The sequence below is a fragment of the Hymenobacter setariae genome (assembly GCF_007713685.1).
Taxonomy (GTDB): domain Bacteria; phylum Bacteroidota; class Bacteroidia; order Cytophagales; family Hymenobacteraceae; genus Hymenobacter; species Hymenobacter setariae.
Genome location: NZ_VMRJ01000001.1, coordinates 346,029 through 403,149 on the forward strand (window position 1 = coordinate 346,029; position 57,121 = coordinate 403,149).

General features: G+C 57.8%; 51 protein-coding genes (2 of these 51 only partly in view). 35 read left to right on the plus strand and 16 right to left on the minus strand.

Annotated features, from left to right (window positions below):
* From miaB to FNT36_RS01450, 3 genes are all read left to right on the plus strand, one after another.
* Positions 1-607, plus strand: the end of a protein-coding gene (miaB, locus tag FNT36_RS01440; protein ID WP_144843287.1) for a tRNA (N6-isopentenyl adenosine(37)-C2)-methylthiotransferase MiaB. It extends 824 nt beyond the left edge of the window; only the last 607 of its 1,431 coding nucleotides appear in the window; its start codon lies beyond the left edge, outside the window; its stop codon occupies positions 605-607.
* 170 nt (positions 608-777) lie between these two features.
* Entirely contained in the window at positions 778-2,118 is a 1,341-nt protein-coding gene (locus tag FNT36_RS01445) for a sigma-54 interaction domain-containing protein (protein WP_144843290.1), read from the plus strand.
* The gene (locus FNT36_RS01450) at positions 2,099-2,671 is read left to right on the plus strand and encodes an LptE family protein (RefSeq protein WP_144843293.1); all 573 of its coding nucleotides are present in this window, start codon (positions 2,099-2,101) and stop codon (positions 2,669-2,671) included. Before FNT36_RS01445 ends, FNT36_RS01450 begins: the two co-directional genes overlap by 20 nt.
* 65 nt (positions 2,672-2,736) lie before the next feature.
* Here the strand turns inward: FNT36_RS01450 and FNT36_RS01455 are convergent, their stop codons facing one another.
* The 3 genes from FNT36_RS01455 to FNT36_RS01465 form a co-directional block, all read right to left on the minus strand.
* Entirely contained in the window at positions 2,737-3,921 is a 1,185-nt protein-coding gene (locus FNT36_RS01455) for a DUF1624 domain-containing protein (RefSeq protein ID WP_144843296.1), read from the minus strand.
* A 64-nt stretch (positions 3,922-3,985) separates the two neighbouring features.
* The gene (locus FNT36_RS01460; RefSeq protein WP_144843299.1) at positions 3,986-4,366 is read right to left on the minus strand and encodes a VOC family protein; all 381 of its coding nucleotides are present in this window, start codon (positions 4,364-4,366) and stop codon (positions 3,986-3,988) included.
* 27 nt (positions 4,367-4,393) lie between these two features.
* Entirely contained in the window at positions 4,394-5,773 is a 1,380-nt protein-coding gene (locus FNT36_RS01465) for an FAD-containing oxidoreductase (RefSeq protein WP_144843301.1), read from the minus strand.
* Between the two features lie 260 nt (positions 5,774-6,033).
* Between FNT36_RS01465 and FNT36_RS25295 the strand changes: the two genes are divergently transcribed.
* The 5 genes from FNT36_RS25295 (at position 6,034) to groL (ending at position 10,334) form a co-directional block, all read left to right on the plus strand.
* Complete coding sequence (locus tag FNT36_RS25295) at positions 6,034-6,192, plus strand: hypothetical protein (protein ID WP_233635592.1); 159 nt, start codon at positions 6,034-6,036, stop codon at positions 6,190-6,192.
* Between the two features lie 195 nt (positions 6,193-6,387).
* Positions 6,388-7,632 carry a hypothetical protein gene (locus FNT36_RS01470; protein WP_144843303.1) on the plus strand — a complete coding sequence of 415 codons (1,245 nt, stop codon included), beginning with the start codon at positions 6,388-6,390 and terminating at the stop codon, positions 7,630-7,632.
* A gap of 14 nt (positions 7,633-7,646) precedes the next feature.
* Entirely contained in the window at positions 7,647-8,018 is a 372-nt protein-coding gene (gene secG / locus FNT36_RS01475; protein WP_144843305.1) for a preprotein translocase subunit SecG, read from the plus strand.
* 327 nt (positions 8,019-8,345) lie between these two features.
* Positions 8,346-8,636, plus strand: a complete 291-nt coding sequence (gene groES / locus FNT36_RS01480) for a co-chaperone GroES (RefSeq protein WP_233635593.1) — start codon at positions 8,346-8,348, stop codon at positions 8,634-8,636.
* 57 nt (positions 8,637-8,693) lie between these two features.
* On the plus strand, positions 8,694-10,334 hold the full coding sequence (groL, locus tag FNT36_RS01485) for a chaperonin GroEL (RefSeq protein WP_144843307.1): 1,641 nt from the start codon (positions 8,694-8,696) through the stop codon (positions 10,332-10,334).
* A gap of 124 nt (positions 10,335-10,458) precedes the next feature.
* Here the strand turns inward: groL and FNT36_RS01490 are convergent, their stop codons facing one another.
* The 3 genes from FNT36_RS01490 to FNT36_RS01500 all read right to left on the minus strand — a co-directional run bounded on the left by FNT36_RS01490 (position 10,459) and on the right by FNT36_RS01500 (position 13,418).
* Positions 10,459-12,030 carry a peptide MFS transporter gene (locus FNT36_RS01490; protein ID WP_144843309.1) on the minus strand — a complete coding sequence of 524 codons (1,572 nt, stop codon included), beginning with the start codon at positions 12,028-12,030 and terminating at the stop codon, positions 10,459-10,461.
* A 192-nt stretch (positions 12,031-12,222) separates the two neighbouring features.
* Positions 12,223-12,723 (minus strand): hypothetical protein, encoded by a 501-nt coding sequence (locus FNT36_RS01495; RefSeq protein WP_144843311.1) that lies wholly within the window; start codon positions 12,721-12,723, stop codon positions 12,223-12,225.
* Positions 12,724-12,728: 5 nt separating this feature from the next.
* Positions 12,729-13,418 carry an NUDIX hydrolase gene (locus FNT36_RS01500; protein WP_144843313.1) on the minus strand — a complete coding sequence of 230 codons (690 nt, stop codon included), beginning with the start codon at positions 13,416-13,418 and terminating at the stop codon, positions 12,729-12,731.
* A 153-nt stretch (positions 13,419-13,571) separates the two neighbouring features.
* Here FNT36_RS01500 and FNT36_RS01505 point away from each other — a divergent pair, with 153 nt between their 5' ends.
* The gene (locus tag FNT36_RS01505) at positions 13,572-14,084 is read left to right on the plus strand and encodes a metallophosphoesterase family protein (protein WP_317129588.1); all 513 of its coding nucleotides are present in this window, start codon (positions 13,572-13,574) and stop codon (positions 14,082-14,084) included.
* Between the two features lie 114 nt (positions 14,085-14,198).
* Here FNT36_RS01505 and FNT36_RS01510 read toward each other — a convergent pair whose 3' ends face one another.
* Positions 14,199-14,741: a hypothetical protein gene (locus tag FNT36_RS01510; RefSeq protein WP_144843317.1), complete on the minus strand. Its 543-nt coding sequence runs from the start codon at positions 14,739-14,741 to the stop codon at positions 14,199-14,201.
* Between the two features lie 193 nt (positions 14,742-14,934).
* Between FNT36_RS01510 and FNT36_RS01515 the strand changes: the two genes are divergently transcribed.
* The 8 genes from FNT36_RS01515 to FNT36_RS01550 all read left to right on the plus strand — a co-directional run bounded on the left by FNT36_RS01515 (position 14,935) and on the right by FNT36_RS01550 (position 22,910).
* Entirely contained in the window at positions 14,935-15,966 is a 1,032-nt protein-coding gene (locus FNT36_RS01515; RefSeq protein ID WP_144843319.1) for a threonine aldolase family protein, read from the plus strand.
* A 343-nt stretch (positions 15,967-16,309) separates the two neighbouring features.
* The gene (locus tag FNT36_RS01520) at positions 16,310-16,978 is read left to right on the plus strand and encodes a metallophosphoesterase (RefSeq protein ID WP_144843321.1); all 669 of its coding nucleotides are present in this window, start codon (positions 16,310-16,312) and stop codon (positions 16,976-16,978) included.
* 39 nt (positions 16,979-17,017) lie between these two features.
* Entirely contained in the window at positions 17,018-17,692 is a 675-nt protein-coding gene (locus tag FNT36_RS01525) for a DNA-3-methyladenine glycosylase family protein (protein ID WP_144843323.1), read from the plus strand.
* 153 nt (positions 17,693-17,845) lie between these two features.
* Positions 17,846-19,417, plus strand: a complete 1,572-nt coding sequence (locus tag FNT36_RS01530; RefSeq protein ID WP_144843326.1) for an acyl-CoA carboxylase subunit beta — start codon at positions 17,846-17,848, stop codon at positions 19,415-19,417.
* A 127-nt stretch (positions 19,418-19,544) separates the two neighbouring features.
* Positions 19,545-20,615: a M42 family metallopeptidase gene (locus tag FNT36_RS01535; RefSeq protein ID WP_144843329.1), complete on the plus strand. Its 1,071-nt coding sequence runs from the start codon at positions 19,545-19,547 to the stop codon at positions 20,613-20,615.
* Between the two features lie 69 nt (positions 20,616-20,684).
* A complete protein-coding gene (locus tag FNT36_RS01540) occupies positions 20,685-21,500 on the plus strand; it encodes a helical backbone metal receptor (RefSeq protein ID WP_233635594.1) in 816 nt (271 codons plus the stop codon).
* 48 nt (positions 21,501-21,548) lie between these two features.
* Positions 21,549-22,406: a dienelactone hydrolase family protein gene (locus tag FNT36_RS01545; protein ID WP_144843332.1), complete on the plus strand. Its 858-nt coding sequence runs from the start codon at positions 21,549-21,551 to the stop codon at positions 22,404-22,406.
* A gap of 18 nt (positions 22,407-22,424) precedes the next feature.
* Positions 22,425-22,910, plus strand: coding sequence for a phosphoribosylaminoimidazolesuccinocarboxamide synthase (locus FNT36_RS01550; protein WP_144843335.1), 486 nt, complete (start codon positions 22,425-22,427; stop codon positions 22,908-22,910).
* Positions 22,911-22,913: 3 nt separating this feature from the next.
* Here FNT36_RS01550 and FNT36_RS01555 read toward each other — a convergent pair whose 3' ends face one another.
* The gene (locus tag FNT36_RS01555; protein WP_144843338.1) at positions 22,914-25,118 is read right to left on the minus strand and encodes a xanthine dehydrogenase family protein molybdopterin-binding subunit; all 2,205 of its coding nucleotides are present in this window, start codon (positions 25,116-25,118) and stop codon (positions 22,914-22,916) included.
* A gap of 116 nt (positions 25,119-25,234) precedes the next feature.
* On the opposite strand from FNT36_RS01555, the gene FNT36_RS01560 reads away from it, so the two are divergent.
* The 8 genes from FNT36_RS01560 (at position 25,235) to FNT36_RS01595 (ending at position 34,589) form a co-directional block, all read left to right on the plus strand.
* Entirely contained in the window at positions 25,235-25,900 is a 666-nt protein-coding gene (locus FNT36_RS01560; protein ID WP_144843341.1) for a hypothetical protein, read from the plus strand.
* A 355-nt stretch (positions 25,901-26,255) separates the two neighbouring features.
* Positions 26,256-27,257 (plus strand): glycosyltransferase family 2 protein, encoded by a 1,002-nt coding sequence (locus FNT36_RS01565; RefSeq protein WP_233635595.1) that lies wholly within the window; start codon positions 26,256-26,258, stop codon positions 27,255-27,257.
* A 169-nt stretch (positions 27,258-27,426) separates the two neighbouring features.
* Positions 27,427-28,437 carry a glycosyltransferase family 2 protein gene (locus FNT36_RS01570; RefSeq protein WP_233635596.1) on the plus strand — a complete coding sequence of 337 codons (1,011 nt, stop codon included), beginning with the start codon at positions 27,427-27,429 and terminating at the stop codon, positions 28,435-28,437.
* A gap of 46 nt (positions 28,438-28,483) precedes the next feature.
* Positions 28,484-29,341, plus strand: a complete 858-nt coding sequence (locus FNT36_RS01575; protein ID WP_233635597.1) for an ABC transporter permease — start codon at positions 28,484-28,486, stop codon at positions 29,339-29,341.
* 5 nt (positions 29,342-29,346) lie between these two features.
* Positions 29,347-30,618: an ABC transporter ATP-binding protein gene (locus FNT36_RS01580; RefSeq protein ID WP_144843347.1), complete on the plus strand. Its 1,272-nt coding sequence runs from the start codon at positions 29,347-29,349 to the stop codon at positions 30,616-30,618.
* A gap of 8 nt (positions 30,619-30,626) precedes the next feature.
* Positions 30,627-31,904: a glycosyltransferase family 2 protein gene (locus tag FNT36_RS01585; protein ID WP_144843350.1), complete on the plus strand. Its 1,278-nt coding sequence runs from the start codon at positions 30,627-30,629 to the stop codon at positions 31,902-31,904.
* 2 nt (positions 31,905-31,906) lie between these two features.
* Positions 31,907-33,577: a glycosyltransferase gene (locus tag FNT36_RS01590; protein WP_144843353.1), complete on the plus strand. Its 1,671-nt coding sequence runs from the start codon at positions 31,907-31,909 to the stop codon at positions 33,575-33,577.
* A gap of 52 nt (positions 33,578-33,629) precedes the next feature.
* Positions 33,630-34,589 (plus strand): polysaccharide deacetylase family protein, encoded by a 960-nt coding sequence (locus FNT36_RS01595; protein WP_233635598.1) that lies wholly within the window; start codon positions 33,630-33,632, stop codon positions 34,587-34,589.
* A 67-nt stretch (positions 34,590-34,656) separates the two neighbouring features.
* Here the strand turns inward: FNT36_RS01595 and FNT36_RS01600 are convergent, their stop codons facing one another.
* The 3 genes from FNT36_RS01600 to FNT36_RS01610 all read right to left on the minus strand — a co-directional run bounded on the left by FNT36_RS01600 (position 34,657) and on the right by FNT36_RS01610 (position 38,124).
* On the minus strand, positions 34,657-36,231 hold the full coding sequence (locus FNT36_RS01600; protein ID WP_144843360.1) for a M28 family metallopeptidase: 1,575 nt from the start codon (positions 36,229-36,231) through the stop codon (positions 34,657-34,659).
* Between the two features lie 122 nt (positions 36,232-36,353).
* Entirely contained in the window at positions 36,354-36,788 is a 435-nt protein-coding gene (locus tag FNT36_RS01605; protein WP_144843363.1) for a nucleoside deaminase, read from the minus strand.
* 406 nt (positions 36,789-37,194) lie between these two features.
* Positions 37,195-38,124 carry a polysaccharide deacetylase family protein gene (locus FNT36_RS01610; RefSeq protein WP_233635599.1) on the minus strand — a complete coding sequence of 310 codons (930 nt, stop codon included), beginning with the start codon at positions 38,122-38,124 and terminating at the stop codon, positions 37,195-37,197.
* 80 nt (positions 38,125-38,204) lie between these two features.
* Here FNT36_RS01610 and dapA point away from each other — a divergent pair, with 80 nt between their 5' ends.
* A complete protein-coding gene (gene dapA / locus FNT36_RS01615) occupies positions 38,205-39,068 on the plus strand; it encodes a 4-hydroxy-tetrahydrodipicolinate synthase (protein WP_144843367.1) in 864 nt (287 codons plus the stop codon).
* Positions 39,069-39,148: 80 nt separating this feature from the next.
* The gene (locus tag FNT36_RS01620; RefSeq protein WP_144843370.1) at positions 39,149-39,724 is read left to right on the plus strand and encodes a 2OG-Fe(II) oxygenase; all 576 of its coding nucleotides are present in this window, start codon (positions 39,149-39,151) and stop codon (positions 39,722-39,724) included.
* A gap of 27 nt (positions 39,725-39,751) precedes the next feature.
* Here the strand turns inward: FNT36_RS01620 and FNT36_RS01625 are convergent, their stop codons facing one another.
* Positions 39,752-40,699, minus strand: a complete 948-nt coding sequence (locus FNT36_RS01625) for a cation diffusion facilitator family transporter (RefSeq protein WP_144843373.1) — start codon at positions 40,697-40,699, stop codon at positions 39,752-39,754.
* A 279-nt stretch (positions 40,700-40,978) separates the two neighbouring features.
* On the opposite strand from FNT36_RS01625, the gene FNT36_RS01630 reads away from it, so the two are divergent.
* The 4 genes from FNT36_RS01630 to FNT36_RS01645 all read left to right on the plus strand — a co-directional run bounded on the left by FNT36_RS01630 (position 40,979) and on the right by FNT36_RS01645 (position 45,103).
* The gene (locus FNT36_RS01630; RefSeq protein ID WP_144843376.1) at positions 40,979-42,022 is read left to right on the plus strand and encodes an LLM class flavin-dependent oxidoreductase; all 1,044 of its coding nucleotides are present in this window, start codon (positions 40,979-40,981) and stop codon (positions 42,020-42,022) included.
* Positions 42,023-42,145: 123 nt separating this feature from the next.
* Positions 42,146-43,720 (plus strand): TPM domain-containing protein, encoded by a 1,575-nt coding sequence (locus FNT36_RS01635; protein WP_144843380.1) that lies wholly within the window; start codon positions 42,146-42,148, stop codon positions 43,718-43,720.
* A 205-nt stretch (positions 43,721-43,925) separates the two neighbouring features.
* Complete coding sequence (locus FNT36_RS01640; RefSeq protein WP_144843383.1) at positions 43,926-44,408, plus strand: hypothetical protein; 483 nt, start codon at positions 43,926-43,928, stop codon at positions 44,406-44,408.
* A gap of 74 nt (positions 44,409-44,482) precedes the next feature.
* Positions 44,483-45,103 carry a M949_RS01915 family surface polysaccharide biosynthesis protein gene (locus FNT36_RS01645; protein WP_144843388.1) on the plus strand — a complete coding sequence of 207 codons (621 nt, stop codon included), beginning with the start codon at positions 44,483-44,485 and terminating at the stop codon, positions 45,101-45,103.
* A 246-nt stretch (positions 45,104-45,349) separates the two neighbouring features.
* On the opposite strand, the gene FNT36_RS01650 is transcribed toward FNT36_RS01645, so the two are convergent.
* Both FNT36_RS01650 and FNT36_RS01655 read right to left on the minus strand, forming a co-directional pair.
* Positions 45,350-46,033, minus strand: coding sequence for a GNAT family N-acetyltransferase (locus FNT36_RS01650; RefSeq protein WP_144843391.1), 684 nt, complete (start codon positions 46,031-46,033; stop codon positions 45,350-45,352).
* Positions 46,034-46,152: 119 nt separating this feature from the next.
* Complete coding sequence (locus FNT36_RS01655; protein WP_144843394.1) at positions 46,153-46,902, minus strand: (Fe-S)-binding protein; 750 nt, start codon at positions 46,900-46,902, stop codon at positions 46,153-46,155.
* 271 nt (positions 46,903-47,173) lie between these two features.
* Between FNT36_RS01655 and FNT36_RS01660 the strand changes: the two genes are divergently transcribed.
* Positions 47,174-48,058, plus strand: a complete 885-nt coding sequence (locus FNT36_RS01660) for a cupin-like domain-containing protein (RefSeq protein ID WP_144843397.1) — start codon at positions 47,174-47,176, stop codon at positions 48,056-48,058.
* Positions 48,059-48,077: 19 nt separating this feature from the next.
* Here FNT36_RS01660 and FNT36_RS01665 read toward each other — a convergent pair whose 3' ends face one another.
* Positions 48,078-49,226 (minus strand): L-dopachrome tautomerase-related protein, encoded by a 1,149-nt coding sequence (locus FNT36_RS01665; RefSeq protein WP_144843399.1) that lies wholly within the window; start codon positions 49,224-49,226, stop codon positions 48,078-48,080.
* A gap of 99 nt (positions 49,227-49,325) precedes the next feature.
* Positions 49,326-50,789 (minus strand): TlpA family protein disulfide reductase, encoded by a 1,464-nt coding sequence (locus tag FNT36_RS01670; RefSeq protein ID WP_144843402.1) that lies wholly within the window; start codon positions 50,787-50,789, stop codon positions 49,326-49,328.
* A gap of 354 nt (positions 50,790-51,143) precedes the next feature.
* Between FNT36_RS01670 and FNT36_RS01675 the strand changes: the two genes are divergently transcribed.
* The 3 genes from FNT36_RS01675 to FNT36_RS25300 form a co-directional block, all read left to right on the plus strand.
* On the plus strand, positions 51,144-52,559 hold the full coding sequence (locus FNT36_RS01675) for a glycoside hydrolase family 125 protein (RefSeq protein WP_144843405.1): 1,416 nt from the start codon (positions 51,144-51,146) through the stop codon (positions 52,557-52,559).
* A gap of 257 nt (positions 52,560-52,816) precedes the next feature.
* Positions 52,817-54,811 carry an AAA domain-containing protein gene (locus tag FNT36_RS01680; protein ID WP_317129589.1) on the plus strand — a complete coding sequence of 665 codons (1,995 nt, stop codon included), beginning with the start codon at positions 52,817-52,819 and terminating at the stop codon, positions 54,809-54,811.
* A gap of 1,908 nt (positions 54,812-56,719) precedes the next feature.
* Positions 56,720-57,121, plus strand: partial view of a hybrid sensor histidine kinase/response regulator transcription factor gene (locus FNT36_RS25300; RefSeq protein ID WP_233635600.1) — the start only. It continues 1,608 nt past the right edge of the window; the window shows 402 of its 2,010 coding nt (coding positions 1-402); its start codon is at positions 56,720-56,722; its stop codon lies beyond the right edge, outside the window.

Genomic DNA, 57,121 nt, shown 5'->3' on the forward strand with positions numbered 1-57,121 from the left:
CAAGGATATTACCGATGAGGTGCTGCACACCATGGCGCGGCACGAAAACATCTGTAAATACATCCACCTGCCTGCCCAGAGCGGCAACTCGCGGGTGCTGGAGCTGATGAACCGCACCTACGACCGCCCCTGGTACGAGGAGCGCGTACAGGCCATTCGCCGCATCCTAGGCGAGGATTGCGCCATCTCGACCGACATGATTGCTGGCTTCTGCTCCGAAACCGAAGAGGAACACCAGGACAGCCTGAGCCTCATTGACTTCGCGCAGTATGACATGGGCTACAACTTCTTCTACTCGGAGCGCCCCGGCACGCTAGCCGCCCGCAAGCTTGAAGACGATATTCCGCTGGAAGTGAAAAAGCGCCGCTTGCAAGAGATTATCGACCGCCAGCAGCTGCACGCCCGGGCCCGCTATGCCCGCATGGTGGGCCGCGTGCACCAAGTGCTGGTCGAGAACTTCTCGAAGCGCTCGCAGGAGCACCTCAGCGGCCGCAATAGCCAAAACCAAGTCGTTATTTTCCCGAAGGGTAATTTCCAGAAGGGCGACTACGTTAACGTGTTTGTAACGAGCACAACGGGCGGTGCTCTGTTGGGTGAGGCGATATAACCTTCTCCAGCCATCTAAAATGAGCCCAACAACAGTCTTAATAATCTGGCCGATTGTGCAATTATTCGGCCTTGGGTTCATTGCCTTCTTGGTCATACGCCTGTTATGGCGTATGAACTTTCTTAAAAAATAACTTCATTGGGCTGAGCCGTTTAGGTTTAGTCTAGCCAATGACAAATCAAGAGATTCAATCCATCAAGCAGCGCTTCGGCATCATCGGCAATGCGCCGGCGCTGAACTACGCCATTCAGGTGGCCGCGCAAGTCGCGCCGACTGACATGACGGTGCTTATTACCGGCGAAAGCGGGTCGGGCAAGGAGTCGTTTTCCAAGATTATCCACGCCCTGTCGCCGCGCAAGCATGGGCAGTTTATTGCCATCAACTGCGGCGCTATCCCGGAGGGCACTATTGACTCGGAGCTATTTGGCCACGAAAAAGGAGCGTTTACGGGGGCCAATGAAGCGCGCAAAGGTTACTTCGAGGTCACCGACGGCGGCACTATCTTCTTGGATGAAATAGCCGAAATGCCCCTAGGTACCCAGGCCCGCCTGCTGCGCGTGCTAGAGAATGGTGAGTTTATTCGGGTGGGTAGCAGCAAAGTGCAAAAAACGGACGTGCGCGTGGTAGCCGCTACCAATGTAAACTTGCTCGACCGCGTGCAGGCCGGCAAGTTCCGCGAAGACCTGTACTACCGTCTCAACACGGTGCCCATTATGGTGCCGCCGTTGCGCGAGCGTGGCGACGATATTTACCTACTATTTCGCAAGTTCACGGCCGACTTTTCGGAGAAGCACCGTGTGAAGCCTATTTCGCTCACGCCCGATGCGGTACGGCTGCTCACCAGGTTTCGCTTTCCGGGCAATATCCGTCAGCTCAAAAACTTAGCGGAGCAGATTTCGGTCTTGGAAATCGACCGCGAAGTTGATGCCACCCGCTTAGCTACATACCTGCCAGCCGCCCAGACCTCGCAGCTACCGGCGCTGCTGCCTGGGCACGGAGCCGGCGGCGCAGGTGGCGGTGATTTCAGCTCGTACTCGGAGCGTGATATTCTGTATCGGCTGCTCTTTGATATGCGCCGCGACATGACCGACCTTAAAAAGGTGGTGTTGGAACTAGCCAGTGGTACGGGCCCCCGCCCTGCTACCGATGCCCAAGAGCTGCTGCGCCAGAATAGCCACCTGTTTACAAACCTAGGTGAGTCGTCGCCCTACCCCGGCCCTGATAGCCCAGCTGAGGCGGGCGGCTACTTACTTCCTCCGGCTTCGGGCCCGTTGCGGGTAGATGTGGCGTCGCCCGCGTCGTACACCGACGAGGACGAGGATGCGCATACCGAAGACATCTCGCACGAAACAGAAGAGGAAACTCTCTCGCTCGATGCCATTGAGAAGGAAATGATTCTCAAGGCGCTGCGCAAGCATCACAACAAACGTAAATACGCCGCCCAGGACCTAGGTATCTCTGAGCGTACGTTGTACCGCAAGCTGAAGCAATATGATTTGGAATCGGCGTAACCGCATTGCCATTGGTGAATTGCCGCTCCTGGGCAGGCGCCGCGCTGTAGCCGGCCTGGCTCTGCTGCTACCAGCGCTGCTGAGCGGCTGCGGCGTTTATTCTTTTAATGGCACAAACATCGACCCGTCCGTTAAAACGATTTCCATCCAAACGTTTCAGAACAACGCACCGAATGCCCCAGCCGCTCTGAGTCAGCGTTTTACGGAAGATATCAAGGACTACTTTCAGCGCAATACCACGCTCAAGCTAGTGCCTCGCGACGGCGATTTACAATTCGAAGGCACTATCGCTGCGTATGACTATGCGCCCGCCGCCATTCAGCAGGCGGGGGCGATAAGCCAGGCGGGTAGCAACCGTCTTACCATTCAAGTGCAGCTGCGCTTTACTAACACAAAGGATTCAAAGCAAGACTTCGAACAGACGTTTCAAAGCCAAGCCGACTTTGCGGCAACGCAAGACATTGCGACGGTGAACAACGACTTGAATGCCATCCGCAATATCACGCGCAACATCATTAGCGACATGTTCAACAAGTCGGTTGCCAACTGGTAAACGACACCCTAGGCAATTGTGCAGACCTTGCGCGGAAAACAAACGCTGGCATCACCACCTACTTTTTATAAGTAAGACAGCCACCAGTACGCATGCTGCTGCTTGTAGCGCTGGTACCAGCGGCAAGGCACATAAAGCACTAGCACTACCGCTGCCCACGCGGCGTAGCCCCGCAGCAGGTGAGGCACATAGGCAGCAGGCCATTCTGGCACGCTGAGGAAGGCAAAATTGTAGGGCTTACTAAATGCGAGTTGGGTCCAGCACCACGCGCCAGCGCTTAGCAATGTTAGATGCAGTAGGTAGTAAAAGAAGGGTACTTGGCCGTAGGTGCGCAGCCAGCGCCCTAGGCGGCTGGTGGCGTGCTCCGCTACGCTGAGCAGCAATAGAACGACGCCCAGCGTCAGGCAATCGAAGAGCAGCGAGGGCGGATATTTTGTGACGTTGAGGAAGGATAATACGCTGTAGCCTAAACCGCGCGGCTGCACGCTCCAGGGGCTAGGGTCGCCGTACCAATTGGTGGCGCGCAAGGCCACGAACAGCACCAGTAGGCCTATGCCAGTCCAGCGCAAGCGCCAGTTGCGCTGCGGCAAGGGCAATTGCAGCCACGCGCCCAGCAAGTAGCCGGCCAGCATCACCCCCAGCCAAGGTCCGATAGAATATGCAACCAGCACCGGCGGCAAAGGCGGCGAGGCAAAAACAAAGGGGCCATTGTGCAACAAGGCCCAGCTCACGGTAGCGGGCAGCACGGGCTGAATGGGCGGCAGCAGATTGTGACCGGCGAGGATAACCAAAGCCAACGCTGCAAGTAGCCAGCGAGGCACCCAGATGAGGCCGGCCAGCGCCACCATGCTCCAACCAATAACCCAGATAACTTGCAGCAGAATAAGGTGATAGTCCCAGTGAAGCAGCAGACTGATGACCAACACTTCCAGCGCTACCAGCCACAAGCCGCGTAACAGCAGAAATCGGCTTACCCGGCGCCGGTCAGGTTGCTTTTGCTGATAGAGATAAATGCTAGCCCCCGCCAAAAATACAAATGCCGGCGCGCAGAAATACGTAACCCAACGCGTAAGAAACAGCGGCCCAGACGCCTGTGCTACGTCTTCGGCACGTACCGAAGTGGGGCTAAAGAACTCGCGGGCGTGGTCCAGAGCCATAATAACCATCACTAGTCCGCGCACGACATCGATGGCCTGCACGCGCGACACCGGCAGTTGGTTGGCTCCTAAGAGGGTACGAGGCTGCTTCACCGATTCAGGTCAGAAGTGAAAACAAAAACACCTTAACAATCAAGCTACAACGGGCAGCCGCGAATTACGTCTTTGGCGCCGGAAGTTGCTGAAGCGTCCACGTATTGCCGTCAGGGTCTTGGAAGCCGGCGTAGTAGATGCCGCCCCTATTTACTACGTCGCTCACTCCCACTCCGCGGCCGATTAACGTAGTGCGCGCCAGCTCAATATCGACCACTACTAGATGCAAGCCGCGCAGCGAGCCCGCTGGCATGGCGAGGCCCGCCAACCCGGCACCTAGGACAATGGAGCAGGCCGAGCCAGGCGGCGTAAGTTGCACCACCCGCACTGTCGCGCTGGGTTGCACGTCGTGGTCGAGCCGGAAGCCGACTTGCTCGGTATAGAATGCTTTGGCACGGTCGATATCCGCGACCGGCACCGGAATGAGTTCGAGCTTGAGGTCCATATGCCAAAGCAACTAAGGGTAAACAATTTAAGCGAGCGGCTTTAGCTCGCCAAACACCGTCGGAATTAGCTCGGCCACGGTAGGGTGAATGAACACATTGCGACGCATGAAAGCCGCCGTTTGCCGGGCGTACATAGCCGTAATGATGCAGTGAATGGCCTCGTCGCCGCCCACACCTACAATACTGGCGCCCAAAATCTGGTCGGTTTCGGCGTGCACCAGCACTTTCATAAAGCCTAGGGTTTCACCCTTCTCCACGGCGCGGCCCACCTTGGTCATGGGGCGCTTGCCCACGAGGGCGGGCGTGCCGGCCGCACGCACCTCGGCCTCGGTGAGGCCCACTTTGGCGAAGGGCGGGTCGAGGTAGATGGCCGACACGGGCAGCCGGTCGCTGACGCGGCGCGGGTCGTGGTCGAGCAGATTAGCGGCCACAATCTCGAAGTCGTTGTAGGCGGTGTGCGTGTAGGCGCCCCGGCCGTTGCAATCACCTAGGGCCCAGATGCCGGGCACGGCCGTTTGCAGCTCATCGTCGACGGGTACGTAGCCGTGCGCATCGGCTATCAGGCCCGCTTTTTCCAGCCCTAGGTCATCGGTGTTGAGCTGACGCCCCATGGCCAGCAGCAGGTGCGAGCCTCGGCTCGGGCTGGCATCTTCGGCACAGCTCACGTGCACCACCGGTTGGCCGTCTTCTAAGGCTAGGCTGATGCACTCGGCTCCTAGGCGCAACGTAATACCTTCGCTAGTAAGGATATCCTGCACGGCCGCTGCCACGTCTTCATCGTCGTGCGGTAGCAGGCGCGGGTTGCGCTCCACGATGGTCACTTCCGAGCCTAGGCGCCGGAACATCTGGGCAAATTCCAGCCCCACTGCGCCCGCCCCCACGATAATAAGGTGCGCAGGCAGCTCTTGTAAGGCCAAAATAGTGCTGCTGGTGAGGTAGGGTACTTGCTCGATGCCGGGCAACGGCCGGCTCGCGGGCCGCCCGCCCACATTCAGAAAAATGTGCTTGGCTTCGAGCACCTCATTACCTACCTGCATAGTAGTAGCCGACAAAAACCGGGCGGTGCCCGTGACAACCGTGCAACCCGGCATGTGGCGCAGCCACTTTTCGAGGCCCTCGCGCGAAGCCTGCACAATGGCGTCTTTGCGGGCTTGCACTGGGCCTAGGTCTGCCTTGAATGGGGCTTGCGGTGCTAAGCCATACTGGGCTGCCTTATGCACAGTATGCGCTGCTTTAGCACTTGCAATCAACGCCTTGGTAGGCGTGCAACCGGTATTTACGCAGGTGCCACCAAAATTTTTACGCTCTACCAGCGCCACTTTCCAACCCGCCGCCGTGAGCCGGCCTGCCAGCGAGGGGCCAGCCTGACCAGCACCAATAATTAAGGCATCAAAGGACTGATTCATAAGGCAGCAATGGGTAAGGCCCGTAACGATACTAGCAGTACTGGCTTAGTGCCGCCAGCAACGCTACAAAGTAAGCAGCGTTGCCGCCGCAGCGCGCACTACCAAGAGGGCTGAAGCAAGCAGCGCTAGTTAGTGACAAGCAGTGACGCGTGTGGTGCCCAGCGTCGAGCAGTACCTTTCTCACGCTGGGTCGCGAGTTTTGCAGCACTACCACCGACCAGTTTATCAGCAAAAGCATTAGCTACTAGTACCAGCGCACCATGTTGCTCGCGTTCAGCTACCGCTTTGGCCAAATCGACGCCATTGGCTCGCGTCAGCGCCGCTCCGTTTGCAGCGATGATTTGAAGGGCGGCACCTACCTTAAGCTGCCGCTCACTTGGTGGGTCAGCTTTGTCAGTTTGTCAGCGCTTCGTAGCTAGTCGGCCCCTAGGTGGCCGCGCCGAGGTCAACAGCCTGCGAAGACCATTGAGAGGGCGCAGGTGCAGGTGCGCGGTACTAGGCATTGTATCTTTGGCCCCTTCACCCTGGGAGGTTGCGCTAGTAAGGAGGCAGTGAGATGCCCATTTTGCCGGTTGTGCGGCGCCTAGGCACCTCCCCCAACGTATTACTGCCCCATGACCCGGACCACCCTGCTTCACCTGCTTGCTCACCCCGCCGCCCTCTCTGGGGCCGACGTGCGCGAGCTGGAGCAGCTGGCCCAGGCTTTTCCCTACTGCCAAACGGCACACGTGCTGCTGGCAAAAGCTGCCCACGACCAGGGCTCGATGCTGGCCAGCCAGCGCCTGCGCCGGGCGGCCACCTACGCCACCGACCGCGCGCGCCTGCGCCAGCTCATAGAGTTGGCCCCCAGCCCAGTAGTGGAGCCCAGTGCCCCTGATGTCGAGCTAGCTACTGTGGCCGAGCCTGCTGTGGCAGTAGCTGAGCTCGCCGCAGCCACTGAGGAGGCGCCCCCCCTTGTCGAAGCGCCCCTGCCCGAACTACCCACTGAGCAGGACGCCCCAGACGACGAGCCAGTTGTCACTCTTTCAGAGGTTGAGCACACCGTGCTGCCAATGCCTGAGCTACCTAGCCCTGAGCCAGAAGTTCTTGCTGAAACTGAAGCTGAATCCGAGCCTGAACCCGAACTTGAGTCTGAGGTAGCCCCAGTTACCGAAGAAGCCGAAGCCGAGCCTGAAAGTGAAAGCGAGGAGGAGCTGCCCGCCCAGGCCCCACCCATTCGCCCGCCCGCCGAAGCCGAAATTGCGCATACTGAGTTTGGCCTGGCGGCGCAGGAGCCTGCTGAAATCACTGCCTATACCCTGCCCGAAGTCGAACTGCCCCTAGGCATCACCATCGACGTACTTTCTTCGCCGCTACCCGCCTACCGAGGCGACCCAGATGTAGGCTACGCTCCCACTGAAGGGAGCCGCCTAGGGTTTTGCCTACAGGGCCTAACCACCGAGTACAGCCTCACAACTGGCCCCGCAGCGCTGCTGCCCAGCATGGCGATGCCTCCCGCCAGCGAGTTCTTTGCGCCCGATGCCCTAGTGCTGGCGCACCTAGCCACGCACCAGCCGCCCGCGCCCGCACCAGCCGCCAACGACCTTATCGACAGCTTTTTGCGCCGCACGCCGCAGGGCGCTGCCCGCCGACGCTCGCTGCCTGCCCACCCCTCATCGGCCGATGAGGAGCAGCCTGACTTATCAGGCCCTAGCACGCGCGTAGTACCCGATTTAGCCTCCGAAAACTTGGCGCAAATCTTAGTCCGCCAAGGAAAAGTCGAGCGGGCAATTGCAATTTATGAACGCCTCATAGTGAAACACCCAGAAAAAATGGCGTACTTTGCAGCCCAAATTGATTCTTTGCGCCCGTCGGCGTAGTTATTAGCTCTCTCATGTTCACTGCGTTAGTTGTACTTATCCTGATTGTGTGCTTGTTGCTGGCGCTTGTAGTGCTGGCCCAAAACCCCAAAGGCGGCGGCCTCAGCAGCCAGTTTGGCGCGGGCGGCGCGGCCAACCTCATGGGCGTGAAGCGCACCGGCGACTTGCTCGAAAAGCTCACTTGGGGCTTTGCCATCGGTCTGATTGTGCTTTCGCTGGGCTCCCACATGCTGAGCTTCGGAGAAGGTCCCGCACGCAGCATTAACCAGCAGCGCGCCCAGCAGGTGAAACTGCCCGCTCCGACCGCACCCGCTACGCCGGCCCCTGGCGCTGCTGCCCCCGCAACGGCTCCGGCTCCTGCGCCGACCAATACACCGCAGCCCTAACAGCTTCGTCTTTTACCAGAAAAAACCAGTGGCATCCGTGACATCCGCGGCAGCCACTGGTTTTTTGTTTGTGGCTGGCACTAGTGTTTCCCCTACCTAAAGCGCCTCTTTAGCCTGCCAAAGCCGCCTGCCACAACCCCGCCACCTAGGCGAATAAGGTCATAAATGCAGCTACTCAGACTTACATTATCCAAACATTTCTGCCAATCCGGCTCTTGCAGCTACACATTCTGTCAGGTTTAGCCGGTTGGCACATTTAGTGTCAGTCGGCGCCCTAGGATTCTAAAGTTTTCCGTTTCCCAAAACATCATTCCCACAATTCAACACATGGCACTGAGCATTAAACCGCTGGCCGACCGCGTAGTCGTTAAAGCCGCCGCCGCCGAAGCCACCACCAAGTCTGGCATCATCATCCCCGACACCGCTAAGGAAAAGCCCCAGCGCGGCGAAGTGGTAGCCGTAGGCGAAGGCCGCACGGCTGACAGCGGTACCCTCATTCAGCCCCAGGTGAAAGTAGGCGACCAAGTGCTGTATGGCAAGTGGTCCGGCACGGAAATCACCATTGATGGGGACGACTACCTCATCATGCAGGAAAAGGACATTCTGGCGGTTCTCTAAGTCAGACTCCTTCGGTAGTTTCCTCTTTTACCTTTTCATTCTCTCCTTTACCCAGCAATGGCTAAGAACATTCAATTCGACACCGACGGCCGCGACCGTCTGAAGCGTGGCGTCGACAAACTGGCAAACGCCGTTAAAGTAACCCTTGGCCCCAAAGGCCGCAACGTCATTATTGACAAGAAGTTTGGTGCGCCCAGCATCACCAAGGACGGGGTTTCGGTAGCCAAAGAAATTGAGCTGAAAGACCCCATCGAGAACATGGGCGCTCAGCTTGTGAAAGAAGTAGCCAGCAAAACGGCTGACCAGGCTGGTGATGGCACCACCACGGCTACCGTACTGGCCCAGGCCATCTACACTGCTGGCTCGAAAAACGTAGCTGCTGGTGCTAACCCGATGGACCTGAAGCGCGGTATCGACAAGGCTGTACTAGCTGTTGTGGCTAACCTGAAGCAGCAGTCGAAGCCGATTGGCAGCAGTTCGGAAATTGCCCAAGTAGGCACTATCTCGGCTAACAACGACGCCGAAATCGGCCAGATGATTGCCGATGCCATGGATAAAGTTGGCAAAGAAGGTGTTATCACGGTAGAAGAAGCTCGCGGCACCGAAACCGAAGTAAAAACGGTAGAAGGCATGCAGTTCGACCGCGGCTACCTATCGCCTTACTTCGTGACCAACGCCGAGAAGATGGAGACGGAGTTCGACAACCCCTACATCCTCATCTACGACAAGAAGGTAAGCACCATGAAGGAGCTACTGCCCGTATTGGAGCAAGTGCTTCAGACTGGCAAGCCTCTGCTCATCATCTCGGAAGATGTTGACGGCGAAGCTCTTGCTACCCTAGTAGTAAACAAACTGCGTGGCTCGCTGAAAATTGCTGCTGTAAAAGCTCCTGGCTTCGGCGACCGCCGCAAGGCCATGCTAGAAGACATTGCTACCCTCACGGGCGGTACCGTTATTTCGGAAGAGCGCGGCTACAAGCTCGAAAATGCTACCCTAGACTACCTAGGTACCGCTGAAAAAATCATCGTTGACAAAGACAACACTACCATTGTCAACGGCAAAGGCCAGAAAGAGGATATCACGGCTCGCGTGAACCAGATTAAGGCCCAGATGGAAACCACCACTTCGGACTATGACAAGGAGAAGCTGCAAGAGCGCCTGGCCAAGCTGAGCGGCGGTGTAGCCATCCTCTACATCGGTGCTAGCACCGAGGTAGAAATGAAAGAGAAGAAAGACCGCGTTGATGACGCCCTGCACGCTACCCGCGCCGCCGTTGAGGAAGGCGTAGTACCCGGCGGTGGCGTAGCTCTGGTGCGCGCTATCGAGTCGCTCGAAGCTATCGACACCCTGAACGGTGACGAGCGCACTGGTGTGAATATCATCCGTACGGCCCTTGAGTCGCCCTTGCGTACTATCGTAGCCAACGCCGGTGGCGAAGGCTCGGTAGTAGTACAGAAAGTACGCGATGGCAAAGGTGACTACGGCTACAACGCCCGCGAAGACAAGTACGAGAACCTGACGGCCGCTGGTATCATCGACCCGACCAAAGTAACTCGCCTAGCTCTCGAAAATGCTGCTTCTATCGCCGGCCTGTTGCTGACGACCGAAGCCGTTATTTCGGACGAGCCTGAGCAAGAGAAAGCTGGTGCTGGCGATGCTGGCATGGGCGGTATGGGTGGCATGGGCGGCATGATGTAAGCCGCTGCTTCAAACAAGTTAAACTGGCCTCAACGCCCAGTTTAACTTGTTTGAGGTAACAAAAAAGCCCCGCTGGACAATGTCCAGCGGGGCTTTTTTGTTACCCTTAGCTGCGTGGCTTTAGCTAGGCTGCTTCGGCTTCGCGGGCATTCATGATTTTCACTAGCTTACCGCTAATCGTGAGTAGTATGGCTGCGGCTACTGCTGCCGACACCACAAAGACCATGAAGAAATCATACAGGTTTGTAATCTGGTAGCCTAGTAGCACCGGAGCAGGAGCGTTGGACTGGGGGTCGGGGTAGAGGCTGCTCATGTAGCCTGCTAAGTAGTTGGCGCCCGCATTGGCCAGAAACCAAACGCCCATTAGCAGCGACGCAAACTTGACAGGGGCCAGCTTATTCACCAGCGACAAGCCAATGGGCGACAAGCACAGCTCACCGTAAGAGTGGAAGAAGTAAAGCGCTACTAGGAAGAACATACTCACCTTCACGCCCGGCTGCAGGCCTTTTACGCCAAAGCACATCACCAAGTATCCTAGGGCTAGCAGGGCCAGGCCAAGTGCCATTTTTACAGGGGAAGGTGGCTCAAGGCCGCGCTTACCTAGGGCCGTCCATAGCAGCGCCATTAGCGGCGCGCCGGTCACGACGAAGAAAGCATTCAAGTTCTGGAACAAGCTGGGTGGCAGCTCGTGGCCAAAAATGGTGCGGTCCATGTTGTCCTTGGCAAAGAACGTGAGCGAAGCTGGAGCCTGCTCGAAGGCGGCCCAGAAAAACACCACGAAAAACGACACTACAAAAATCACCAATACCCCTTGCAAGTCGGCGGCTGACAGCGACTTATCGGTAAATACCATGAAGGCGATACCCACCACAGCCAGGCCGAGCAGCGGCGCAATAACCGATACTTTAGTTGAATCGAGGTAGAGAATGCCTAGCACCAGCACCAGCAGTACGGGCAGCAACGCAAACAACCCCTTCACGGTAGTTGAATGCGCGGGGGTGGTACCCACCTGCTGGCCCTGCGGCGTGTGCAGGTACTTCGTCTTACCCCAGTTGAAAACGAGGGTGCCCAGTGTCATGGCTATACCACAAGCCAAGAAAGCCCAGCGGAAATCGCTTGGGTGGCCGGTATCGCCTACCGTGCTGGTGATGGTATTGCCAATGAGTGAGCCTAGGTTGATGCCTAGGTAAAAAATAGTGTAGGCTGCATCTTTGCGCTTATCGCCAGGGGTGTAAAGCGAGCCCACCATGGAGGAGATATTAGGCTTGAAGAAGCCGTTACCCACAATCATGGCTCCTAGGCCCAGGTACAATAGCCAGTGGCTCAAGGGGTGGGTAGTGGCCGGCCCATAGTTGCTGGCTGAGGCAAACAAGATGAACTGCCCGAGGGCCATCAGCAGCCCGCCCGTCAGGATAGAGCGCCGATTGCCCCAGTAGCGGTCCGATATATAAGCCCCGATGAGGGGCGTGAGGTAAATCAGGCTGGTGTAGCCGCCGTAGAACTTCGACGCGAACGCCTTGTCCATGAGCATGGCATCGGTGAGGAACAGCACTAGCACGGCGCGCATGCCGTAGTAGCTGAAGCGCTCCCACATTTCGGTGGCAAACAACAGGTACAGGCCGCGCGGGTGGCTAGAAGAGGTAGCTTCGACATGTTGAGGCGGCTGCTCGTGCAGGTCGACGGGAGTTGGGTGCATGAAAAAGAAATAAAATGTAAAAAATGCGTACCTAGCGCCCGGCCGCGACTAGGCTTGGTAAAGCTAAGGAAACTTTGGGGGATGGTCGTGAGGGCGCCGGACACAGCCAGCTACTTTGCTTGCGCTTGCGCTAACCTAGCGGACACAAAAAAGCCTTGCTGCTAGTATCGGCAACAAGGCTTTTAGAAACGTTTAGTTGGTAGGAATAACTCGCAGGCCCAGCAGCCGAAATGAGCGACTATCGCGAAACACGGGCATCACTAAGTAGCTACCTGCGCCAGCGCGCAAATGGGCTCGGCCCATGAGGCTGTCTTCGTGGTGGCCCAGCAGCAAGAAGTCCCGTACCCGGCGCGACTGTGTATTGTAGGTAGCCAGCATCAATAGCCCCCCGGTGCGAAAAGCCAGTAGCGAGTCGCGCCGGCCCCGCGAGGTGTAAAGCAGGGCGCTGGCTTGGCTAGTCGTAAACTGCCTAGGTAGTGGCTGCGGAGGACCTAGGCGCTGCCGCAGCGTATCAATGGATAGGCCAAGCAGGGCGGGCACATCGGTAGTGGGCGCCACCTGCACATGCCCCACCTGGGGGGGCATCCTAGGGGGCTCGTGCGAGCCCGAGCAGCTTAGCAAGCCTAGGCCGCTGCTCAGAACGGCCACCCACCGCACCGGCCCAGGCCACTTGCGGCGGGGTGAGTAGTGCATCCGTCTTACGTCGTTTTGGCTGGCTTGCCGGCCATCTCGCTCAGGTAGTGGCGCACCACGAGGGCGATGGACGCATACGACTCTTCGATGCGCGCCAGGGCATCCTGGGGCGACATCCAACGCACCTCCTCGATGTACTCCTCGGTTTGCGGGCGCATTACCGAGTCGTCGAGGCACTTCATGACGTACCAGCTGGTTTTTTTGAGCATTTTATTGCCCTTGTAAGCGTAGGAATGCCAAGTGCTGGGCAGCTTTTCGCCTAGCTCCACCTTGATGTTGCACTCCTCCTCTACCTCGCGCATAGCACCGACGGCCACGTCTTCGTCGCGGTTGAGCTTGCCTTTAGGCAGGTCCCACTTACCTAGGCGGTAAATCATGAGCACCTGGCCATCTTTTACCACCAAGCCGCCGGCGGCTTTAGCAATCTTAAACTGGTCTTTGAGGTGCAGAATAAGGTTTTTCTTCTTGCGCACTAGCAGCGTCAGCGAGTCAAGCTTTTTTAATTTTTTGACTTCCATCAGCCGCAGTAAGCGGTCGAGAAAGGCCGCCGTGGCATCGCGCACCAGCACATCGCCTACTAGGTCCTTGCTGGTAAACTCGTCAGTGGCCTCAAGCACCAGGTCATATTTGTGCTTGTACACCTTCTCGCTGAGCTTTTTAATAATCAGCGGTACATCGTTGATGAAAACGTTCATCGGAAGAAATTCGGGAATGGAAAGCCGAAGCCCGCTGCAGCGGGCTCCAGTGTGCCCCCATACGGTGAGGCGCGCTGCAAGATACACGCCGCCCGGTTTTCGCGCCAAGCAAGGCCGCTCGCTGCATCTTTGTGGCCTATGACGCGGATTGGCTTGCTTTCAGACACTCACGGTTACCTCGACGAACGAATTATTCACCACTTACAAGGCGCCGATGAAGTATGGCACGCGGGCGATTTTGGCTCGGCCGAAGTCCTCATGACCCTGGCCGGCCTGGCCCCCGTCTTCCGGGGCGTGTATGGCAATATTGATGGCCCCGAGATTCGTGGCACCGAGCCACTAGTGCAAGACTTCACAGTAGAAGGGCTACGGGTGCTTATGACGCACATTGGGGGCTACCCGGGGCGCTATGCGCCGCCGGCTCGCCAGCAGCTCGCCCAGGCCCGTCCAGGGCTATTTGTATCCGGCCACTCACATATCCTGCGCGTGATGCCCGATGCCCGCCTCAACCTACTGCACCTCAACCCTGGCGCGGCGGGCATGCATGGCTTTCACAAAGTGCGCACTCTCCTGCGCTTTGGCATTCACAGAGGCCACGTGGTAGATATGCAGGCAGTGGAGCTAGGGCCGCGGGCACTGCCGCCAGCAGCAAAGCGGTCGGCATAAGCGAGGGCTAGCGCCGCAAGCCTCAGGTCAATAAAAAAGCCACTCCCGGTAAGAAGTGGCTTTTTTATTGACTTAGAAACGGTTGCCTATCGAGGCTAAAACCTTAGCTTAAGCTTAGAGGTGAATTTCGGGCTTAGGGTGCTCGCCTTCCTGGCCGTCTTCGTTGACTGGCTTGGTTACAGCCTCGGCCTCGTCAAAACCCTCGGTGCCAGTTTGGTTAACTTTGGCTTCTTCGTTTTTGGCGGGCTCCGTAGGCTGGGCTTCGGGCTGCGGCTTTTCGTCGGTGTTCAGCACGTGCTTAGCACCTTCTACTAGGTTGTGAGCAGCTTCCTGCACGGCGGCGGTTGCTTTTTCAACTACACTGTTGTGCGATACGGCATCAGCTGCATCGCTGGCTACTTGCTTTACCTTGTCGGCGGCGGCCGAAGCGGCGTGAGCTACTTTGTCGAGCAGACCCTCAGCTTTTACGTCAGACTCAGGCTTTTTTTTTTCGCCGGCCTCCGCTGCGGGAGCCGACGTGGCAAAGCGTGATTTCAGCTCGTCCAGGTCCACGTTTTTCAGCACGGGCGTACGCAGCAAGTTTTTGATTTTGCGCGTTTCATTGTTGGCACGGGCAATGTTTTTGCGGTGCTTGCGCTTTAGACGGGTAACGGACATGATTTCCGGGAGATGAGAGTTCTGAGGGGTACTTCTGGCAAATGAGGTGCAAAAATAAGGCTTTACTTTTGAAATCCCAAACCCTGTGCTAATAAGCCGTTAGCTTTTAGTGATTAGCAGCCTGCTTTTTTTAGCAATTGCTGCCTCAATCTACTAGAAGCCAGCATCTATTAGCTAAACGCCAACAGCTCAAATGACTACTATTGACCTGCGCTCCGACACCGTGACGCGCCCCACCCCGGCCATGCTGGCCGCTATGCACGCTGCTGAAGTAGGCGACGATGTGTACGACGAAGACCCCACCGTGCGCCGCCTCGAAACCGAACTGGCCGCCCGCTTTGGCATGAAAGCCGGTTTGTTTTGCCCCTCGGGCACCATGACCAACCAGCTCGCCATCACAGCACACTGCGCGCCCGTATCAGAAGTTATTTGTGAGGCCACAGCCCATGTGTACCTCTGGGAAGTAGGCGGCATTATGCACCACGCCCGCGCCTCGGTGGCGCTGCTGCCCGGCGACCGAGGTCGCCTCACGGCCAGCCAAGTGGCGAGCGCCGTGCGGCCCGTAGGCAATGTGCACTATCCCACTACGCGGCTAGTGTGCCTCGAAAACACACACAATCGCGGCGGGGGCAGCTGCTACCAATGGACTGACCTAGAAGAAATTGCAGCCTTCACTAAAAAGCAGGGCCTGGCCCTGCACCTAGACGGCGCCCGCATCTTCAATGCCTTAGTGGCCACTGGGCAACGCAGTGAGGACTATGGCCAGCTATTTGATTCTATCTCGGTATGCTTGAGCAAGGGCCTAGGAGCTCCAGTAGGCTCGGTGCTACTGGGCTCGCAGGAGTTTATTACTGGCTGCAAGCGGCTGCGCAAGCTGTTTGGTGGCGGCTGGCGCCAGGCGGGCTACCTAGCTGCGGCGGGCCTTTATGCGCTAAATAATAATGTGGTGCGCTTGGCCGATGACCACCGCCGCGCTGCGCAGCTCGCCGAAGCCCTACGCCCTCTCCCCTACGTGGCCGAGATTTTAGAGCCCGAAACCAACCTGCTGATTTTCCGCCTCGATGAAAGCCGCCTGACGGTAGCCGATTTCCTAGGCCGACTGGAGGAGCAGGGCATTCGTGCTAGTGGCTTTGGCGGCAGCTGGGTGCGCTTCGTGACGCACCTCGATGTAGACGACGATATGATAGCACGCGTGGTAGCGGCTGTGGCCGCCTTAGCGGCCTAGGCGCTGCGGCCTGTTTTATTTTCATCAGTCATCAAAGCGACTGAGCTAACCTAGTATAGCCTCCTCCTTTTCCATGTTGCGCCTATTGCGTTATACTGCTCCGCAGCAATCTTAGGCTGTTGCGGAGCAGTGTAGTGCAATAGGCGCATCTTAGCTGCTGGTGCATATTTGGGAGCGCTGCGCGGAGGCTTTCGGTTGCTACAGAGTTAAGTTTACCTGTCATTCGGCAGGGGCTGACAATTGGGATACGCTTACGCTGGCATGAGGTAGCTGGCGAGCTTTAGGGAAAGTAGCGCTTGTAAATCACTGCTGCTCTGGCAGCTAATCAATTGGCTAGTAGCGCATGAATTTCTTTGTCATCGCCGACATCCACGGCTGCTTGCACACGTTTCAGGAATTGCTGACGCACTGGCGACCCGGCGAAATGCTGGTGCAGCTCGGCGACTTGGTAGACCGGGGCAACTACTCGCCCGAAACGGTAGCGCTGTGCCAGGAGCTCAGCCAGGATTTGCCAGATAAAACGGTGTTTCTGCAAGGCAACCACGACTGGGGCATGGCCGAGCACCTAGGGCCCAACGGCCCCTACCGGTCCTGGCTCAATTGGGGCGGGCGCGGCACGCTGCTTCAGTACCAGGCGCACCGCGACTGGCTGGCGCCGCATGCGGCCTGGCTGGCGGCGCGGCCTCTGTTTTGGGAAAATGAGCACGTGCTGTTTTCGCACGCGGGCGTGGCCGACGAAATCGACCCGTTCGACCCCAACAACTCCGACGGGGTGCTGTGGTGCCGCCGCCCGCTGTTCAATACCGGCCAGCGGCAGGTAGTGGGCCACACGCCCACCGGCACCGGGCTACCGCGCTTCGACCCCGCCGCCAATGCTTACTACCTCGACACGGGCGCGGTTTTCGGCAAAAACCTCACGGGCTTGCGCCTTAGCGAAACTGGCGAGCTGCTGGAAACAATTGCCATCCCGACGCATCCCAAAGACATTTATCCGTTCGAGGAATTACACTAGCTCGACGGCTGTTTACCGAGCCGCACTATTCAGATTTCCTTGGAAAACCTCCCTACCCCCGCGCCGCACTGGCACGCCGCCGGCCTCGCCCACCTCACCCAAGCCGACCCTATTCTGGCGCAGGCCATTGCCAAAGTCACTACCCCGGTGCGGCCCGCCGCCCACGAAGACTTATACCTAGCCCTGCTGCGCGCTATTGTTAGCCAACAAATTTCAACCAAGGCCGCGGCAGCCATCTGGCGGCGCTTCACGGCCCTCTTTCGGCCCGATGGCTACCCCGAGCCCCGCGAGGTGCTGCGCCTCGAAGAGGACGAGTTGCGCGAGGCCGGCCTTTCGCGCCAGAAAATCAGCTACCTCAAAGCCATTGCCGACTACCAGGAGCGCGGCCTGCTCGACTACGAGCACCTAAGCCAGCTCGATGAAGAGGCCTTTACCAAGCACCTCACCGCCATTAAGGGCGTGGGGCGCTGGACAGCCCAGATGCTCCAAATGTTTGCCCTCGACCAGCCCGATGTGTTTAGTGAGGGCGACCTAGGTATCCAGAACGCCATGCGCAAGCTCTATGGCCTAGAAGAAACCGGCCGCGCCCTGCACAAGAAAATGCTGGCCCTGGCCGAGCCCTGGCGGCCCTATCGCACACTGGCCTGCAAGTACTTGTGGCGCTCGCTCGACCCCACACCGCCCATCAATGCCGACCTAGGCTGGGACAGTTAGCGCTGGTTGCGCGGGCATTGTAGGCCGCGTTTATCCGGCGGCCCGTAGGCAAGCGCAGGTTACAAAGTCCGCGCAACATCCCGGCTACGCCAAACCCCCGGCCTATATTTGAGCTTTAACAAAACGTTATTCTTACCTCCCTGCCCTGCTCCAATGGCCGACTCCCACGCCGCCACGCCCACCCTGTCTAAACTTGACCAGCTAGCCGCCAAAAACCAAGAAGCCCTGCTCGGCGGCGGCCAGGCCCGCATCGACGCCCAGCACAAAAAAGGCAAGCTCACCGCTCGCGAACGCCTCGATTTGCTGCTTGATGAGGGTTCATTCGAGGAAATCGGCAAGTTTGTAATGCACCGCTCCAAAGACTTTGGCCTCGACAAAGAGTACTACCTAGGCGACGGTGTGGTAACAGGCTACGGCACAGTGCACGGCCGCTTGGTGTACGTATTCTCGCAAGATTTCACGGTATTTGGCGGCTCACTGAGCGAGACGCACGCCGAGAAAATTGTCAAAATCATGGACCTTGCCATGAAAAACGGCGCGCCCGTTATCGGCCTCAACGACTCGGGCGGCGCGCGCATTCAAGAAGGTGTAGTGAGCCTAGGTGGCTACGCCGACATCTTTTATAAGAATACCTTGGCCAGCGGCGTCGTGCCGCAGCTGTCGGCCATCATGGGGCCGTGCGCGGGCGGCGCGGTGTACTCGCCGGCTATTACGGACTTCATCTTGATGGTTGAAAACACGAGCTATATGTTCGTGACCGGCCCCAACGTGGTGAAGACCGTGACCCACGAGAATGTGACCAGCGAAGAGCTAGGTGGCGCCAGCACCCACTCAGCTAAGAGCGGCGTCACGCACTTCACGGCTGCCAACGAGGTGGTTTGCATTCAGCAGCTCAAGCAACTGCTAAGCTACATGCCCCAAAACTGTGAGGAAACCGCGCCCGCTGTACCCTACCAGCCGCAAGGCGATGAAAGCCGCTCGGTGCTCGATAGCATCGTGCCCAACAATGCCAACCAGCCCTATGACATTCGCGAGGTTATCGAAGGCATTATAGACGCCGGCTCCTTTATGGAGGTGCACCAGAATTTTGCTGAAAACATCGTGGTAGGTTTTGCGCGGCTCGCGGGCCGCAGCATCGGCATCGTGGGCAATCAGCCGGCCGTGCTGGCGGGTGTGCTCGACATCAATGCCAGCACCAAAGCCGCTCGTTTTGTGCGCTTCTGCGACTCGTTTAATATCCCGCTGCTCGTGCTCGAGGATGTGCCCGGCTTCCTGCCCGGCACCGACCAAGAATGGCGCGGCATCATCACCAACGGCGCCAAGCTGCTCTACGCCTTCTGCGAAGCCACGGTGCCGCGCATCACCGTCATCACTCGCAAGGCCTACGGCGGCGCGTATGATGTGATGAATAGCAAACATATCGGTGCCGACCTCAACTTTGCCTGGCCCACCGCCGAAATCGCGGTAATGGGCGCCAAGGGCGCCGCCGAAATCATTTTCAAGCGCGAAATTGCCCAGGCTGAAGACCCTGAGGCTAAGCTCCAGGAAAAGGTAGACGACTACCAGCAGAAGTTCGCCACACCCTACCGCGCCGCCCACCGTGGCTTTGTCGATGAAGTTATCCTGCCCTCGCAGACGCGCCAGAAATTGATTCGGGCCTTTAAAATGCTCGAAAATAAGGTGGACACCTTGCCGCGTAAAAAGCATGGTAATATCCCTTTGTAATTTATAAGCTGTCATGCTGACGAAGGAAGCATCTTGTCACGGCTGCCTTCGTCAGCATTTTACTTGTACCCGAGCGCTGCGAACGTGATAAGGTGCTTCGCAAGCTCAGCATGACAATCTCCCAAAAATGCGCCCTGAATCTTTCAAATTCCTTGAAAACTACTTGAATAATCCGTCTCCTACTGGCTTTGAGAAAGAAGGCCAGAAGCTGTGGTTGGAATACATCAAGCCCTACATCGACTCATACTTTGTTGATACCTACGGCACCGTGGTAGGCGTTATTAACCCCGACGCCAAATACAAAGTGGTGATTGAGGCGCACGCCGACGAGATTTCGTACTTTGTAAACTACATCACCAAGGAAGGCTACCTATACCTGCGCCGCAACGGCGGCTCCGACGCCCTAGTGGCACCCAGCAAGCGGGTTAACATCTTCGGGGAGAAGGGCATCGTGAAAGGCATCTTCGGCTGGCCCGCCATTCACGTGCGCAAAATCGAGCAAGACAAGGCGCCCACCATTGAAACCATCTTCCTTGACTGCGGCGCCTCGTCGGCCGACGAGGTAGCCGAACTAGGTATCCACGTGGGCTCTGTCGTGACGTTTGAGGACGAGTTTACGGTCTTGAACGATAAGTACTACGTGGGCCGCGCCCTCGACAACCGCGTGGGCGGCTTCATGGTAGCTGAGGTGGCTCGCATGCTGAAGGAGAACAAGAAGACGCTGCCCTTCGGCCTCTACATCGTGAACGCGGTGCAGGAGGAAATCGGCCTGCGCGGGGCCGAGATGATTGCCCATCGCATCAATCCCGACGTGGCCATCATCACCGACGTGACCCACGACAGCCAGTCGCCGATGTACGAGAAGAAAACCGCCGGCGACATCAGCTGCGGCAAAGGCCCGGTTATTACCTACGGCCCCGCCGTGCAAAACAACCTGCGCGACCTCATCATCAACACGGCCAAGGAAACGGATATTCCGTTTCAGCGCGCCGCCGCTACCCGCGCTACGGGCACCGACACCGACGCCTTTGCATACTCGGGTTCGGGCGTGGCGTCTGCACTCATCTCCTTGCCTCTCAAGTACATGCACACCACCGTGGAAACGGTGCACAAAGACGATGTGCAAAACGTCATCAACCTGATTTATGAGACGGTGCTGCGCATTGAGGACGGCCAGGATTTCCGGTATTTCTCGTAAGCATTAGCTTCACCCTAAAAAGCGGCTGCATACTCGATGCAGCCGCTTTTTTGATTAGTCGCCCTTGCTATGGCCTACAATTCGCATCAACGCTGGGTCACGACAGTGGACCAAATGGGCCGCGAAGTCCGCTTCGCCTATCCGCCGCTGCGCATTGTGTCGCTGGTGCCCTCCCAAACCGAGCTATTATTTGACCTAGGCCTGCAAAAACAGCTCGAAGGCATCACCAAGTTCTGCACCCACCCCCAAAACGCCCGCCATCAGGTGCGCGTCGTTGGGGGCACCAAGAATTTTGATTTTGCCAAAATCAAGGAAGCCCGCCCCGACTTGATTATTGGCAATAAAGAAGAGAATTACCAGGAAGGCATTGCGGAACTGGCGCAGCACTATCCGGTGTGGATGAGCAACGTAACCGACTTGCCGGAGGCGTTAGCTATGATACGCCGTATTGGCGCAATTACGGGTAAGCTCAGCTTGGCTGAGCCACTGGTGGCTACTATTCAAAACGAGTTCAATCGGCTGCTGACACCGGCCGCGTTACAACCAGTCGCCTACTTTATTTGGCGCAAGCCCTACATGGTGGCTGCCAGTGGCACGTTTATCGACGATATGCTGCAGCGGGCAGGCTTTTCGAATGTATTTGCCCACCTAGGGCGCTACCCTGAGGTCACGCCTGAGCAGCTGGCTAAGGCCGCCCCAGCGCGCATTTTTTTGTCATCAGAGCCCTACCCATTTAAGGAAAAGCATCTGACTGAATTCCGAGAGATTTGTCCGGCAGCAGTAATTCAGCTAGTCGATGGCGAGCTATTCAGCTGGTACGGCAGCCGACTGCGGCTGTCAGCAACTTATTTCCAAACCCTACGGGCTGCGCCAGCGGCGGAATAAGCAGGTGGGCAATACCTTGCGGCTGCAACTCAGCCCTACCCTTGCCTCATGGACCAGCGCATTATCAACCTCTTCGACGAGTATACCCACCGCCCGCTATCGCGCAAGGAATTTCTGGACCGGCTGCTGGTGCTAGCGGGCAATGCGGCGCTCGCCGCCACGGCCCTGAGCGTGCTGGAGCCTGGCTACGCCCAAGCTGCTACCGTGTCGCCCCTAGCCGACGACCTAGTAGAAGAAACCGTGACCTGGCCTGGCGACGGCTCCACCGTAAGCGGCTACTTGGTGCACGCCAAAGGCAAGAAAAAGCGCGGCGCGGTGGTCGTCATCCACGAAAACCGGGGCCTCACCCCACACATCAAGGATGTGACGCGGCGGGTAGCGCAGGCCGGCTACCTCGCCCTAGGGGTCGATGCGCTGAGCGTCGTGGGCGGCACGCCCACCGACGAAGACAAGGGCCGCGAGCTCATTGGGCAGCTCGACCCGGCCAAGAACCTCAACAACTACCTAGGGGCCCTCACCTACCTACGCGCCCGCCCCGACTGCAACGGCCACACTGGCTGTGTGGGCTTCTGCTGGGGCGGCGGCCTGGCCAACCAGCTGGCCGTGCACGACCCCAAGCTCAACGCCGCTGTGGCCTACTACGGCCAGCAGCCCAAGGCCGAAGACGTGCCCCAGATAAAAGCCAACGTGATGCTGCACTACGGTGGTCTCGACCAGCGTATCAACGCGGGCATCCCGGCCTACGAAGCGGCCCTGAAAGCCGCTCATACGCCCTATGAGCTATTCGTCTACGAAGGCGTCAACCACGCATTCAACAACGACACCTCGCCCGCCCGCTACAATGCAGAGGCCGCCAAGCTAGCCTGGGAGCGCACGCTAAAGATGTTTAAGGAGAAGCTAGGATAACTAAGTTGTGCCTTTGGCATGGAATCAAGTAAGCTATTCAAAACAAAGACAGGCTTTTGCCATGTGCTGCCTGATAAGCTTATGCTTACCCGAGAAGGTGCAGCAGGCGAAGCGGCAAAAAAACTTTTAGGCAATAGCATAGCCCGGCCACTTATTATGTATGGCTTAATAGTGGCTTTTCTTCTATATAATGCCTACATAAGCTTTGGCCAAAAGGAATATGGAGTCGCCATATTCTTTACCGGCATTAGTATTTGGCTGCTCTATGGAATAAGCCGCAGTGTAAATAATTCGGCAACTTCAGAAATTCCCAGAGCGGCGATTCAGAGAGTAGTTTTCAAACCTGCTAAGCCCGGCCTAACTCGTGCTTGTTTTGAAGTATTCTTTACTGAAAATGGCGTTGTTAAGAAACGCCTTATTTTTCTACCTGGCTCACTTAGTAATGGCCCAGCCGAAACTGCCAAAGCAGTTGAAGTAATGAGCAGCGAAGGCCTGCTACATTAAGTATTACAGCAGCTTATCTGGCGTAATAGGCAGCTCCCGCACGCGCTTACCGGTGGCGTGATAGACCGCATTGGCAATGGCTGCGCTGAAACCGACGATGCCAATTTCACCTAGGCCCTTGGCACCCATGGGGTCGAGGTAGGTATCGGGCTTGTCGATAAAAACCACGTCGATGCTCGGAGGAATATCGGCGTTGACGGGCACGTGGTAGTTGGCCAAGTCGTGGTTGGTGATGCGACCGAAGCGGTGGTCGAGCACGGCGTCTTCCATCAAAGCTAGCCCTAGGCCCCAGGTGATGGCCCCGTACACCTGGCTTTGAGCAGTCTTGTGGTTCATGATGCGGCCCGCATCGATGGCTGACACCACGCGGGTCACGCGCACCTCGCAGGTGTGGGCGTGCACGTGCACCTCCACAAAGCTGGCGCAGAATGACTTGCCCGATTTCTCGCCTTTTTCCGGCACTTCGGGCGACTCGTGCGTGACTTCGAGGGCGGGCTGGCCGGCCCGGCGCAGCACCTCACCGTAGCTCAGGCTAGTGGCAGGCTGGCCACCTAGGCGCACCGCGCCCGCCTCGGCCACCAGTTCGGTCAGCTTGGCCTTCGCAAACGGCGAGTTGGGCGCGCTGAAAGCCAAGTTAATGAGCTGCTGCTTGAGGGCCGCACAGACATCGTGCACGGCCGCACCCACCGAAGCCACCGTGTGCGAGCCAAACTGCCCTGGCGCGGGCGGAAAGGCAGCATCACCCAGCTCGAAGCGAATATTTTCGATGGGCACGCCGCTGGCATCAGCCGCAATCTGGGTCATGATGGTGGCCGTGCCGGGGCCTACGTCGGCGGTGGCACTTTGCACCAACAGCGTACCATCGGGCAGCAGGCGGGCGCGGGCGCTAGCCTTAGCCCGCGAGGCGTGGTAAATGCCCATGGCCATGCCCTGGCCCACCAGCCAGTCGCCCTGCCGGGTGGCGCCGGGCGCTGGGTTGCGCAGGCTCCACCCAAATTTTTCGGCACCTAGGGCGTAGCATTCGCGCAGGTAGTTGCTGCTCCAGGGCTTGTCGCCTTCGGGGTCTACATCAGCGAAATTCTTGAGGCGCAACGCCAGCGGGTCCATCTTGAGGGTGTAGGCCAGCTCGTCCATAGCCGACTCGATGGCAAACGAGCCCGTTGTTTCGCCGGGGCCGCGCGCCCAGCAGGGCGTACTCATATCGAGCGGCACCAGCTGATAGGTCAGCTCGGCGTTGGGGCAGCGGTAGCCCGACTTGGTGGGGTGCAGCGTGCGCTCGGTGAATTGCTCGTAGCGCGAGGTGGCCCCGAAGACCTGGTGCGACACGCCCACCAGCGTGCCATCAGCCTGGGCACCTAGGGCCACGCGCTGAACCGAGCGGGGCCGGTAGCCCACCATATTAAATTCTTTTTCGCGTTCATTCACCACCTTCACTGGCCGGCCCACCACTTTGGCACCTAGGATGGCCGCCATTTCGGGCGGCCAGATGCGCGAGGCGCCCCCAAAGGCGCCGCCCACAAAGGGCGAGTGCACCTGCACACTCTCCTTGGGCAAGTTCCAAAGCTTCATCAGGTCCTTCTGGGCCAAGGTAGGTGCCTGAGTTTTGTTCCACACCGTCAGTTGGTTGCCTTGCCAAGCCGCAATGGCGGCGTGCGTTTCCATAGGGTTGTGCACTTGCAACGGCGTTTGGTACTCGTGGGCTATTTGTATCGGAGCCGTTTTATAGGCCTGAGGCTGGCCACGAGTGTAGTTTTCGCTACGCTTGGGGGTGTAGCTGTGTCCTAGGTTCTTCGTAATATCCGTGTGGTGCGCGGCCTGCTCGTAGGCCACGCGCACCAGCGCTGCGGCGTACTGGGCCTGCTCGAGCGTGCTGGCAATGGCCAGGGCTACGGGCTGGTTACTATAATGAATTTCAGCGTCAAAAAACACGCGCAGTTGCTGGCCCTCCACGCGCTCATCGGGCTGGGGATTTTCGTAGCCCGGCACCCTAGGGGCATTGAGATGCGACACGATGGCTAGCACGCCGGGTACTTGGGCGGCGGCCTGCGTATCGAGCCGCGCGATGCGGCCCGCCGCGATAGTGCTGGTTACCAGCACCCCATGCACGCAGCCCGGCACAGCGTGCTCGGCGGTGTATCGAGCCTGGCCCGTTACCTTGAGGGGGCCGTCGACGCGGCGGTGGGGCTGGCCAATGTGGGGGGCTTGCATAGCAGGGCAGAACAGAATTTGCGGGAATGTAGAGACGGATATTTGCGTTAAGACGTTACGGTGCAGTTTTGCGGTCGTGCTCATAGCCGGCCACCAGTTTGTGCCTCATCTGCTGTATGCCTTCTTTTTCTGCTGCCCAACTTGCACTTACTGAAGTACTGCGCCAGCGCCTAGCGGCGGCGGGCTGCCAGTACGGCCGCTTCGACGTGAGCGAGCCGGGCACTTACTTAAGCCTTTCGGGACAAAAGGCCGACGGAAAAACGCTTTATTTTTGGGAGTTTAGCCAAAAATTCCACGAGTTGGTAAACGCCTACTTGCAAGAGCAGTACGATGAGTACACTTCGCAGCTCACCATTCAGATTGATGTAGCCACGGCGCAGGCACAGTACGTGCGCACCCCCAAGCTCGTGCCCGAGCTGGCCACAGCCGCCACTACGGCTCCTACGCTGCTCCCTACCCACGACCCCACTCCTTATGGCCTTGCCTTGGCTGCACAGGTAGCGGCCCGCCTCGACCTAGGCACCGCGCTGGCTTATAGCTGCCGCGGCTATGGGGGCATGGGCTTGGCTCGCGGTGCGGGCGCTGAGTACCAGTACGGTGAGGTGTGGGATGGCACCCTCTCCCCTAGCAAGACCTTTCCTACATGGGCGGCTTTCGTGGCGTGGCTGGCCGCACAGTCCGATTTTTCGTTGGCCGGGCCCGACTACCAAAGCGCTAGCTACAGGTCTACCCACCGGCCCATTACCCGCCGGCGGCTCACCGAGCTAGTGCAGCTTGCCTAGGTAGGCCAGCGCGCACTGGGCACCGCGGCAAGCGTAGCGGGCGCCAACCACCTAGCAGCCAGCTTCTGGCTATGTATGTGAACAGTATTTTTCTTGTGCTATCTTGCACAAAATACTGCCTGCTCTATTATTTAATTATCCTAGGTCATTATTAGCTCTTTTTTGCATTTAAGTAACATTAGCAAACTTCCTTGTATAGGCATACTTGAATTTCCCATATCTTCATCCTGTTAATAGCTCAACAATACTTAGTAGATAGGTTTCCCTTCGCTCTTGCCCAGCCCCGCCTCTATCCCGCAGGTAGTCGTGAGGCTAGGTTTCTATCCTTCCCTTTTAGCCCTTCCTAACCGCAGCTATGGAGCCTTCCTTTACGCGTATTCCCTCCATCCCACCCGCTATAGCTCCCCTAACGCTGCTCGATCAACGCCCCCAGTGGTCGGTCATGATACCCACCTACAACTGTACTACCTACTTGCGGGAAGCGCTGCTGAGCGTATTGGCTCAGGATATGGGCGAGGACCGGATGCAGATAGAAGTAGTGGATGATGCGAGCACCGACGGCGATGTGGCCGCCCTAGTGGCGGAACTAGGCCAGGGGCGCGTGCAGTATTACCAGCAACCTGTCAACGTGGGCAGCCTGCGCAACTTTGAAACTTGCATCAACCGGGCGCGGGGCTACTACGTGCACCTGCTGCACGGCGACGACCGGGTGGTGGACGGCTTCTACACCAAGATGACGCAGCTCTTCGAGCAGCATCCGCAGGCCGGGGCAGCTTTCAGCCGCTACGCCTCCATCAATGAGACGGGCCAGCGTATTTACGTGCCCGCACCCGTCGATAGCGAGGGCATCTTGCCCAACTGGCTGGTGCGCATTGCCGAGCGCCAGCAAATCCAGTACGCCGCCATTGCGGTGCGGCGCGAGGTTTACGAGCACCTAGGTAGCTTTTACGGCACCAACTATGGGGAGGACTGGGAAATGTGGGTGCGCATTGCCCGCTACTACCCCGTGGCCTACGCACCCGAAGTACTGGCCGAGTACCGGGGCCATACCTCGTCTATCTCCTCCGCCAAAGCGCGGCAGGGCCGCATCATTCAAGACCTGCTGCTGGTAATGGAGGCCATTCAGCAGCACCTTCCCGAAAAGGACAAGAAGTTGGTCGCCACTCTTTCACGCAAGTTTTATGCTACCCTGGGCATCGGGGTAGCCTACCAGGTATTGCGCGAAACGCAGGACTGGCCCTCAGCGCAGCACCACATCAAGCAGGCCCTCGTCATGAGTAGGCACCCGTCGGTGTATTACCACCTGTTTAAGTTTCACATCAAGCAGCTGCTGCACAAGCTTAGCCTTTATTCATAGGGCTTCCAAAATCTTATTAGCCGATTGAAGTAGTGACTAGCCGCTTGCGCTTGCCCGCAGACAATCACGACTAGCTTCCTAAGCCGCTACTCCTTCGTTATCCAATACATCACTCGTAATGCCTGCCCCCGACCAACCGACCTTAGAGCGAATACCAAGTACGCCACCCGTGATTCTGCCGGTCGCTGGTCATCTACACCGGCCGCAGTGGTCAGTGATGATACCTGCTTACAACTGCCTTGGGTACCTAGGCGAAACGCTGGCCAGTGTTTTGGCCCAAGACCCGGGGCCCGCGCACATGCAGATAATGGTGGTAGATGACTGCAGTACCGATGGCGACGTAGCTGCCCTCGTGCAGACTATCGGAAAAGGCCGAGTTGACTATTACCGGCAAGCTACCAACGTAGGCAGCCTGCGTAATTTCGAAACCTGCCTCAATCGCTCGGTAGGACACTGGGTGCACATTCTGCACGGTGATGACAGAGTAGCCGTGGGCTTTTATGCCGAAATAGAATCGCTTTTTCGTGACCATCCGGAAGCTGGCGCCGCGTTTACAAACACGACTAATCTCACGATGGGAGCGACCGGCGAAAAGCTCATGGACCGCCCTCCTCTCGTGCCAGAGCGCGGTATTATAAAAGACTTTCTGTTTCGAATAGCTGAAGGGCAGAAGCTAGAAACCCCGAGTATAGTAGTCAAAAGAAGTGTTTATGAGCAGCTAGGCGGCTTTTTCGCGGTGCATTATGGGGAGGACTGGGAGATGTGGGTGCGTATTGCTGCGCGCTATCCTATCGCCTACTCACCTAGGTGCCTAGCGCAGTATCGGTATCTAAACAGCACCAGTATCTCAACTCGCTATATTAAGGAGGGCCAGAATATCCGGGACATAACGAAGGTTATCAATATCATTCAACAATACCTGCCCAGCGAGCACCGAAAAGAGCTGAAAAAGCAGGCCTTGCGCCATTATGCCGGGTATTGCATGCTGCTAGCCGATTCTCTTTACTATACCGATAGTCAAGCTTGCGACGCTCAAAGGAAAGGGGCCATCGGCATGAGTAAACATCCTGCCGTCATCTACTTGGCATTCAAACTATATACCAAGCATTTGATTCAATACAAAGAAATTAAACGCTTTCTCAAAAAGGATTCAGGCCTAAACACTACCCAGCCTAAGTGAAGGCACTAGTAGCTACGCAGCCTTCGCCACTAATTATTCTTTCTGCATGACAACAGGTACTGACACTAAATGGGACTGGGAAATAAAGGAAAAAACCAGCTGGCTGGGGTCTAGCCCAGCCGAGTTTTGGTCCTATCGACACCTATTAGTCGGGTTAGTGAGGCGCGACTTTTTGATGGGCTACCAGCAAACGGTACTTGGGCCCCTTTGGGTACTGCTTCAACCCATTCTGACCCTCATTACCTACGTATTGGTATTTGGGAAAGTCATTGGCATTTCGACCGGCACTGTGCCTCCCGTGCTGTTTTATCTAGCGGGCATTGTGCTGTGGACCTTATTCAACGATGGCTTTACGGGCACTTCGGCCACATTTAGCGAAAACGCCCACATTTTTAGCAAGGTCTACTTCCCTAGGTTGCTTATGCCAGTGGCCCGGCTTGTAGGCTACCTTATCAGCTTTGGTATTCAGTTTGGCTTTTTAGTCTTAGTACTGGCTTACTACTGGCTGTTCACGTCTTGGCGAGCGCCTTCTGCCTTTGGGCTGCCGCTTGCGCTCTTGGTTATTCTACTAATTAGCATTCAGAGCCTTGGCCTAGGGCTGTTATTTTCGGTGCTCACGGGAAAGTACCGGGACATTCGTTTTTTTGTGGGTCTGGGCACGCGGCTGCTACTATTCCTGACCCCCGTTTTTTACCCAGTGCAGCACGTAGCGCCCAAGTCGCGGTGGCTACTCGAATTGAATCCGCTAACGCCTTTGTTCGAGCTCTTCAGGTGGAGCCTGCTGGGGCAGGGCATTGTGACACCTGGGCAGGTGCTCTACAGCGTCAGCTTCACGCTGGGTCTCTTTTTACTTGCGCTACTGACCTTTAACAAGCAGGGCGACAAACTCATGGATGTAGTCTAACGTGCATGTCGGATATCGCTATTCAAATCGAAAACTTATCCAAGCTGTACCGGCTTGGCACCATAGGCACAGGCTCCCTGCGCCAGGATATGCAGCGCTGGTGGACTACCTCGGTACGCAAAAAGGCCGACCCTTATTTTCAGGTAGAATCGGCTAAGTATCCTCGCCAAAGCCTGTGGGCCCTGCAAGATGTCAGCTTTGAAGTAAAGCAGGGCGAAGTGTGGGGGCTGGTTGGTAATAACGGAGCAGGTAAATCTACACTACTCAAAATCGTTTCGCGCATCGTTCGCCCTACCCAAGGGGTGGTGCGCGGGCGGGGCCGCATTAGCAGCCTGCTAGAGGTAGGCACTGGATTTCAGCCCGAGCTCACGGGGCGCGAAAACGTGTTTTTGAGCGGCTACATCCTAGGCATGAGCAAGCCCGAAATTCGGGCGCGCTTCGACGAGATAGTTGCTTTTTCCGGCATCGAAAAATTCCTCGACACACCCGTAAAGCGCTATTCTTCGGGCATGTACGTGCGCCTTGCGTTTGCTGTGGCAGCTCACCTCGAGCCCGACATTCTCATTCTTGATGAAGTGCTAGCCGTGGGCGATGCCGAATTTCAAAAGAAGTGCCTAGGCAAAATGCGGGAGGTTTCGCAGAATACTGGCCGCACCATTCTCTTTGTAAGCCACAGCATGCAAGCTGTCACCAACTTGTGTAACAAAGGCCTATGGCTACAGCAAGGCAAGGTAAGAGCCCTAGGAGAAGTATCGCAGGTTGTCAATCAGTACCTGGCCGACACGCAGCAATCCAATCTATCTCAAAGCTGGTCTACCCCCGAAACCGCGCCCGGCAATGACTTCATTCGCTTCAAGCGCGTGCAGATTATTCCGCAACAGATTAGTTCCGACGCGCCGCTTGATATTCGGGTGCCGCTTACGGTAAAATTCGAGTTCTGGAACCAGCTGGATGATACCCTGCTCAGCACCAATCTTGTGCTGTTCTCGAACGGGGGCGAGTGCATTTTCGATGTTCCTTCTGCCGCTGTCGTTTGTCAGCAAGGCGTAGTTGCCGGTGAATGCACCATTCCGGGCAATTTTCTCAATGATGGAGCCTACTACATTTCCTTGTTTGTGGTCAAGGATACTACTACGGCACTCTATGACTTTGAAAACTGCCTGTCCTTCGAGCTAGAAGACTACCGGGGCGACATCAAGTGGTATGGCAAGTGGTGGGGAGCGGTACGCCCGCTATTGCCTTTTTCTCTTACCCAAACCGAATCGGTGCTGTCCTAAGCAAGGTTATGCCTTCATCTACCCCTCCTTATACCATTACCCACGTCAAGCTGGATAGTACCCCCACGATGCCCCAGCTTGCGCCGCCGGGCCTAGGAAACTATGTCGTATTCTGGTGGAAGGAAATTGCTTTAGGGCAGGTGTTCTTTGAGTCAACTCAGCTCATCACCGAGTCCGTTTATTACGATGCCTTCGCGGCGGCTATTGCCCCGGCAGTGCAGCAGTATGCCAGCCGACATGAGGCACGCCAGGCGCCTTGGCAGGCGTGGCTAGCCGCACGCGATATGGACCACCTAGGGCAGTGGCTAGACTCTATTTTGAGTACGTCGCTACCGCTGAGCATTCCCTCCCAGGTTGCCATTTCGGTTATCATCTGCACGCGCAACCGAGCTCCTCAGCTCCGCAGGTGCTTGCAGCAGCTTCGGGCGCTGGCTTGCGTGCCCGCCGAGGTAGTGGTAGTAGATAATGCCCCGACCGATACGAGCACGCGCGATGTGTGCCAGGAGTTTGCAGAGGTCGTGTATGTGAAAGAGCCCCGGGCCGGCCTAGACTTTGCGCGCAACAGTGGGGTAGCTGCCACGCGCTACCCGCTTATCGCTTTTGTAGATGATGATGTGGTGGTACATCCCTGGCTCATGTACCGCGTTTGGGAAACCTTCCAGGACCCTACCGTGGCGGCCATGACGGGGCTAGTTATCGCCCTCGAGCTACAAGCCGAAGCTCAGATTCTCTTCGAACGTCACTGGAGCTTCAACCGGGGCTACGTGGCCACGCGCTACGACCTGGCCTATGTGCAAGCAGCCGTAAACCAAGCCCCGGCCGTGTGGGAAATTGGGGCGGGCGCTAATATGGCCTTCCGAAAGTCAGTTTTTGAGGAGGTAGGGTATTTTGATGAGCTATTGGGGGCCGGCGCGGCCGGCTGCAGCGACGATTCGGAAATGTGGTACCGCATCTTGCTAAGTGGGCATGCTATACAGTACAACCCAGAAGCCATTGTGTACCACGAACATCGCAAAGACTTAGCTTCCTTAAAAAGCCAACTTTTCTACTATATGCGCGGGCACGTGGTGGCTGTCCTCTTGCAGCAAGCCCAGCAACCGCAGACAGGATACGCCCACTACCTGTACACCAAACTGGCTTCCTATTATATCGAGTTAGTACAGAATAACTTCCCGTATTACCGGGGGCGAGCGCGTACCGTGTGGGTAGAAATAAAGGGAGCGGTATCGGGGGTAGCGTTTTACTACCGGCATCGCAAGCGCTCACATACTTCCTTGCGGTCCTAGCTATGCAGCACGCTTTACCCTCAGCAGAATACCCATTGGTTTCTGTCATTATCCCGTGTTATAACTATGGGCATTTCCTAGCAGAAGCTATTGAGAGCGTTCGCCAACAAACCTACCCTGCGAAGGAAATACTAGTTATAGATGATGGCTCTATCGATAATACCAAAGAGGTAGCGGCGCGCTATGCCGATGTCATCTACATTCACCAAAAGAACCAAGGGCTGTCGGCTGCCCGCAATACGGGTACTCGACATAGCCGCGGCAGCTACTTGGTTTTTTTAGACGCCGACGACTGGCTGTTGCCCGATGCCTTGGCTATCAATGCTCGCTACTTGCAACAGCATTCGCAGGTGGCCTTTGTGGCAGGGGCGCATACCTGCGTGTATACTAATGGGGACGAGCCAACGCTGAAAAACGCTATCATTGCTGATAATCCGTACCTTACGTTGCTCAGCAGAGGCAATTTCATTGCCATGATTGCGGCCGTTATGTTTACCCGGTGGTCGCTGCAGAAAGCTGCGTATGATAGCTCACTGGTAAACTGCGAAGATTATGACATTTACCTGCAAATAACCCGGCACCACCCTATCATCCAGCACAACAGCCAGTTGGCAGCGTACCGCATCCACGCCACCGCCATGTCTGCGGATGCCTCGCCAATGCTGCAAGGGGCGCTAAAAGTGCTGAACCGGCAACGAGCAAACCTACGGGAGCCTGCTGAAATAGAAGCGTATCACCGGGGCGTGCTCTTCTGGACTAGCTATTACACCGGAGGAAACGATTTCAGGTTCACGCCGGGCCAGATGCCGAGCTTCTTAGAAACAATTGCTTTTTTCAGAGAACACGCCCCCCACCGAGTAGTACCCTATGCACTGCTGCACGCCCCGTACGCGCGCTTACGCCGGATGCAAGACCAACAAGTACGCATGGCAAAAACACTAAAAAGCCGTCTTGCGGCTGCTGGCCGGCGGTGGCTGCGCCCCTCAACCCAAGCAAATGGGTTACCAGCCATCGGCCAAGTCACGGCGGGCGATTTTGAGCGCTTAACTCCCTTTAATACCAATTTTGGATATGAGCGGGGCGGGCCCATAGACCGCTACTACATCGAAGGCTTTCTGCATAAGGAGGCGGCCAGCATCAAGGGCCGGGTGCTGGAGATTGGCGATAATGCTTATACGCTGCAGTTTGGCGGAGCGCAGGTTAGCCAAAGTGACATTTTGCATATCGACGATAATAACCCACAGGCTACGTTTGTGGGTGACCTAAGCGACGCCCCGCATCTGCCTGACAACACCTTCGATTGCCTCATCTTAACACAAACCTTGCAGTTTATCTATGACTTTAGAGGCGCGCTGCACACCTGCTACCGTATTCTGAAGCCCGGAGGCACGCTCTTGCTCACTGTGCCGGGCATCACGCCGCTTGACCAGGGCGAATGGCGCGATATCTGGTATTGGTCGTTCACCGATAAGGCCCTGCAGCGCTTGGGGGCCGATACTTTTCCGGGGGGCAGTAGCTTTGAAATCTCCTCGTTTGGCAATGTGCGCGTGGCCACAGCCTACCTCTACGGCATGGGCCTACCCGAAGTAGACCAAGCAAGCCTCGATTACTATGACCCGCAGTTTCAAGTAATTAATGCGGTAAAAGCGGTGAAGCATGCGGGGGTTGCTTAGGAAGTATGCGCACCTCGCCCGGCAGTATAAACAGCCCAAAGCCGCGGTACTAATGTATCACCAGGTAGCGGAGCCTGCTACCGACATCTGGGACTTGGCCGTATCGCCGGCTCACTTTGAGCAGCAGCTACGGGTCTTGAAACAAACAGGCCAGGTTGTTTCGACTACTGAGCTAAGCGAGCGCTTGCACCTAGGTACCTTAAAGAGGCGAAGCATCGCCATCACCTTTGATGATGGCTACCTAGACAATTATCTGCAAGCCAGCCCCTTGCTTACGCGCTACCAGTTGCCGGCCACGTTTTTCGTTGTATCTGAAAATGTGGGGCTGAACCAGGAGTTTTGGTGGGACGAATTAGCTGGCATCTTCTTAGAATCCGAGTACTTGCCGCCGAGCCTTGCCTTAATTTTGCCTGGGGGCGACCACCTAGGGGCCGACTTACGGCCTGAGCAGCACCTGACGCCCGCACTGCGGCAGCAGCACCAGCAGTGGCGGGCCATCGAGCAAGCGCCCCCTACCCTGCGGGCAGCGCTGTTTTATAGACTATGGCAGCAGCTGCGGCCCCTGCCCGCACCGGCTCAGCAAGCGTGCCTTCAGCAGCTGCGTACCTGGGCGAGCTGGCCGCCAGGGGCCAGGCCTATTTATCGCACCATCTCGCCTGACCAGCTGCATGAGCTGCACAGCAGCCCACTGGTTACTATCGGGGCGCACACGGCTACGCACCCGGCACTAGCCAGCCACCCAGCAGCCTTGCAGCAGCACGAGGTAGCGACGGGGCGCCAGGCGCTGCACCAAGCACTCGGCGAACAGCCGATGCTACTGGCTTACCCCTACGGAAGTTACAACCGCGACACTACCGCAATAGCTGCTCAGCTTGGGTTTAAGGCTGCCTTCACCACCGATGCACAGCTAATAACTGCGGCCTCACCTCCCCACAAGTTGGGCCGCTTTCAAGTTAATAATTGGAACGGCGACGAGTTTAAACGACGGCTGACTCACTGGTTCAATCACTAAGGCACCTAAGAAAGAGGCCCCGCCGAACTAAGTTCAGCGGGGCCTCTTTCTTCATTTTCCTAGCTGCCTACTGCGGCTTGGCAGGCGTAGGCAGCGGCTTGCGGGGCAATTTCTGGTCGCGCATGGCGGCGTTATACACGAAGGAGGCTACCACCACCGAGGCTTGCTTGAGGTCGTCGGCCACAAGGCGGTCGTAGGTGTCTTGGTTGGAGTGGTGAGTGCGGGCGAAGTAATCGAGCCCATCCTGAATAAACTGGAAACCAGGTAGACCTACGGCGTCGAAGGCCACGTGGTCGGTGCTGCCAGTGTTGCGCGAGGTCACGGTGGTGGCCCCTAGGTCAGCAAATGGCTGCAGCCAAGCCGTGAAGATGGGTTTCACGGCTTCGTTGCCCTGGGCGTAGATACCGCGGATTTTACCGGCACCGTTGTCAAGGTTGAAGTAGGCCGCCAGCTTCTCGTGGTCAGGCTTCAGCTGCATGGTGGCGGGGTCAGCGAAGTGATTTTTCACGTAGTTGCGCGAGCCGTGCAGGCCCTGCTCTTCCTCGCCCCACAGCGCAATGCGGATGGTCCGGCGCGGCTTCAGGCCACTGGCTTTCAAGATGCGCACGGCTTCCATCATCACGGCGCAGCCGGCGGCGTTGTCGGTGGCACCGGTGGCCGAGTGCCACGAGTCGAGGTGGCCGCCGAGCATCACTACTTCGCTCTTCAGCTTTTTGTCGGTGCCCGGAATCTCGGCCACCACGTTGTAGCCCTTCAGGTCCTGAGTCTGAAAACGAGTTTTGGTTTCCATCTCAATCTCGACCGGAATGCCGGCCTCGGCTAGGCGGATGAGGCGCAGCTGGTCTTCACTCGACATTTCAAGCTCGGGCAGCACAGGCTTGGCATCGGCGGCGTAGGGCGCCCCGTTGGTGGTGAATACGGTGCCATCGGTGCCGCGGCCAGCGCTCAGCACGGCGGCCGCGCCTTCGCTCATGAGCATGGCGCTGACCTTGGTACGCAGCTCGCGTTGGGCGCGCATGGTAGCCATACGCTCGGCCATGGCGGGGTCGGTGGCAGGGCGGTTAGCGGCCGCAGCCGTAGCGGCGGGGGCATCGGCCAGCTTCTGCAAGTCTTCGGCGCTGAGGCGCTTGGCGTCGGGCTCGAAGCTGGGCTGCAAGGGCGCGGCTACGGGCAACAGCACTATTTTGTCGCGCAGCTGGCCTTTGTATTTGTCTAGGTCGGCTTCGGTGGTGGCTTTTACTACCACTACCTGCTTGCGCAAGCTGCCGGGGGTGCTGGGCGTCCAGGCCTTAGGCACGCCTATCATGGCATGGTAGTAAGGCGCGGTCATGGCCACGTAGCTCTTGTCGATGTCCCAGCCGCGGCCAAAGTCGCCCCAGGGCTCTATGTTGGCATTGGTGAGGCCGTAGTCGGTTAGGCGCTTTTTGGTCCAGGCGTTGGCGCGGGACAGGCCTTCGGAGCCGGCCAGACGCGGCCCGCATACATCGGTAAGATAGAAAGCGGTTTCCATCACCTTAGAGCGGTTCATGCCCTCGTCTTTTATTTTGGCTAGTGCAGCGGCATCGGTTTTTTCGGCCGTCTGGGCCAGGGCTGGGGTGGCCAACAAGCCGGCAGCGGCCAGCGCGAGGAGACGTTTTTGCATAAAAAAGCAGGGAGTGGTTTGGTGGAGAAAAGCTACGGATATTCTTAGAATGGAATGGACAAAAAAGCGGGCGCCCCGTTGCGTGGGGCACCCGCTTTAGCTGGCTTTTTAAGGGCTGTGCTTTACAGCTCCATAATGTCCTCGTTCCAGAGCGTGGGCTCGGCCTCGATGAACTCCTGCATCATGGCTACGCACTCTTCCGAGTCGAGGATGACTACTTCCACGCCGTGGCTTTCCAGAAATTCTTTCGACTCGCCAAAGGTGCGGGCCTCACCTACTACCACTTTCGGAATTTTGAACTGCACGATGGTGCCGGCACACATGTAGCAGGGCATCAGCGTAGTATAAAGCACCGTATCGCGGTAGGTGCGCTGGCGGCCAGCGTTGCGCAGGGCGTCCATTTCGCCGTGGGCGATGGGGTCTAGCTCCTGCACGCGCTTGTTGTGGCCGCGCGATACCAGCTTGCCATCGCGCACCAACACCGAGCCAATGGGAATACCACCTTGCGAGCGCCCTAGGCGGGCTTCGGCGATGGCGGCTTGCATAAATTCATCCATGATATTCTGAAGATTTTGGTTAGAAATAAAGCCGCCGCGTACAGGTCAAGCTTTGTTGGCAACTGCCACTTACCTACCTATATTATTTTTAATCAGCACAATAAGCAAAACAAACAATATCACAATTGCACTGAGCAGCAATAGCACCACCCAGGTATAACGCGTGCGCAGTGGCGCAGCTATAGCTCGGGCACTAGTCACGACCCACGCAATCACTACGAAGAGAGGCACCGTCGCTAGCGGATGGCTGAGAACAAAATACGTGTTGTGCATCTGAATGTCCAGCGTGCCTTGCCAGATGCTCCAAATGCCAGTTAATAAGCCATACAATACCAATACTAAGGCGTAGCAACTGAGTAACCATATCACTTCAGTTCTAATTGCTCTCAGCTGCATAGTAGAACCTCTAAAAGCTCTGCACAATACTGTTGTGCAGGGTGCGCGGGCTCCAGTAGCCGCTGGCGATGATGCGCCGAATGGTGAAGAGCGGGTCTGCCTGGTCGCGCTTTTCAGCTAGCGAGAAGGCGGCCACGAAGCCGCGCTGCTTCAATTCGGGAAAAGCCTGGGTGTTCCAGAGGCCGAAGGGATAGGCGAAGTACTTGATTTTCTTACCTGTTATTTCCTCCAGCGTTTTGGTAGGCTTGTCGATTTGCGTCACCCAGTCCTGGCCCTGGTATTTTTTCACGTTGTGGTGGTCCCAGGTATGCGAGCCGATGAGGTTACCCTGGTCAGAAAGCTGCTTCACCATGTCCTTGGTCATGTAATGTGGGCGACCTAGGCTCACGGTCATCACGAAGTACACCGCCTTGTAGCCATACTTATCGAGCTCGGGCCGGGCGATGGTAAACTGGTCGAGGTCCGTGTCATCGAAGGTGAGCATGATGGGCTTGCTCGGCAGCTTGGCCCCCGTGGTGAGGTAGGCATAGAGCTGGTCGGGCAGAATGGTATGGTAGCCCGAGTCGGCCAGCATCTTTATCTGCGCCTTAAAAGCAGCAATGGGTACGATGTAGTCTTTGGCGCTGCGCGAGTCACGCCCGGTCCAGTCCCGAATTTGGTGGTAGCACAAGATGGGCACCTGCGGACGAGCATAGATGGCGGCTGCATCGGCCACCTTAGCAGCTGGGATGGTGCTGGGGTCGGGCGCCGGGGTCGCGTTGGCTTCTTCGGCGGCCACGGCGGCGGCGCCGGAGGTAGGGGCCGTTTCTGGGTTTTTGAGGGCGGCCATTGCTTCGGCCGAAGGGGCAGTGCGGGCTTCGCCGGTGGTGGCAGTTTTGGTGTCGCAGGCGGTGAGGCTCAGCGCGGCCAGCAGAGTGGTGGCCGAAAAGAAGTTTTTCAAGGAAATAGAAAAAGCGCCAACAAGAGGTGTGGGCGGTCGAAGTAGTAATTTCGTAACAAAACTAACGACCTCCGCAGCGGATGAACAACCTACACGGCACCGGCGTAGCCCTGGTGACGCCCTTTACCCCCGATTTTCAGGTAGACTATGCCGGCTGGCGCCGCCTGCTCGACCACACCCTGCAAGGCGGCGTGGAGTACCTGGTTATTAATGGCACTACGGGCGAGTCGCCCACCACCACCACGTCCGAAAAAGCCGAGTTGCTGCGCATTGCCAAGGAGCACGTGGCTGGCCGGGTGCCGCTGGTGTATGGCATCGGCAGCAACGACACCGCCGCCGCCGAGGCGCTGCTGCACAGCACTGATTTAGAAGGCATCACAGCCATTCTATCGGCCAGCCCGGCCTATAACAAGCCTAGTCAAGCCGGCATTGTGGCGCACTACCAGCGTCTCGCCGACGCCGCGCCCCGGCCCCTGCTGCTCTACAATGTGCCCGGCCGCACCGGCTCTAATATGAGCGCCGACACTACCCTGCGCCTGGCCGAGCACCCCAATATCATCGGCATCAAGGAAGCCAGCGGCAACGTGGAGCAGTGCCTGGCCATCTTGGCTAAGAAGCCCGCTGACTTTCTTTTCTTGAGTGGCGACGACATGCTGACGGTGCCGCTCATCGCGTGCGGCGCCGTGGGCATTATTACCGTCCTAGGTAACGCTTTCCCGCAGAAATTTAGCGACATGACCCGCGCCGCCCTGGCCGGTGACTTCACCCGGGCGCAGCAGCTGCTCTTCGGCTTTGTGAGCCTCAACCCGCTCATGTATGAGGAGGGCAACCCTGTGGGTGTAAAAGCGGCCTTGGCCCTGCAAAACGTGTGTGGTAGTGAGGTGCGCCTGCCGCTAGTGGCCGCTAGTGAGGGCCTGACGGCGCGCATTAAGGCGCTGCTATAACGACTTAAGCAGGTTATTTACGATTCCCAGCTGTTCGCCCTTGGGCTGAATAGCTGGGAATCTCTATTTTTGTTAACTCTATGAAATTTACCAAACTTACGGATACTATTTTCACTGTCGAAGACTTCCTAACGCGTCAGGAATGTCTCGACATGATTGTCAGAAGTGAAGGTGTGGGCTACGAACTGGCTCAGATTAATACAAGCAGCGGCAGTCGGGTGCGCACCGATATTCGCAACAACAGCCGAGCTTTTTACAAGAGCGAAGAGCTAGCGCAGGAGCTGTGGACGAAGATTCAACCCTTCGTTCTGACGCCGCTGGCTGCTAGCACCGCTATTGGGCTCAATGAATTGTTTCGGTTTTACCGCTACCAGCGCGGGCACCAGTTTAAAGGGCATTTCGACCAGAGCTACATCCGCAACGAACGGGAGGCCAGTTACTTCACCTTTATGGTGTACCTGAATGACAATTTTCAGGGTGGCGACACAACTTTCCAAAAGCTACGAATACGGCCTAAACAAGGTATGGCGCTTCTTTTCCTGCACGACCTCTACCACGAAGGCAGCGAAGTAACGCAGGGTGTAAAATATGTGCTGCGGTCAGATATTATGTATCGCACTGACAACGAGCGCTCGACCTTTATCGACAACATCTAGCAGCTTAGCTTAGCCAAGCATAATCTTCTAGCTAATTGCTGGCTGATTAGCACCCGCCCGCTGCTCGGGCGCAAATGACTCGGCTTCCACGAAAATGCGCTTGAACTCGGGATGCTTGGCGCGGATGGCTTTTTCGAGCCGGCCCACGGCATCTTCTACCTGCTGGGCCGATAGGTCTTGGCGGAAGCGCACGTCGAGGGCCAGGATGGCCTCGGCAGGCCCTAGGTACATCGAAAGTGGCGGGCGCAGGCTGCGCACGGCCGGGTCGGCGGTGGCCAGCGCTTGCAAACTAGCCAGGGTGGCGGCGTCTACGCCTTCGCCCACCAGCAAGCCGCGGGTTTCTTTGAGCATGAACACCGCCATGCCGATGAGCAGCACACCAATGGCCACCGAGGCGCTACCATCAAAGTACGGGTTATTAAGCAGATGGCCGAAGTACACGCCCCCTAGGGCAATGACTAGGCCCACGAGTGCGGCTAGGTCTTCGAGCAAAATGGCATACACGGCCGGGTCGCGGCTGGCGCGCAGGGCCTTCCAAAAGCTGGCGTCGCCGCGCGTCTTATTGAACTCACGGAAGGCTAGCGAGCAGGCAATGCCTTCAAACACGATGGCCAGGCCCAGCACCCAGTAGTTCCAGGTGGGGTCGGTGAGCGGAGCAGGGTGCTGCAGGTGGATGTAGCCCTCATAGAGCGAGAGGCCACCACCCACCGCGAAGATGAGCACGGCCACTATCATCGTCCAGAAGTACAGCTCTTTGCCATGCCCAAAGGGATGCTCGGCATCGGCGGGGCGGGCACTGCGCGAGAGGCCCAGCAAAATCAGCAACCCGTTGCCGCTGTCCACGAGTGAGTGAATACCCTCGGAGAGCATGGCCGCGCTGCCCGTAAAAAACGCCGCCGTGAACTTGGCAATGGCAATGGCTACGTTGGCCGCAATGGCACCGTATACCACTATTTTAGAAGAACTGCCTGCCATACTACTAGATGAGTTTTAAATGAACCGGTGGTACGCAGGCTGCCTCGAAGGGTTATGGAGCGCAGTTGGCTTAGGCTCGCCTAGGTGCCCGCCAGCAGACTATAGCGGCTGATATGCACTTCGGGCCTACCCGCCGCTTTGGTCCAATTGGTTTCGCGCAATCATTTTGGGCACTCGCTTGTTGTAGTAGCACCCTAGGCTAAGGCCAGCGGGCACTCCACGCAACCGCTAGTAGGCGCAGCAATTGGCTTATCGGGCCGGCACCGCGCGTTTTTAGATATGAAAGCAGAATCCCCCTCTCAAGTAGCCTTTTCCGTGTTGGACTTGGCTGCCGTGGCCCAGGATAACACCCCGGCCGATACGTTTCGCAACAGCCTCGACTTGGCCCAAAACGTCGAGAAGTTGGGCTACACCCGCTTTTGGCTGAGCGAGCACCACAACATGGCCGGCGTGGCCAGCTCGGCGCCGCCGGTGCTGATAGGCTATATCGCGGGTGGCACTAGCACACTGCGCGTAGGCTCGGGCGGCATTATGCTGCCCAACCACGCCCCGCTAGTAGTGGCCGAGCAGCTAGGCACGCTGGCCTCGCTCTACCCCGGCCGCATTGACCTAGGGCTGGGCCGCGCCCCTGGCACCGACCAAACCACGGCCCGCGCCATTCGGGGCGCCCGCTTTGGCGTCGAGCAAGATTTTCCGCGCGATATCCAGCAGCTGCAAACCTATTTCTCGGCGGCCAACAGCACCAGCTCGGTGCGCGCCATTCCGGGCGAGGGGCTCGATATTCCGATTTACATCCTGGGCTCTAGCACCGATAGCGCCTACCTGGCCGCAGCGATGGGCCTGCCTTATGCTTTTGCCAGTCACTTTGCGCCCGGCCAGCTGTTTGCGGCGCTGAAAATCTATCGCCAGAACTTCCGCCCCTCGGCCACGCTCGCCGAGCCCTATGTTATCACGTGTGTAAATGTGATAGCCGCCGACACCGACGACGAGGCCGACTACCTATCCACCACCCTGAAGCAGATGATGCTGGGCGTGGTCACGGGCCAGCGCCAACTGATGCAGCCGCCCGTTAAGGACATGAGCCAGCTTTGGTCGCCCGATGTGGCGCAGTACGTGATGCAAATGCTCGCGGCTTCCTTCATTGGCAGCCCGGCCACGCTGCAAGAAGACCTAGGGGCTTTCTTGGCCCAAACGCAAGCCAACGAGATTATGGCTACCAGCCACATTTTCAGCCACGAGGCACGCGTACACTCCTATGAGCTGCTGGCCGAAACGATGCGCGTGCTAGGCCAGCCGCAAGCGGTAGAGCAATTGGCCGCATAGGTTCAGGCTTCTCAAAAAAGAAGGTCGGGCTTACCCTAGGGTGGGCCCGACCTTCTTTTTTGGGTAGTTTTCGTTGAGGATAGGCGTTACTTGTAGTGTTTGCTGGCTTCACTTGTATTGCCTATGCTTCGTTTTCGACTGTGGTATTGGTTGTTGTGGCTTGGGGCGCTAGGCGGCTGTCAGTTGCCGGAGCCTGTGCACCGCATCACGGCTGCCAATTATCTCACCGCCATTCCGGACCCTAAGACGTTGGGCGAAGCCTACGTTAGTGACCCCGACAGCATACTAGCCCCCGGCACTGCGCCCGCCCTCAATGCCCAGCTCGATAGCCTCGACCGCAGCGGCCGGGCGCACCTCGATGTGGTGCTGGTGCGCAGCCTCGGTGCAGCAGTGCCCAAAACAGCAGCTACAGCGCTATTTAATAAGTGGAAAGTCGGGGGCAAAACCACTAACAATGGGCTGCTTATGCTGCTAGTGCTGGACCAGCGCCGCGTGGAGTTTGAAACCGGCTATGGCCTAGAAGCCGACCTGCCCGATATTATTTGCTACCGCATTCAGCAGCGATACATGCTGGACGCCGCCCGCGCCAGCAACTACGACCAAGCAGTGCAGCAGGGCGTAGCAGCCATCATTAGGCGGCTGCGCCCCGCCCCTGCCCCACCTAAGCCCGTGCTGGCTACCGCCGACGACTCGGCACGCTACTATGCAGATAGCCTACAACGTGCCCTTATGGCCCAAAGCGGGTATGCCAACGCCACCGACGACCCGCTAGAGCAGGCCCTACCGGGCGAAGCCTCGGCGGATAATTACTACCCACCCGAGCCGGGGCCGCCAGTGGGCCTGTTGGCTGTGGCAGCATTGGCGCTAGTGCTTTATCTGGTGCTATGGTACCGCACTACGCAGCAGCTACGTGGGCGTGGCTGGCTGGTACTAGTGCCCCTTGGGCTAGTGGGGGGCTTAGTAGGGCTCGTGCTGCAAGGCAAGCTGGGCCCAGAGGCTTTTTTGGCGCTGCTTTATGGCTTGCCGCTGCTGTACCTGCACGGCTATTTTGGGTGGCACTATTGGCAGGCGCGGCGCCCCGTGGCGCCCCTAGGTCGGCCCGAAGCCTATGGGCAGCAGCAAGCGGCACATCGCGGCTTAGCCTTCACGGCCTACCTATTTCCGGTGGGGCTGGCGCTGTACTGGCGCTGGTATGGCCGGCACTTGGCCGCGTTGCGCGATGCTCCTTTTGCTTGCCCCGACTGCGGGCTACCCATGCACAAACTCGACAGCGCCGCCGAAAAAACGCATCTCGCACCCGGCCAACAGGTAGAAGAAGCGTCGCGCGCAGTAGAGCATGAGGTATGGAAATGCGCCCAGGGGCACCACCTCTGGCTAGCCTATCCTAACCCCGAAACCAAAACCCAGGTCTGCCCCGCCTGCCACCACCGCACCCTGGCCCCGCCGCGGCTGCGGGTGGTGCAAGCAGCTACCACCTCGGCCGAGGGCTGGGGCTGGCGAGTGGCTACGTGCCGCTTCTGCCAGCACGAAGTGCAAGAGAGAGAAGTTATTTCGCGCCTGCCCAGCCCCGTAAGCAGCTCCTCTTCGAGCAGCTCTGGCTCTTCTTCGTGGGGAAGCAGCTCGGGCAGCAGTTATAGCAGCCGTAGCACTAGCAGCGGCGGCTCGTCGGGCGGCGGCGGCGCGGGCAGCACTTGGTAGCTCCTAGGTGCATCGCAGCTCGGGGTGCTTTACAAAACCGCCTATCACAGGCGAATGGCCTATTTCCGGCTAGCCGGGCCGCGCGTTTTACCCGGGCTTTGAATTTGTGCCGCAAATTGCTACCGCGGCCAAACAGCTCTAGAGTACTGCTCTCCTGCAACACCACCTCTAACAGCCCGCCTACTTCTTAACTTCTTTATTGCTCATGAATTGGTTGCTACTACTCGGCGGCGGGCTAGCGCTGGCCAACTTGGCCCCGCCCGCCTACAAAACCTACCATAATACTCGCTTTGGCTATCGCATCGACTACCCGGCCGACTTTCGGCCCCAGCCCGAAGCCGGCAACGGCGATGGCCGCCGCTTCGTCTCGCCCGACGGGCAGGCCGTGCTCAGCGCCTACGCCAGCTACGGCGATGTGCTGGACGGCGGCCTAGCCGAAAATCAAAAAATAGCGCGCCAGGGCTGGCAGGAAAAACACGCTACCCTTGTGCTCGACCAGCGCACGCGCACGGGCTACGTGCTGTCGGGGCAAGTGAAAGGCCGTATTTTCTACGAGAAGACCGTTTTTAAGAGCAATACGCTCACCACTTTTTTGTGGGAGTACCCAGCCACCCGCAAGGCAGCGATGGACGCTGTTATCCGGCACACCATTCAGACGCTGCAACCCAGCGTAGCGGGCGCCGATTAACCCCCGCGCCGGGGCGCAACCAGCCGCACCTACTTGCTATTCAGAACATTATTGTTTTTGCTTTCGAGCTGTTTATGCACCCTTCTTGCCTTTGTCTAGCCATTCTGCTGCTAGCCGCCAGCGCCCAGGCGCAGCTGCGGGTAAGCCCACTACCCCCTGCAGCTGTGCCAGCCACCCTCAAGCATAGTGGCCGCGTAGTACAGGCCCTGCGCTACACCGACCGCACTGGCGCCTATACCGTGCTAGCCACCGAGAGTGGCCCGGCCACCGACCCCGCTGCCCAAAGCACCGACGGCCAACGCGCTGACCTCTACGCCTACCAATACCCGACTACCGGCACAGTGCCCACTTGGCAAGTGCACGACTTTGTGGACGACTGCCCGCTTGACCTAGAAGCCCGCTTTCGTCCCAAAGGTCTCACAGTCACCGACCTCGACCAAGATGGTACGGCCGAGGTGTGGCTAGTGTACCGCACCGTATGCCGGGGCGACGTGAGCCCAAGCACTCAAAAAATCATCATGTATGAGGGCTTTCGCAAGTATGCCGTGCGCGGCACGAGCCGCCTTACCATGGGCGGGCAGCACGATGGGGGCAGCTACTCCTTAGATGCGGCCTGGCAAGCCGCTCCAGCAGCTTTTCGCCAGCATGCTGCCGAGCTCTGGAAGCAGCACCGCGAAGAGCGAGTAGGTCAGTAGGCCGAGCCAAACGAAGTCAGTGGATGCTTAGCATGCTACCTAATACATTGACAATGATATATTTAGTCAGAAATAGGTTAATGACTGCTTGTTAATGCCCTGCTATTACTTGGCAAGCAGCCTAGTGCGCACTAGGCTGCTACGTAATACCAGCAAAACTTACAGCGCGCACAAAGCAATCCACTATCTAGGCTCCTAGGTTAGCCACTGCGGCGATGACCTAGCGAAAGCGATGATGCGCTGACCTTAGGAAGCCTGCTTTGCGAGCACGTATACGTGCAGCCGCTTGCGTAGCTGGAAGCCGAGTTTTTGATACAATTTATAGGCAGCCGTATTGTCCTCGTAGACATGCAAAAACGGCATGTGCCCCGCCGCCAGCAGCCGGCCCAATTGGTGGCGCACTAGCAGGCCAGCGTACCCGCGGCCCAGGTGCGCGGGGTGGGTGCACACCGCACTAATCTCGACGTAGGGCGCGGGGTTCAGCCGCTGCCCGGCCATGGCTACCAGCTGGCCCTCTTCAAAAATTCCATAGTAGCCGCCAAAGGCTAGCGTGCGGGGCAGAAACGGGCCAGGATTGGTGAGGGCCGTGAGAGCCAGCATGGCCGGCACATCCGATTCTTGCAGTGCTACCAAGCGCTCATCAGCCACAAGAGGAGCCGTGGGCTGGTCATACACGAGCTGTAGCAACTCTTTGTGCAACAGCAATTGCCAGTCGGCGGGCAGCGCCAATGGCTCGGCGGCAAACAGTACAGTGGGGGCGCCGGCCGGAGACAACTCGTGCAAACGGCGCCAAGCGGGAAGCGCATCCTCGGCTAGTCCGGCAAAGGCACCAATATCGCGCGGCAGCACGCGGGCCAGCTCATCGCCGATGGCCAGCTGCTCGTTGCCGGTGCGCAAGGCGTGCCAGATTGGATTGTCTAGGGGGTGCATATGTATCTGCTCGTAGCTACCAGTATAAGCTCATGGCCTAGGCTCTGGCGTGAGCTGGCTTTGCTGCCTCGGTGCGCTGGCGACCTAGCTATTAACTGCTCTTAGCCTGATTATATCTACTACCAGCCGCTGGCCAGCACATCGGCAATGTGCATGGTTTTGATGTCCAGCTTTTCGCGCCGGATGTACGCCTCTAGGTGCATGAGACAGCTCACGTCGGTGCTCACGAGGTAGTCGGCGCCCGTGGCGAGGGCGTGCTCTACTTTTTGCTGGGCCATCGCCACCGAAATCGACTCAAACTTGACGGCGAAGGTGCCGCCAAAGCCGCAGCAAGTGGTGGTTTCGGCCATTTCGAGGCGCTCGAGGCCAGCTACGCCATCGAGTAGCTGGCGCGGAGCCGCCCGAATGCCACACTCGCGCAAAGCCGAGCACGAGTCGTGGTAAGTATAGCGGCCTGCCAGCTGCGCCTGCGGAATGGCACTGATACCCAGCACATCGACTAGAAACTCCGTGAGTTCGTAGGTGCGCTGCTGCACGGCCCCGCACTGCGGAGCCTCGGGCGTGCCCGCAAACAGGTGCGAATACGCATTACGCACCATGCCCACGCACGAAGCCGAAGGACTTACTACGTAGCGCTGCTCACCGACTGGCGCGCCAAAATCAGTTAAAAATTTCTCTGCAATGTTGCGGCTTTCGGCTTTGTAGCCAGCATTATAAGCGGGCTGGCCGCAGCAGGTTTGAGCAGGGTTGTAATTGACCTGGCAGCCCACGGCTTCGAGCACTTTCACCATGTTCAGGGCGGTGTGCGGATAAAGCTGGTCGACGAAGCACGGAATAAAAATATCGACGATAGGAGTAGCCGAAGGCATAGTACAAACAACAAAAACGGCGGGGCCGTGGTGACAAGCACCACAAATAAAGCGCCTGCTCAGCGGATACACCCTCGCGCTTAGTAAGAATGCCAGTGCACCCGCCAATAGTAGGCCCAACTATTACCTATGTTATAACCAAAATAATCAGCTATTTGTCGCAATAGCCAACAGAAATTTCTATATTTACGAACCGGCTGGCCGGGCCGCCTTCAGCCTAGGTAGTCTTTGCCGCCTTCACTCTACCTATACCTCTGCTAAAAAGCACTTTATGACTATCAATCCTTCTCACCGGCCAGCGCATGCCCCGGCCCTGCTTACCATAGACAAGTGCAGCGGACTATCGCAGCAGGAGCTACTGGACGAATATGTGCAGCCAGGCCTACCCGTGGTACTCACCGATGTAGCACGTCGCTGGGGCGCTATGGGCAAGTTTACCCCGGCTTTCTTCAAGCAGCACTACGGGCATCTTACTAAAGTCATAAAGGGCCACACCTATAGCATGGCCGAGGTAGCCGACTTGATACTAACGTCGAGCCCCTCCAACTCCGCGCCTTATCCGTTTAACCTCAATATTGAGCAGTTTTTTCCGGAGCTACTAGCCGACTTGCAGCCCGAGATAGTGTTTGGCAAATCGGACCGCGTGAAGCACCCGCTGTTGCCCAAGCTGATGCTGCGTGGCACGCAAGTGTATGAGCTATTCTTGGGGGGCAATGGCGCGTGTTTTCCGTATCTGCACGTCGATGCGCTGTACCTGCACACCCAGATTTCGCAGCTCTACGGGTCGAAAGAATTTATTCTTTTCCCACCCGACCAAACGCCTTATCTCTACCCTAGGGCCGATAATGAGAAGGTATCGCAAGTCGACATTTTCAATCCCGACTACGAACAGTTTCCGCTGTTCAAGCACGCCACGCCGGTGCGGGTTACGGTAGAAGAAGGCGAAACCATCCTGTTTCCCACCAAGTGGTGGCACACCACCCAAATCCACGAGCCCTGCATCTCGGTTGGGCGCGTGCATCTGAACGAGTGGAACTGGACCGATTTTACCCGCGATAACTACGAGCTGCGGCGCAAAAAGCACCCAGCCGTAGCCCTGGCTACGCTAGCCTACGGCACGGCCCTAGGCCACCTGCTGAAGCTACAGGAAAAGTAAGCGGCGCGCGCCGCGCTACCTAGTCACGAAACGGCTTGGCGCCAATGGCCAGCTTGTAGAGCTGCACCGGAAATTTCACGGTTTCGACGCCCTTCTGGAAGCCCGCGGTGCGGTTCATCTGGGGCACGGGCATCCAGAGGTTGCCGGCGTGGTCTATCCACATGGCATCGACCCAGATGAGGTCGGGGCTTTGCACCAGCGTGCTGCTTTGGCCGGTGGGCGTCACTTTGAGCACCCGCTTTTCGTTGGCGTCGGCTATGTAGAGGTTGCCATCGGCGTCGATGGTGGTGCCACCGCAAGTAGGCGAGTTAAAAAAATACTTGACCTGCTTGGCGATGTTAGCCGATGACGTATTGGGGTTGTCTAAGTACTTGGTCTCGACGCGGTACATGGGCCCGGCAGCGGTTTGAAAATAGTAGTATCGGCCATCGGGCGATACTTCCATTTGGTCGGCGTGCAGCTTCACATCGCTGCCGTCGGGCTTTGTCATGCGCTTGCCCTCGCCTACCATGGGGCGGCGGGCGGTGGTAGTGCTGTCGCCATCAAGCACGCGGCGGCCCTGGCCAGTTTTTTGGCTGAGTAGGATGAGGCCCGGCGCCCCGGCATCGGTCACGTATATCATGTCGCCGTGAAAGCGTAGGTCGTCCACGAAGCTCTTGCGCTTGACCAGCTTCCCTAGGTCGATAGTTTTGACCACTTGGTTTTTAGTAATGTCAATTGCCAGTAGCTTGGGGCCGTCGGTGATGGGCGGCGCTTCGCTTTTGGGCGTGCCCGTGTCCACTACCCACAGCAGGCCATCGGGGCCGAAGCGCAGCGAGTTGGTGCGCACAAAGGCTGTTTTGGCGGGGTCGCCTTCTTTTTTCCAACTGTTCCAGGCGCGGTTAGGATAGGGCGTCACGGCACCGTTCTTTAGCTCGCCGATGCGCGTGCCGGGGTGGCCTTCGTTGTGCGGAAACAGCACGAATATCCGGTCATCGTCTGACACGGCCACACCGTTCCAGATGGTATCGGAGGTAGCTACCGACACGAGCTGCTTGGCATTAGCAGAAGTAGGCACGGGCGGCGGGGCGGCCACGGCAGTTGTTTTTTCGGTGCCGGGGCCGCCGGTGCAGGCGGCCAGCCACACCAGCCCGGCGGGCAGCAGCAGGCGAAGAGAAAGCGAAGACATAAACCAGTGCGCGTTAAGTACTACCCGCCTTACGCAAGTGCCCGGCGGCTAGGTTGCCAGGCCAGTTCCTGCCTAACCCAAGACGCCGGGCCTAGCGGGCTACCGCGGGGCGTTGGCGGGGGCAGGGGCGTTGAGCGCCGCCTCAATGGCTGCGACGGTTTTCGCACCATCCGACGGCAGCGTGGTGTAGGCTTCTACGAAGCGGCCATCGCGGCCAATTAAGTAGTAGCTGGGGTAATAGGGCACCTGGTAGAGATTGGCGACCGTTTTATCGGGGGCCCAGAGGTGCACGCTGTTGGCGCTCGTCAATTTCTCTTGCTGCAGCACTTGCTGCCACTGTGCTTGCGTATCGCGCACCGAGACGTAGACGAAGGCCACGTCCCGACCTAGGAAGCGCTCCTTCAGGGCATGACTATGCTTGGTCAGTTCATACATACAGGGGCCGCACCACGTGCCCCAAAAGTCGAGGTACACCACCTTGCCCCGCAGGTCGCGCATGGATACCTCCTTGCCCGTGTTATCGCGCAGCGTAAAGTCGGGCGCCGGCTGGCCAGCCGCAAAGGGTAGCCGGGCCACTATCCGCTGGCGCAGCTCACGCGCCAGGGTAGAGTCGCGGTTCTGCGCCTTAAACGTCGGGTAGGCGGCTAGTACGCTGGGAAAGCCTTGCAACACGTGAGACGTTAAAAGATTATAGATTACTTGGTCGCGGGCGGGCGTGGGCCCGAGGTCGGCGGTGGCCACGGCGTAGAGCCGCCCCAGCTCGGCCGGGTCGGTACTCAAGGGCATATTCGGCACCAACCGGTTGCTGTAGCTACCTAGGAGCTCCGCGACCAGGGGCGTAATGGCCGCCGTGGGGTGAGCCATGAGCTGCGGCAGCCGTAAGAGCGGCAAAAAGTCGAAGTACGTCGCGGGCAGCACGAGAGCTTGCGCCGGGGTATCGTCGCGATGGAGATAGTGCCAGTAGCCGATGAAACTGAGCCGGTCCTGGGCCGCCTGCAAGGCAAGAATCTGCCGCTGGGCGCGCACGAAGGACTTCGGCAGCCCATGTGCCTTGGCATAGGTCGTTAGGAAGTCCTGCCGCTGCTGCTGATAGGCCGTTTCTTGCTGCGCAAACTCAGCTGGGGTCGTTTGCGGGGTGAGGTGCTTTAGCGGAACCGGTACCTGGCCGGGAATATCGAACACGAACCGGTAGAGGGCGCGGGCCAGGTAGTTGCTGGTGGCCGCCCCCCGGCCGCTGTACTGCACCGTTTCGTCGAATTTGGGAAAGTCTAGGGTCAGGTGCTGGCGGTCGCCGGGGCTCAACCAGAGCGAGGTGCGCTGCTTGCCGTAGGAGAACGTTGCCTGCTGGGGCTCTTGTAGCCCCGCTACCTCGAGGCGAAACTCCCCCGCGGGGCTCAGCACCGCCGCGACCCGGCGCGAACCGACCTGCAGGCGGACCGAGTCGGCCTGGGGGGCGTGGGCGAGCTGCCCGCTCAACACCGTGAGGGGCGAGGCGGTGGCCGCTACGCCACGCAGGGCGAGCAGCGTCAGGGCGGACCAGCTGACAAGTAAGGACGTTTTCACGCGCAAGAAGAGAAAAGTGGGTGGGAGAAAATAGCGAGCGCAACCAGTGCAGGACCCTTGAAGCTTAGGCTAGGTGACCAACACCAACCTAACTGTCGCGCAAAGCGGTGGGCCGGGTGCAAGCGGACCCAATCAGTCGCTACAAACCGGATAAACTGCCGGTCAATATAGCGAAAATATCTTGGCATGAATGACTTGGCAAGCCAAAGCGCGCGGCTTCCTCTCCTACCAACACCGTGGCTGTTGCAGAAGCAGGCAATTAGCAAAACTATTACTTTCTAGGCTCGGCGCTAGGGCAGTCAGCGCCGCGGCCCGGCTACCTCCCATCTTTGCGCTTCTCTTCTTTTTTTGCCTATGAACCGCTGGGCCTTTGTGCAGAGCGCGGGCCTACTAGCCGCTAGCTCTTTTCTCAGTCCGCCCAGCCGGGCGGCCGCTCTCGGCTTGCCAGTGATGCGGCCGGTAGCAGGGCAGCGCCGCTTTAGCAGCCGCGCTGTGGAGGCGGCTATTGGGGAGTTTCAGCAAAAAGTAAAAGACCCGGAGCTGGGCTGGCTGTTTGGCAATTGCCTCCCGAACCCGCTCGACACTACCGTAGCGCCCGGCACCCACCTAGGGCGGCCCGATACCTACGTCAGCACGGGCGACATCGACGCCATGTGGCTGCGCGACAGCTCGGCCCAAGTGTGGCCCTACCTCGCTTTTGTAAAGCAAGACGCGCCCCTGCGTCAGCTAGTGGCGGGCGTCATTCATCGCCAAACGCGCTGCATTTTGCAGGACCCTTATGCGAATGCGTTTTACCAAGACCCCACCAAAGTGGGCGAGTGGAAAACGGACCACACGGCCATGCAACCCGGCGTGCACGAGCGCAAGTGGGCAATCGACTCGCTGTGCTACCCCATCCGCCTGGCGTATCACTACTGGAAAACCACCGGCGACGAGCAGCCCTTCGATGCCCAGTGGCGGCAGGCTATCGACCTGACGGTAAAAACCTTCCGGGAGCAGCAGCGCAAAACCGGGCCGGGCCCCTATCACTTTCAGCGCACCACCGCGAAAGCCACCGACACCCAGCCCCTAGGTGGCCACGGCTACCCGGTGCTGCCAACTGGGCTTATCGCCTCGGCCTTTCGACCCAGCGACGACGCCACGCTCCTACCCTTTTTGGTCCCCAGCAATTTCTTTGCGGTTATCAGCCTGCGCCAAGCGGCCCTAATGCTCAATGACATTCAGCACGACGGTGCTGCCTACCAAAACCTGATGGCCCTGGCCGATGAGGTGGCCGTGGCTCTGCGCGAGCACGCCATTATCACGCACCCAGTGCACGGGCGCGTGTATGCCTACGAGGTCGATGGCTACGGCGGCCACACCCTCCTCGACGATGCCAACGTGCCCAGCTTGCTGGCGCTGCCCTACCTTGGCGCCATTCCGCTCAATGACCCCGTGTACCAAAACACGCGTCGGCTGGTGCTTTCGGCCGACAACCCCTTCTTCTACAAGGGCAAGGCGGGCGAAGGCATAGGTGGCCCGCACGTGGGCCAGGACATGATTTGGCCCATTAGCATCGTCATGCGCGGCCTCACTAGCATCAACGACGCCGAAATTCGGGCCTGCGTGCAGCTGCTCAAGACCACCCACGCGGGCACTGGCTACATGCACGAGTCTTTTCACAAAGACGACCCCAATACTTACACCCGCCCTTGGTTTGCGTGGGCCAACACGCTGTTTGGCGAGTTTTTGTGGAAAGTATACCAAGAGCGCCCGACGCTGCTGAGGTAGCACCGCACTGGCACAGCGTTCGCTAGGAGGACGTCAATTATGTTTTCGAGCTAGCTGAACACCAAGCTTGAGGCTACACAATCATAGTTTACGCCAAGACTACTGCTCTTAAACGAGCAAGCGTGGCGCGCCAGTAGGCCGTGCGTTGGGTTCTTTTTCTACTTTTAGGTTGGCTATCCCCCAATTAATGGCCCTAGGTAGCCACTCATTTCTAGTTTTCGTTGTTACACTTTACAACGAAATCAATCCGCTTTCTTTTGTCAACTGAACTCCCTACCCCCCACGCCGAGCCCTACGCCATCGAGAAGGAGCTACGCCGCGTGCAGGCCATGCTCAAGCTAGAGCAACAAGAAGACCTCGAGCAGTTTAAGCTTAAAAATGCCAAAGCCAGCATTCAGGAGCGCCAGCAGCGCGGGCTGACCTGGTACCCCGTCACGATTACCCAAGAAGATGTGGGCTTCGGCGGCAAAGTGGTCATTGAGCTAGAGCGGCCGGCCGGGCAGCAGGGGCTGCACCTGTTTCAGGTGGGCAAGAATGCGGCCTTGTTTGGCAACGTGCCGGGCCGCGCTGCCACCGACCGCCCCACGCTCAGCGGCGTGATTACCAGCGTGCGGCGCAATAAACTATTGCTCGCCACCAGCAAGGAAGACCTGCCCGACTGGGTGCACGAGGGTGGCAAGCTGGGTATCGACCTCACCTTCGATGAGGTGAGCTACCGCGAGATGGACTACGCCCTAGGGAAGGTAATGGGCGCCTACGGCGACCGCCTTGCCGAGCTGCGCGACATCTTGCTCGGGGCCAAGCCTGCCCGCTTCCGGGCCGAAAAAGCCGACGACCTCTTCTACCCTAGCCCCCTCAACGAGAGCCAGCTAGCGGCCGTGCGCCACGTGCAAGCTGCCCAGGATGTGGCCATTATCCATGGGCCGCCCGGCACGGGCAAGACTACTACGCTGGTGCAAGCCATTCTGGAAACCATCCGGCGCGAGCGGCGGGTGCTGGTGTGCGCGCCCAGCAACACAGCAGTAGACCTCCTGACCGAGAAGCTAGCCGAGCGCGGCGTCAACGTCATCCGAATGGGCAACCCCAGCCGGGTATCGGACCTGCTGCTAGAGCACACCCTCGATGCCCAGGTGATGAACCACAAGCGCTACGGCGAACTGCGCTCGATGCGCCAAACCGCTGAGCAGTACCGAGAAGAGGCTGGCAAGCACGTGCGTCACTTTGGTTGGGAAGAGCGCGAGCAACGCCGCTTGCTGAAGGAAGAGGCCCGCGCCCTGCACCAGGAGGCCGACGGCCTAGAGCGCTATATCACTGAGGACCTGCTCGAGCAGGTGCAGGTGATTACCTGCACCCTAGTGGGCGCCTCGAACCGTAACATTCGCCACCTCACTTACGAGACCGTCTTTATCGACGAAGCCGCGCAGGCGTTGGAGCCAGGCTGCTGGATACCGATTGCCAAAGCTCAGCGCGTAGTATTGGCCGGCGACCACCAGCAGCTGCCGCCCACCGTGAAAAGCGAGAAAGCTGTCAAGGAAGGTCTGCGCGAAACGCTATTTGAGAAGTGCATCAAGCGCCAGCCCGATGTGAGCCGCATGCTGACCGTGCAATACCGCATGCACGAGCAGATTATGGAATTCAGCTCCGAGCAGTTTTACGACGGCCGCCTCGTGGCTGCGCCCACCGTGGCGCACGTGGGCCTAGAGGCCTACGACCTGCGCTTTGCCCCCGACCTGCCCGTGGAGTTTCTGGATACGGCCGGCTTTGGCATGCAGGAAATCACCATCCCGGAGAGCCGCTCTACGGCCAACCCCGAGGAGGCTGACCTGCTGCTCAAGCGCCTGGCCCAGCTATTGGAGCCTTACGACGCCGCCGACCACGAGGAAGACCAGCTCAGCATCGGGGTCATCGCGCCCTACCGTGCCCAAATTAATTACCTCAAGGACGCAGTAGAAGAAAACGACGAGCTCAGCGGCCTGCTGCTACACCGCCAACTCAGTATCGGCACCGTCGATGCTTTCCAGGGCCAGGAGCGCGACATCATCGCCATCAGCCTCACGCGTAGCAACGGGCACGGTGAAATCGGCTTCCTCTCCGACATCCGTCGCATGAACGTAGCCATGACACGCGCCCGCAAGAAGCTGCTGCTCATTGGCGATTCGAGCACCCTAGGGGCGCATCCGTTCTACAAGGCTTTCCTCGATTATGTCGAGCGCGTGGGTGGATACCGCACCGCCTGGGAGCTGCAAGGCTAAAAGCGTGTTTAGATTTCGTAAAAGGGGGCTCAAATAGTCAAGCTGAAAATCTAACCACGCACTAAGGCAACCTTTAGAAATTAATAGCATCCTGCAAAAACGGTTTGAAAACCGTCAAGCTCAACTGGCAAACGCCTATTGAGCTTGACGGTTTTTGAATTTTCACCCACCCTAGGGGCCTACCTCCCAGCTAGGAACGGAGCTTGAGGGCGGCTATGGTTTGGCGCTATCTGAGGGCCGCGAGGCATAGGGCGGGAAGCAAGAGAAAGCTGCTGCAAAAAAGAACATAATGGGCGGGCATCATTCAGAGAGGCCTGGTTAAGCTGCCCGCTTAACACGCTACGCAGGGCAAACAGCGCAGCCCTACGCGAGCGCGAGTGCCCCAGGGCCAAAGCCAGCCGCGTCGCATAAGCACCCGAAGCCTTATTGTTTCCTGGCTCTGAGCTAATTGTCCCAGGCAGCTAACTAAAATCAGGAAATTTAGCAGCGTAGAGCTTACGAGCTGCTTTCCAGCAGAAGCCAGTTGCTAGGGCAGAATTTCTGCCAAATGCAGATTGGCAGAAATTCTGCCTTACTTGTGGCAGGCATTCAGCATTTTTGCACTTAGCTCATAAAAAATTAGCCGGTCGGCAGAATTAACAGTCGCCCCGGCCAAGGTCGATTATTTACACCAGTGGGTGGCTGCTCACCCTCGTTGCTATAGGACATATGAGATATTTGCTACTGCTATTGCTATTCCTGGCCACTAGCTGGCCTGCGCTGGCGCAAAAGAATTACAACTACTGGAATGCCGACATTGACTCGTTGGAGCGTGTCCTCTCCCGTCATCATTCTGATACTGCTCGTCTACGCACAGTACAGCATTTGCTGCGCATTGAGCTTGATTCGAAGGGTTTTACACGATTTGTTGAACTGCTTGCACAAGCAACTGTACTATCGGGCCAGCTGCAGCGCCCTGATTATCCTGCCTACCGCCAGTGGCTAGCTGGCGAACGGCTACTGACGGTAGCCAACGTGGCTCGGGATTCAGCTATTGAGTACAAAATTCACCACCAAGACTCACGCGCTGTACTTCTCCGTGCGCGCGCGAATAAATACAACCTGCTGGCTCTGGATAGTCTCAAAGCAGCGCTTCGAAAGTTTGACGCTCTAGGTTACCAAGAGCCGTTATTATTCAACGCTATAACTGGCGTATTTTCTGAACTGCGTCAGCATAAGGAGGAACTGGCCTATTATCAACAGAAACTGACTTATTATAGACAAAATTCGATGCCAGTATATACAGGAACTATTTTGATTATGCTAGCAAATGATTTTGTCGGCAAAGGCAATGATAACCAAGCCATCAGCTATAGATTACAAGCGACGGAAATAGAAGAAAAAATCAATCCGCAGTTAGCTGCCATATCATATGCGGCGGTTGGACAGCAATACGCTGAGTGGGGAAACTATACTAAGGCCCGAGAATATGTAGAGCGAGCTCTTATGAAATCCGACCAAAGCTATAGTTTTCTTTTAAAGCTTATGATGAGCATGTTGTATAGGCAACAAGGAACTTATGCAGCCGCACTTAAGGCAGCTAATGATGCCGTGCTGTTAACTGCTCGAAATATGAAACTTAAAAAAAACACTCTTAACAATCTCGTTATTCACGGAGGTGCTTTAGAAATAAAAGCCGAGATGTTGGTGCGCCTGCACCACCTACCAGAGGCTAAGCGCTTGTTAGACCGCTTGCAAGAATTATCGGATTCTGTCCGATTGGCAAAAGATACTGGAACCATGTCGTTTCCGGCGAATGAAGCACGAGCTCTTTATTATACTGCCCAAAGTGACTGGACCCGGGCCGAAAATGCTTGGCTAGCCGCCTATGAAGAGAGGCGATATTATCAATTTGATGCCCTGCGCCTCATGCGCGCAATAGCAGCCTTTTATAAGCAGCGCCACCAGTTAGACAAAGCGCTGACTTACTCAATGGCCGCCGCCGACCTGAACGATTCGCTGCAGGCCCGCAAGAATCGCTATAATGTCTCCTACTACGAGCAGCAGGCCGTAGAGCGCAGCCAGGCTGGCCGCATTGCTAGCCTGCGCCATACCCAGGCGCAGGCCGAGGCCCGAACGCGACGCCAGCACCTGTGGCTGCTGGTGGCCCTAGGGGGGCTGGCGCTACTGGGCGGCGGGGCAGGCCTGCTGTGGCGCCTTTACCGCCAAAAGCAACGTGCTAATACACTGTTGGCCAGTCAGAAATTGCAAATTGAGGAGCAGGCGGCTCGCCTCGGTGCGCTCGACGAGGCTAAGAACCAATTTTTTGCC

What these genes read in the sequence shown, in the direction of transcription:
- FNT36_RS01445 (WP_144843290.1), top strand. Translation starts at nt 778, where the DNA reads ATGACAAATCAAGAGATTCAATCCATCAAGCAGCGCTTCGGCATCATC.
- FNT36_RS01450 (WP_144843293.1), top strand. Translation starts at nt 2,099, where the DNA reads ATGATTTGGAATCGGCGTAACCGCATTGCCATTGGTGAATTGCCGCTC.
- FNT36_RS01460 (WP_144843299.1), bottom strand. Translation starts at nt 4,366, where the DNA reads ATGGACCTCAAGCTCGAACTCATTCCGGTGCCGGTCGCGGATATCGAC.
- FNT36_RS01465 (WP_144843301.1), bottom strand. Translation starts at nt 5,773, where the DNA reads ATGAATCAGTCCTTTGATGCCTTAATTATTGGTGCTGGTCAGGCTGGC.
- FNT36_RS25295 (WP_233635592.1), top strand. Translation starts at nt 6,034, where the DNA reads ATGTTGCTCGCGTTCAGCTACCGCTTTGGCCAAATCGACGCCATTGGC.
- FNT36_RS01470 (WP_144843303.1), top strand. Translation starts at nt 6,388, where the DNA reads ATGACCCGGACCACCCTGCTTCACCTGCTTGCTCACCCCGCCGCCCTC.
- secG (WP_144843305.1), top strand. Translation starts at nt 7,647, where the DNA reads ATGTTCACTGCGTTAGTTGTACTTATCCTGATTGTGTGCTTGTTGCTG.
- groES (WP_233635593.1), top strand. Translation starts at nt 8,346, where the DNA reads ATGGCACTGAGCATTAAACCGCTGGCCGACCGCGTAGTCGTTAAAGCC.
- groL (WP_144843307.1), top strand. Translation starts at nt 8,694, where the DNA reads ATGGCTAAGAACATTCAATTCGACACCGACGGCCGCGACCGTCTGAAG.
- FNT36_RS01490 (WP_144843309.1), bottom strand. Translation starts at nt 12,030, where the DNA reads ATGCACCCAACTCCCGTCGACCTGCACGAGCAGCCGCCTCAACATGTC.
- FNT36_RS01495 (WP_144843311.1), bottom strand. Translation starts at nt 12,723, where the DNA reads ATGCACTACTCACCCCGCCGCAAGTGGCCTGGGCCGGTGCGGTGGGTG.
- FNT36_RS01500 (WP_144843313.1), bottom strand. Translation starts at nt 13,418, where the DNA reads ATGAACGTTTTCATCAACGATGTACCGCTGATTATTAAAAAGCTCAGC.
- FNT36_RS01510 (WP_144843317.1), bottom strand. Translation starts at nt 14,741, where the DNA reads ATGTCCGTTACCCGTCTAAAGCGCAAGCACCGCAAAAACATTGCCCGT.
- FNT36_RS01515 (WP_144843319.1), top strand. Translation starts at nt 14,935, where the DNA reads ATGACTACTATTGACCTGCGCTCCGACACCGTGACGCGCCCCACCCCG.
- FNT36_RS01520 (WP_144843321.1), top strand. Translation starts at nt 16,310, where the DNA reads ATGAATTTCTTTGTCATCGCCGACATCCACGGCTGCTTGCACACGTTT.
- FNT36_RS01530 (WP_144843326.1), top strand. Translation starts at nt 17,846, where the DNA reads ATGGCCGACTCCCACGCCGCCACGCCCACCCTGTCTAAACTTGACCAG.
- FNT36_RS01535 (WP_144843329.1), top strand. Translation starts at nt 19,545, where the DNA reads ATGCGCCCTGAATCTTTCAAATTCCTTGAAAACTACTTGAATAATCCG.
- FNT36_RS01540 (WP_233635594.1), top strand. Translation starts at nt 20,685, where the DNA reads ATGGCCTACAATTCGCATCAACGCTGGGTCACGACAGTGGACCAAATG.
- FNT36_RS01545 (WP_144843332.1), top strand. Translation starts at nt 21,549, where the DNA reads ATGGACCAGCGCATTATCAACCTCTTCGACGAGTATACCCACCGCCCG.
- FNT36_RS01550 (WP_144843335.1), top strand. Translation starts at nt 22,425, where the DNA reads ATGGAATCAAGTAAGCTATTCAAAACAAAGACAGGCTTTTGCCATGTG.
- FNT36_RS01555 (WP_144843338.1), bottom strand. Translation starts at nt 25,118, where the DNA reads ATGCAAGCCCCCCACATTGGCCAGCCCCACCGCCGCGTCGACGGCCCC.
- FNT36_RS01560 (WP_144843341.1), top strand. Translation starts at nt 25,235, where the DNA reads ATGCCTTCTTTTTCTGCTGCCCAACTTGCACTTACTGAAGTACTGCGC.
- FNT36_RS01565 (WP_233635595.1), top strand. Translation starts at nt 26,256, where the DNA reads ATGGAGCCTTCCTTTACGCGTATTCCCTCCATCCCACCCGCTATAGCT.
- FNT36_RS01575 (WP_233635597.1), top strand. Translation starts at nt 28,484, where the DNA reads ATGACAACAGGTACTGACACTAAATGGGACTGGGAAATAAAGGAAAAA.
- FNT36_RS01580 (WP_144843347.1), top strand. Translation starts at nt 29,347, where the DNA reads ATGTCGGATATCGCTATTCAAATCGAAAACTTATCCAAGCTGTACCGG.
- FNT36_RS01585 (WP_144843350.1), top strand. Translation starts at nt 30,627, where the DNA reads ATGCCTTCATCTACCCCTCCTTATACCATTACCCACGTCAAGCTGGAT.
- FNT36_RS01590 (WP_144843353.1), top strand. Translation starts at nt 31,907, where the DNA reads ATGCAGCACGCTTTACCCTCAGCAGAATACCCATTGGTTTCTGTCATT.
- FNT36_RS01595 (WP_233635598.1), top strand. Translation starts at nt 33,630, where the DNA reads ATGTATCACCAGGTAGCGGAGCCTGCTACCGACATCTGGGACTTGGCC.
- FNT36_RS01600 (WP_144843360.1), bottom strand. Translation starts at nt 36,231, where the DNA reads ATGCAAAAACGTCTCCTCGCGCTGGCCGCTGCCGGCTTGTTGGCCACC.
- FNT36_RS01605 (WP_144843363.1), bottom strand. Translation starts at nt 36,788, where the DNA reads ATGGATGAATTTATGCAAGCCGCCATCGCCGAAGCCCGCCTAGGGCGC.
- dapA (WP_144843367.1), top strand. Translation starts at nt 38,205, where the DNA reads ATGAACAACCTACACGGCACCGGCGTAGCCCTGGTGACGCCCTTTACC.
- FNT36_RS01620 (WP_144843370.1), top strand. Translation starts at nt 39,149, where the DNA reads ATGAAATTTACCAAACTTACGGATACTATTTTCACTGTCGAAGACTTC.
- FNT36_RS01625 (WP_144843373.1), bottom strand. Translation starts at nt 40,699, where the DNA reads ATGGCAGGCAGTTCTTCTAAAATAGTGGTATACGGTGCCATTGCGGCC.
- FNT36_RS01630 (WP_144843376.1), top strand. Translation starts at nt 40,979, where the DNA reads ATGAAAGCAGAATCCCCCTCTCAAGTAGCCTTTTCCGTGTTGGACTTG.
- FNT36_RS01635 (WP_144843380.1), top strand. Translation starts at nt 42,146, where the DNA reads ATGCTTCGTTTTCGACTGTGGTATTGGTTGTTGTGGCTTGGGGCGCTA.
- FNT36_RS01640 (WP_144843383.1), top strand. Translation starts at nt 43,926, where the DNA reads ATGAATTGGTTGCTACTACTCGGCGGCGGGCTAGCGCTGGCCAACTTG.
- FNT36_RS01645 (WP_144843388.1), top strand. Translation starts at nt 44,483, where the DNA reads ATGCACCCTTCTTGCCTTTGTCTAGCCATTCTGCTGCTAGCCGCCAGC.
- FNT36_RS01650 (WP_144843391.1), bottom strand. Translation starts at nt 46,033, where the DNA reads ATGCACCCCCTAGACAATCCAATCTGGCACGCCTTGCGCACCGGCAAC.
- FNT36_RS01655 (WP_144843394.1), bottom strand. Translation starts at nt 46,902, where the DNA reads ATGCCTTCGGCTACTCCTATCGTCGATATTTTTATTCCGTGCTTCGTC.
- FNT36_RS01660 (WP_144843397.1), top strand. Translation starts at nt 47,174, where the DNA reads ATGACTATCAATCCTTCTCACCGGCCAGCGCATGCCCCGGCCCTGCTT.
- FNT36_RS01665 (WP_144843399.1), bottom strand. Translation starts at nt 49,226, where the DNA reads ATGTCTTCGCTTTCTCTTCGCCTGCTGCTGCCCGCCGGGCTGGTGTGG.
- FNT36_RS01675 (WP_144843405.1), top strand. Translation starts at nt 51,144, where the DNA reads ATGAACCGCTGGGCCTTTGTGCAGAGCGCGGGCCTACTAGCCGCTAGC.